The organism is Leptospira brenneri, from assembly GCF_002812125.1.
GTDB classification, from domain to species: Bacteria; Spirochaetota; Leptospiria; order Leptospirales; family Leptospiraceae; genus Leptospira_A; species Leptospira_A brenneri.
Genome location: NZ_NPDQ01000002.1, coordinates 576,716 through 634,386, shown reverse-complemented (window position 1 = coordinate 634,386; position 57,671 = coordinate 576,716). Strand labels below are relative to the sequence as shown.

52 protein-coding genes (1 of these 52 cut by a window edge) are annotated in these 57,671 nt (G+C 39.5%); 24 read left to right on the top strand and 28 right to left on the bottom strand.

Translation table 11 applies throughout. The features are described from left to right. The 4 genes from CH361_RS06370 to fliE all read left to right on the top strand — a co-directional run. A protein-coding gene (locus tag CH361_RS06370) for a PD40 domain-containing protein (RefSeq protein ID WP_100789961.1) crosses the window boundary here: on the top strand, positions 1–654 show its 3' portion. Its footprint begins 330 nt before the window's first position; only the last 654 of its 984 coding nucleotides appear in the window; its start codon lies beyond the left edge, outside the window; it ends in the stop codon at positions 652–654. Between the two features lie 234 nt (positions 655–888). After that, positions 889–1,320, top strand: coding sequence for a flagellar basal body rod protein FlgB (gene flgB / locus CH361_RS06365; RefSeq protein WP_002975016.1), 432 nt, complete (start codon positions 889–891; stop codon positions 1,318–1,320). Positions 1,321–1,330: 10 nt separating this feature from the next. After that, positions 1,331–1,792, top strand: a complete 462-nt coding sequence (gene flgC / locus CH361_RS06360; RefSeq protein ID WP_002975027.1) for a flagellar basal body rod protein FlgC — start codon at positions 1,331–1,333, stop codon at positions 1,790–1,792. A gap of 102 nt (positions 1,793–1,894) precedes the next feature. Continuing rightward, entirely contained in the window at positions 1,895–2,260 is a 366-nt protein-coding gene (fliE, locus tag CH361_RS06355; RefSeq protein ID WP_100789960.1) for a flagellar hook-basal body complex protein FliE, read from the top strand. Positions 2,261–2,343: 83 nt separating this feature from the next. On the opposite strand, the gene CH361_RS06350 is transcribed toward fliE, so the two are convergent. The 5 genes from CH361_RS06350 to CH361_RS06330 form a co-directional block, all read right to left on the bottom strand. Beyond that, on the bottom strand, positions 2,344–2,823 hold the full coding sequence (locus CH361_RS06350) for a hypothetical protein (protein WP_100790056.1): 480 nt from the start codon (positions 2,821–2,823) through the stop codon (positions 2,344–2,346). Next, positions 2,792–3,724, bottom strand: coding sequence for an MBL fold metallo-hydrolase (locus CH361_RS06345; protein ID WP_100789959.1), 933 nt, complete (start codon positions 3,722–3,724; stop codon positions 2,792–2,794). Before CH361_RS06345 ends, CH361_RS06350 begins: the two co-directional genes overlap by 32 nt. Before the next feature lie 62 nt (positions 3,725–3,786). Further along, positions 3,787–5,391 (bottom strand): glycerol-3-phosphate dehydrogenase/oxidase, encoded by a 1,605-nt coding sequence (locus CH361_RS06340; protein ID WP_100789958.1) that lies wholly within the window; start codon positions 5,389–5,391, stop codon positions 3,787–3,789. Continuing rightward, complete coding sequence (locus CH361_RS06335; protein WP_100789957.1) at positions 5,388–6,239, bottom strand: aminoglycoside phosphotransferase family protein; 852 nt, start codon at positions 6,237–6,239, stop codon at positions 5,388–5,390. Before CH361_RS06335 ends, CH361_RS06340 begins: the two co-directional genes overlap by 4 nt. Before the next feature lie 15 nt (positions 6,240–6,254). Continuing rightward, a complete protein-coding gene (locus CH361_RS06330) occupies positions 6,255–7,853 on the bottom strand; it encodes a xylulokinase (RefSeq protein WP_100790055.1) in 1,599 nt (532 codons plus the stop codon). Between the two features lie 220 nt (positions 7,854–8,073). Here CH361_RS06330 and CH361_RS06325 point away from each other — a divergent pair, with 220 nt between their 5' ends. Next, positions 8,074–9,279: an MFS transporter gene (locus CH361_RS06325; RefSeq protein ID WP_100789956.1), complete on the top strand. Its 1,206-nt coding sequence runs from the start codon at positions 8,074–8,076 to the stop codon at positions 9,277–9,279. Between the two features lie 525 nt (positions 9,280–9,804). Here CH361_RS06325 and CH361_RS06320 read toward each other — a convergent pair. From CH361_RS06320 to CH361_RS06295, 6 genes are all read right to left on the bottom strand, one after another. Continuing rightward, positions 9,805–10,170 (bottom strand): hypothetical protein, encoded by a 366-nt coding sequence (locus CH361_RS06320; protein WP_244279636.1) that lies wholly within the window; start codon positions 10,168–10,170, stop codon positions 9,805–9,807. A gap of 95 nt (positions 10,171–10,265) precedes the next feature. Further along, positions 10,266–10,955: an aquaporin gene (locus tag CH361_RS06315; protein WP_100789955.1), complete on the bottom strand. Its 690-nt coding sequence runs from the start codon at positions 10,953–10,955 to the stop codon at positions 10,266–10,268. A gap of 10 nt (positions 10,956–10,965) precedes the next feature. Then, positions 10,966–12,039, bottom strand: coding sequence for a methyltransferase domain-containing protein (locus CH361_RS06310; RefSeq protein ID WP_100789954.1), 1,074 nt, complete (start codon positions 12,037–12,039; stop codon positions 10,966–10,968). Between the two features lie 263 nt (positions 12,040–12,302). Next, entirely contained in the window at positions 12,303–12,800 is a 498-nt protein-coding gene (locus tag CH361_RS06305) for a DUF7000 family protein (protein WP_100789953.1), read from the bottom strand. A 71-nt stretch (positions 12,801–12,871) separates the two neighbouring features. Continuing rightward, positions 12,872–13,528, bottom strand: coding sequence for an HAD family hydrolase (locus CH361_RS06300; RefSeq protein WP_100790053.1), 657 nt, complete (start codon positions 13,526–13,528; stop codon positions 12,872–12,874). Between the two features lie 73 nt (positions 13,529–13,601). Next, the gene (locus CH361_RS06295) at positions 13,602–14,252 is read right to left on the bottom strand and encodes a TetR/AcrR family transcriptional regulator (protein WP_100789952.1); all 651 of its coding nucleotides are present in this window, start codon (positions 14,250–14,252) and stop codon (positions 13,602–13,604) included. A gap of 163 nt (positions 14,253–14,415) precedes the next feature. Here CH361_RS06295 and CH361_RS06290 point away from each other — a divergent pair, with 163 nt between their 5' ends. After that, a complete protein-coding gene (locus CH361_RS06290; protein ID WP_100789951.1) occupies positions 14,416–15,885 on the top strand; it encodes an aspartate aminotransferase family protein in 1,470 nt (489 codons plus the stop codon). Between the two features lie 57 nt (positions 15,886–15,942). On the opposite strand, the gene CH361_RS06285 is transcribed toward CH361_RS06290, so the two are convergent. Further along, positions 15,943–16,266, bottom strand: coding sequence for a type II toxin-antitoxin system PemK/MazF family toxin (locus CH361_RS06285; RefSeq protein WP_100789950.1), 324 nt, complete (start codon positions 16,264–16,266; stop codon positions 15,943–15,945). Next, entirely contained in the window at positions 16,260–16,508 is a 249-nt protein-coding gene (locus tag CH361_RS06280; RefSeq protein WP_100789949.1) for an AbrB/MazE/SpoVT family DNA-binding domain-containing protein, read from the bottom strand. Before CH361_RS06280 ends, CH361_RS06285 begins: the two co-directional genes overlap by 7 nt. 146 nt (positions 16,509–16,654) lie before the next feature. Here CH361_RS06280 and fliF point away from each other — a divergent pair, with 146 nt between their 5' ends. Further along, positions 16,655–18,355 carry a flagellar basal-body MS-ring/collar protein FliF gene (gene fliF / locus CH361_RS06275; protein ID WP_100789948.1) on the top strand — a complete coding sequence of 567 codons (1,701 nt, stop codon included), beginning with the start codon at positions 16,655–16,657 and terminating at the stop codon, positions 18,353–18,355. Positions 18,356–18,368: 13 nt separating this feature from the next. Here fliF and CH361_RS06270 read toward each other — a convergent pair whose 3' ends face one another. Next, complete coding sequence (locus CH361_RS06270; protein WP_100789947.1) at positions 18,369–20,930, bottom strand: adenylate/guanylate cyclase domain-containing protein; 2,562 nt, start codon at positions 20,928–20,930, stop codon at positions 18,369–18,371. A gap of 50 nt (positions 20,931–20,980) precedes the next feature. Here CH361_RS06270 and CH361_RS06265 point away from each other — a divergent pair, with 50 nt between their 5' ends. After that, positions 20,981–21,904: an alpha/beta fold hydrolase gene (locus tag CH361_RS06265; protein WP_244279634.1), complete on the top strand. Its 924-nt coding sequence runs from the start codon at positions 20,981–20,983 to the stop codon at positions 21,902–21,904. Positions 21,905–21,997: 93 nt separating this feature from the next. Here CH361_RS06265 and CH361_RS06260 read toward each other — a convergent pair whose 3' ends face one another. Genes CH361_RS06260 through dapA form a run of 4 tightly spaced genes read right to left on the bottom strand, consistent with a single transcriptional unit; the run spans position 21,998 to position 25,553 of the window. Further along, on the bottom strand, positions 21,998–23,044 hold the full coding sequence (locus CH361_RS06260; protein WP_100789946.1) for a CdaR family protein: 1,047 nt from the start codon (positions 23,042–23,044) through the stop codon (positions 21,998–22,000). Continuing rightward, positions 23,041–23,871, bottom strand: coding sequence for a diadenylate cyclase CdaA (gene cdaA, locus CH361_RS06255; protein WP_100789945.1), 831 nt, complete (start codon positions 23,869–23,871; stop codon positions 23,041–23,043). The genes CH361_RS06260 and cdaA overlap by 4 nt, the downstream gene beginning before the upstream one ends. A gap of 1 nt (position 23,872) precedes the next feature. Then, a complete protein-coding gene (gene dapB / locus CH361_RS06250) occupies positions 23,873–24,718 on the bottom strand; it encodes a 4-hydroxy-tetrahydrodipicolinate reductase (RefSeq protein ID WP_208861390.1) in 846 nt (281 codons plus the stop codon). Then, positions 24,669–25,553 carry a 4-hydroxy-tetrahydrodipicolinate synthase gene (gene dapA, locus CH361_RS06245; RefSeq protein WP_100789943.1) on the bottom strand — a complete coding sequence of 295 codons (885 nt, stop codon included), beginning with the start codon at positions 25,551–25,553 and terminating at the stop codon, positions 24,669–24,671. The genes dapB and dapA overlap by 50 nt, the downstream gene beginning before the upstream one ends. A gap of 77 nt (positions 25,554–25,630) precedes the next feature. Here dapA and CH361_RS06240 point away from each other — a divergent pair, with 77 nt between their 5' ends. Both CH361_RS06240 and CH361_RS06235 read left to right on the top strand, forming a co-directional pair. After that, on the top strand, positions 25,631–26,698 hold the full coding sequence (locus CH361_RS06240; RefSeq protein WP_100789942.1) for an MraY family glycosyltransferase: 1,068 nt from the start codon (positions 25,631–25,633) through the stop codon (positions 26,696–26,698). Between the two features lie 27 nt (positions 26,699–26,725). Beyond that, a complete protein-coding gene (locus tag CH361_RS06235) occupies positions 26,726–27,715 on the top strand; it encodes a DUF368 domain-containing protein (RefSeq protein WP_100789941.1) in 990 nt (329 codons plus the stop codon). A gap of 227 nt (positions 27,716–27,942) precedes the next feature. Here CH361_RS06235 and CH361_RS06230 read toward each other — a convergent pair whose 3' ends face one another. Beyond that, positions 27,943–29,412 (bottom strand): sodium:proton antiporter, encoded by a 1,470-nt coding sequence (locus CH361_RS06230; protein ID WP_100789940.1) that lies wholly within the window; start codon positions 29,410–29,412, stop codon positions 27,943–27,945. A 55-nt stretch (positions 29,413–29,467) separates the two neighbouring features. Continuing rightward, positions 29,468–30,499, bottom strand: a complete 1,032-nt coding sequence (locus tag CH361_RS06225) for an MBL fold metallo-hydrolase (protein ID WP_100789939.1) — start codon at positions 30,497–30,499, stop codon at positions 29,468–29,470. Between the two features lie 81 nt (positions 30,500–30,580). Here CH361_RS06225 and CH361_RS06220 point away from each other — a divergent pair, with 81 nt between their 5' ends. The 5 genes from CH361_RS06220 (at position 30,581) to CH361_RS06200 (ending at position 35,078) form a co-directional block, all read left to right on the top strand. After that, positions 30,581–30,982, top strand: coding sequence for a hypothetical protein (locus CH361_RS06220; protein ID WP_100789938.1), 402 nt, complete (start codon positions 30,581–30,583; stop codon positions 30,980–30,982). A 30-nt stretch (positions 30,983–31,012) separates the two neighbouring features. Beyond that, on the top strand, positions 31,013–31,789 hold the full coding sequence (locus CH361_RS06215; RefSeq protein ID WP_100789937.1) for a YdcF family protein: 777 nt from the start codon (positions 31,013–31,015) through the stop codon (positions 31,787–31,789). A 100-nt stretch (positions 31,790–31,889) separates the two neighbouring features. After that, on the top strand, positions 31,890–32,282 hold the full coding sequence (locus CH361_RS06210) for a cytochrome c maturation protein CcmE domain-containing protein (protein ID WP_100789936.1): 393 nt from the start codon (positions 31,890–31,892) through the stop codon (positions 32,280–32,282). After that, entirely contained in the window at positions 32,279–34,477 is a 2,199-nt protein-coding gene (locus CH361_RS06205; protein ID WP_100789935.1) for a heme lyase CcmF/NrfE family subunit, read from the top strand. The genes CH361_RS06210 and CH361_RS06205 overlap by 4 nt, the downstream gene beginning before the upstream one ends. Before the next feature lie 19 nt (positions 34,478–34,496). Further along, the gene (locus CH361_RS06200; protein WP_100790051.1) at positions 34,497–35,078 is read left to right on the top strand and encodes a cytochrome c-type biogenesis protein CcmH; all 582 of its coding nucleotides are present in this window, start codon (positions 34,497–34,499) and stop codon (positions 35,076–35,078) included. Between the two features lie 28 nt (positions 35,079–35,106). Here the strand turns inward: CH361_RS06200 and CH361_RS06195 are convergent, their stop codons facing one another. After that, a complete protein-coding gene (locus tag CH361_RS06195; protein WP_100789934.1) occupies positions 35,107–36,264 on the bottom strand; it encodes an aminotransferase class I/II-fold pyridoxal phosphate-dependent enzyme in 1,158 nt (385 codons plus the stop codon). Between the two features lie 74 nt (positions 36,265–36,338). On the opposite strand from CH361_RS06195, the gene CH361_RS06190 reads away from it, so the two are divergent. Together CH361_RS06190 and CH361_RS06185 are read left to right on the top strand one after the other, a co-directional pair. Further along, positions 36,339–37,094, top strand: coding sequence for an NAD-dependent deacylase (locus CH361_RS06190; protein WP_100789933.1), 756 nt, complete (start codon positions 36,339–36,341; stop codon positions 37,092–37,094). 98 nt (positions 37,095–37,192) lie between these two features. Next, positions 37,193–37,549, top strand: coding sequence for a DMT family protein (locus tag CH361_RS06185; RefSeq protein ID WP_100790050.1), 357 nt, complete (start codon positions 37,193–37,195; stop codon positions 37,547–37,549). Here CH361_RS06185 and CH361_RS06180 read toward each other — a convergent pair. The 4 genes from CH361_RS06180 to CH361_RS06165 all read right to left on the bottom strand — a co-directional run bounded on the left by CH361_RS06180 (position 37,535) and on the right by CH361_RS06165 (position 42,893). Further along, entirely contained in the window at positions 37,535–38,212 is a 678-nt protein-coding gene (locus CH361_RS06180) for a phosphopantothenoylcysteine decarboxylase domain-containing protein (RefSeq protein WP_100789932.1), read from the bottom strand. The genes CH361_RS06185 and CH361_RS06180 overlap by 15 nt on opposite strands. Then, complete coding sequence (locus CH361_RS06175; protein ID WP_100789931.1) at positions 38,209–38,739, bottom strand: phosphopantothenoylcysteine decarboxylase; 531 nt, start codon at positions 38,737–38,739, stop codon at positions 38,209–38,211. Before CH361_RS06175 ends, CH361_RS06180 begins: the two co-directional genes overlap by 4 nt. Next, positions 38,740–40,110, bottom strand: a complete 1,371-nt coding sequence (locus tag CH361_RS06170) for a hemolysin family protein (protein ID WP_100789930.1) — start codon at positions 40,108–40,110, stop codon at positions 38,740–38,742. 173 nt (positions 40,111–40,283) lie between these two features. Next, a complete protein-coding gene (locus CH361_RS06165) occupies positions 40,284–42,893 on the bottom strand; it encodes a hypothetical protein (RefSeq protein WP_100790049.1) in 2,610 nt (869 codons plus the stop codon). A gap of 56 nt (positions 42,894–42,949) precedes the next feature. Between CH361_RS06165 and CH361_RS06160 the strand changes: the two genes are divergently transcribed. The 3 genes from CH361_RS06160 (at position 42,950) to CH361_RS06150 (ending at position 49,028) form a co-directional block, all read left to right on the top strand. Next, positions 42,950–46,444: a PAS domain-containing hybrid sensor histidine kinase/response regulator gene (locus CH361_RS06160; protein ID WP_100789929.1), complete on the top strand. Its 3,495-nt coding sequence runs from the start codon at positions 42,950–42,952 to the stop codon at positions 46,442–46,444. Positions 46,445–46,582: 138 nt separating this feature from the next. Then, a complete protein-coding gene (locus CH361_RS06155; RefSeq protein ID WP_100789928.1) occupies positions 46,583–47,518 on the top strand; it encodes a family 2A encapsulin nanocompartment shell protein in 936 nt (311 codons plus the stop codon). Next, complete coding sequence (locus CH361_RS06150) at positions 47,505–49,028, top strand: family 2A encapsulin nanocompartment cargo protein cysteine desulfurase (RefSeq protein ID WP_100789927.1); 1,524 nt, start codon at positions 47,505–47,507, stop codon at positions 49,026–49,028. The genes CH361_RS06155 and CH361_RS06150 overlap by 14 nt, the downstream gene beginning before the upstream one ends. Before the next feature lie 9 nt (positions 49,029–49,037). Here the strand turns inward: CH361_RS06150 and epsC are convergent, their stop codons facing one another. Further along, entirely contained in the window at positions 49,038–49,904 is an 867-nt protein-coding gene (gene epsC, locus CH361_RS06145) for a serine O-acetyltransferase EpsC (protein ID WP_100789926.1), read from the bottom strand. 143 nt (positions 49,905–50,047) lie between these two features. On the opposite strand from epsC, the gene CH361_RS06140 reads away from it, so the two are divergent. Continuing rightward, positions 50,048–51,925 (top strand): ABC-F family ATP-binding cassette domain-containing protein, encoded by a 1,878-nt coding sequence (locus CH361_RS06140; RefSeq protein WP_100789925.1) that lies wholly within the window; start codon positions 50,048–50,050, stop codon positions 51,923–51,925. Further along, entirely contained in the window at positions 51,901–53,661 is a 1,761-nt protein-coding gene (locus CH361_RS06135; RefSeq protein ID WP_244279629.1) for a PP2C family protein-serine/threonine phosphatase, read from the top strand. The genes CH361_RS06140 and CH361_RS06135 overlap by 25 nt, the downstream gene beginning before the upstream one ends. Before the next feature lie 332 nt (positions 53,662–53,993). On the opposite strand, the gene CH361_RS19820 is transcribed toward CH361_RS06135, so the two are convergent. Continuing rightward, positions 53,994–54,332 carry a hypothetical protein gene (locus CH361_RS19820; RefSeq protein ID WP_244279627.1) on the bottom strand — a complete coding sequence of 113 codons (339 nt, stop codon included), beginning with the start codon at positions 54,330–54,332 and terminating at the stop codon, positions 53,994–53,996. Positions 54,333–54,545: 213 nt separating this feature from the next. Then, positions 54,546–54,953 carry a hypothetical protein gene (locus CH361_RS06120; RefSeq protein ID WP_100789924.1) on the bottom strand — a complete coding sequence of 136 codons (408 nt, stop codon included), beginning with the start codon at positions 54,951–54,953 and terminating at the stop codon, positions 54,546–54,548. Positions 54,954–55,193: 240 nt separating this feature from the next. On the opposite strand from CH361_RS06120, the gene ilvC reads away from it, so the two are divergent. After that, on the top strand, positions 55,194–56,195 hold the full coding sequence (gene ilvC / locus CH361_RS06115) for a ketol-acid reductoisomerase (protein WP_100789923.1): 1,002 nt from the start codon (positions 55,194–55,196) through the stop codon (positions 56,193–56,195). A 51-nt stretch (positions 56,196–56,246) separates the two neighbouring features. Further along, positions 56,247–57,566: a thiolase family protein gene (locus CH361_RS06110; RefSeq protein WP_100789922.1), complete on the top strand. Its 1,320-nt coding sequence runs from the start codon at positions 56,247–56,249 to the stop codon at positions 57,564–57,566. Positions 57,567–57,671 lie beyond the last annotated feature (105 nt).

Sequence of the window (57,671 nt, the reverse complement as noted above, 5' to 3'; positions counted from 1 at the left end):
TCAAAGACGGTGAGAAGAATCACGAATACTGCCGCACCCGATGAAAACCAACGCGCCGCTTGGTTTCCCGATGAAACTGCAATCGTATTCCAACGCGGAACTTATTTTGCACCATCGAAACTTCGGTTGGTCAAACATGATTTGCAAACAGGGACGGAATCTACCTTATACGAAGGAGGTGATAAACTCCATGCAGCTCCAGGAATATCTGCTGATGGAACCAAACTCGTTTTTCAATCTAACAAAGACTTTGCGGGAACATTTCCATCTAGACTATATATGATGGATTTAACCAATTCGCAAGTTTCTAATTTTGCACATCCCGATGTAGATTTAGGCTCTGATGCTGATCCGAAATGGTCTCCTGATGGAAAGTGGGTTACCTTTACTTCGGCTCGTAGTGGTGGTGGAGACTATACTCATATCTATATTACAAATGTGGAAACAAATGAAGTCTCACAACTCACTTTTGGGAATTACAATGATTCTGCACCAGACTTTTCACCTAACGGAAAAGAGATTGTATTCCAATCCAATCGTTTCACAGAATTTGGGTTACATATCGTTTCAGTGGAATCAAAAGCAGTGCGATATATCCGAGCCGGCAGGACTCCGGTTTGGTCGAACAAATCCCTCGCAGAACTCGGATTTTAGTTCTCATCCCCACGGCAGGGATCGAGCGGAAATCCCTCCCCGAATGGTTTTATGGTTTTGTCCATACAGCAGAAAGTCTAGGGAGGATTGGAGGGAGAGCCCGACCCTGCCAGCGCCCCTAGCCTCGTTTTTCCCAACCATTGGGGCCGCCAAAAAAAATCATACAGAAGGGACATAAAATGCTTTAGGGGGAAGAAAAACCGGTCGATTGGGAATGTAGAGAGGAAGAGAAATATGTTTGAAGCAACACATTTCATGAAAACTCAAGACCTTTTGGAACGAGGCCTTGGAGCCGCGACCCAAAGACGAAAAGTGATTACAGACAATATCGCCAATGCGGACGTTCCTAACTTCAAACGTTCGGAAGTGGTTTTCGAATCTATGCTGAAACGTGCGATCGAGTCGGAAAAAATCGAAAAGGACAAAGCAGTTCCTACGAAGATCACAAACGACCGTCATATTGAATTTTTTAAACCTTTAGACTACCGGGATGCCAAACCCAAAACGAATTTGGATTATCTGACTACAATGAGACCCGATGGAAACAACGTGGACATTGAAAAGGAAGTGGTGGAAGCCAACCAAAACCAAATGAGTTACAGCCTTATGATTGATCGTTTGAACCAAAACAACCGCCTTCTCAACATCGTAATGAGGACCAACTAAGGAGTAAGTTATGGGAATGTTTGATTCGATTAATATTTCGGCCACTGGACTTTCTGCGCAAAGACTCCGGATGGATGTGATCTCCAATAACATTGCGAACTCAACCACAACGAGAAATACCAATGGAGATGGCCCTTTTCGTAGAGACCGCGTCATCCTAACACCGATTAACTTAAGAACCAATTGGAAAAGCCCTGTTTATCCTTTTGGTGTGGCTCCTGGCGAAGGCAAAGGAGTGAAGGTAATGAAAATCGAAAAGGATATGAGCCCTCTTCGTTTGACTTATGATCCCACCCATCCCGACGCCATCCAAACTGGCCCGAAAAAAGGATACGTCGAACTTCCCAATATCAATATCGTTACAGAGATGACTGATATGATTTCGGCTTCCCGTTCTTATGAGGCCAATGTCCAACTCATCAATGGTTCCAAAGCCATGATGAACAAGGCCATGGAGATCGGTCGGGCTTAAACGTCCGACCCAGACCCCATCATTTTCCCTTTTTTTAATGTGACATAATTTTTTTCTTTAGGTTTTCTCGATTTGGCCGATGTTTAGAATGAGGAAACACCCATGGCCATTGACCGCATTTCCAATATGAGTTCCCAAACCTACAAACCCTATTCCCTTCTCCCGCAAGGAGACAAGGTAGGAATCTTTCGTTCTGATGAACGCCACTATGGAAAAACCAATGAAGCCAAGTCCCCTGATGAAGTGGCTGGAACTTTTGGGGATGCTTTGAAAAAAGCCTTTGAACAGGTGAATGACCAACAAGTAGAAGCAGATGAACTCACACAAAAAATCGTTTTTGATCCGAACTCTGTGGAACTTCATGATGTGATGATTGCTGCAGAAAAAGCAAGGATCTCTCTCACATTCGCAAAAACCATGTCCGATGGATTTGTCAGAGCTTACAGAGAACTCACAACTCTTAGATAAAAATTAAATCACTAATTCACTGAATCGGAATGTGTCAATAGATGCATATTCTTAAGAACCATTTCGATTCGCTAAAAAATGGGTTATGGCGTAGGGCGACCAAACACGCGCTCTACGGCCTCATACCGAATTTCAATTTTGTCACTGGGACTCACGCGAACACCGCGTTTCATCTGCACTCCATCCATCCTTTCCTCATTGACATAGACCACCCAACCCGCTGTCCAGGAATTTGATTTTCCATTCACTTCCATAATTTCTTCTGTGCGGGTTGTCGAAATAAAACGCATGGCTGGGTCTTCTTTTTTGGATAACTCTGCGAGTAAAACGAGTAGATCTTTGGATTCAAACATTGAAGAGGGAATGGATTTGGTTTCTTCAAAATCCTTTGATAGAAAATGAATTTGGATTTGAGGTTCTTTGGAAATTTTTGATTTGGATGTGAGAGAACACTGGGACAAAAATAAAACAACACCCAAAGCAAAAACAAAAGAGAAAACAAAGGAAAAGTCTTTCAACAAAAATCGATCCTTAACTTTTTGTTTGGTTCTTTTCAAACGCATACACCAAACCTTGTGCATTGAGATTCACATCCAATCGTAATAATTTCCAATCCAATTCGGTAAGCGTAATGGAATGTTTGTTTGCAAGAGTTTGGATCATATTTTCTACTTTTGATTCCATCAAAGGTAATCTTTCTTCTTTGGTTACATTTCCCAACTGCGATATGGCTTCCTGACAAAGACTGAGTCCTTCTTTTAGATCCTCTGCCTTGCCTTTTAAATCCCCGATGGGACCAAAATGAGTTAAATAAGCCACCTCAGCTCCTGTTTCTAAAATTAGATCGAGAGAACGTTTGGCTTCCACAGAATCAAAGTCAGTGGGTGTGGTTGTTGGGAAAATAAAACGTTTCCCATTTTCTAAATGAGGATAAGAAATTCCAAAAGAGTCTCCCGTATAAATCCCATTTGTTTTCCTATCATAAATACAGAAGTGATGGTTGGCATGCCCTCTAGTATAGATAAACTGAAAGGAATGATCTTGCCAAGTAAGCCATTCCCCATCTTCCATGATCCGAATTCTTTCTTTGGGGATGGGTTTGATTTCGCCGTATAAGGAATCAAAATTCTCTTTTCCATACACGGATGTTGCACTTCTTATGAGTAAACTCGGATCCATCAAATGTTTGGCGGTTTTGGGATGAGCCAGTAGGATTGCATTAGGACAGGCTTCGAGTAATGCCCAGGCTCCCCCGGCATGGTCCAGATGGACATGGGTGACAATCACATAATCTAAGTTTTGTGGTTTAACTCCCGAAGAATCCATGGTTTTTAAAATCCTAGGGATGGCGTGAGTGGTATTGGTTTCCACCACCACTCCTCGACCTTCTTCTTCTATCAGATAAGCCGATGCCACTTCCGGGAAGTTTGCATATTCGGTATCAATGGTGATCACTTTGCCCATACATAAAAAGGATAAACGGGAAAAGTGATCCTTGTCAGCCGAAAATTATAGGACGGGAAGAATCAAACAGGTAATTTTAACGTTTTATAAATTGTTTCTGTTTCTTTCTTTTTTGTCTCTCCCGACCAATTCCATTCTGTAGAGGCTGTATCAATGATTGCCTTCATAATTTCATCGGAAAGGATACCCAAAGTTCCAAGCCCTGTTCTTCTTAAGAAAACGTCACTGAGGGATTTTGCCATCTCATAACGAATCGCATAAACTACTTCTGCTAAGATCTCTCCGTCTGGATTCAAAACAGCTGCCAGATTTTTGTTTTTTCTCGCAAGTTCCAAAATGATTTCGTAATGTAAGCCGTAGTGACGAATCAGATAATCGATCGTTTTTTCAGAAAAATCAGTATTTTGTTTCTGTGCTCCTTGGATGAATATTTCCACATTAGGAATCTGCGAAGCATATAAATACTGTTTTGCGGAAATATTAGGTGTGCTTTTCTTATGTAATTTCTTTTGAATCCGTTTCAAGATCGATTCTGCAAAGTGCCGGCTAGTTGTGTATTTCCCACCAGCAGCAGTGATTAACCCTTCTACTCCATCCCTTGAATGATCATAAAGTTCCGATCTTCTAGAAGCAGAATAAGTATCATCAGAACTTTCCACCAGAGGACGAAGGCCACCGTAAGCAAAAACAACATCATCAACAGATAACTTTTCTTTGATATGGGAAGTTTCGTTGATATAATCAATTAGTTCAGAAATACTTTCTTTTGTTAATTTCCAATCTTCCACCTTACCGAAGTAAGATTTTTCCGTTGGCCCAATCATAGAATGACCTCTCCACGGAGCAAAACTAAAATGCCCTTTACTTCCCACATAAAGTGTCATTATATTTGTTAATTTTTTTGTGATGATATAAATCCCTTCCGATCTTTTTTTCGGCATTGGTTGTTCTGTTTTTGGAGATTTGGAAAGGATTTCATGAGTCCAAGGGCCAGAAGCATTGATGGTTACCTTTGAACGAATTTGATGTTCTTTACTTGTAATGGCATCACGAACTCGTAAACCTACTACTTTTTGATCCTGCCAAAGCAGATCCTCAACAACAGTGTAGTTGGAAAGTTTGGCTCCATAAGCTGCTGCCGATTTCAAAAAACTAAGAGTTAATCTTTCAGGACTCAAACAGATTGCATCATAAAAGTAGGCAGCATCTTCAAAATCGCCTAAATTCTTTTCGAGCAGTGTTTTACGTTTATAATATTTATGATTCGGAATTTGTTTGGATTCATCCCAAGTCCACTTACTATCAAAAGATAAAAGGTCATACACGAAAAGCCCGAGCCTTGCAACAAGTCCAGGTTTTGGTAGTACCATAGGATAAGGATAAACTAAATTGGGTGCTATGTTAGAGAGAATTCGTCTTTCTTTGAGTGCTTCTCTGACAAGACCAATCTCAAATTGTTTTAGATAACGAAGTCCACCATGAATGAGTTTCCCGGTCGCAGCCGATGTAGCTCCACCGAAATCTTTTTTTTCAACAAGAGCAACCGTATAACCACGACTTGCTGCTTCATAAGCGAGAGCAGCCCCAGTGATTCCTCCACCAACGACGGTCACATCAAACTCTTCTCCTTCGTATGATTCGACAAAACGATCCAGCTTCAAATTCATACCTTCCCTCCAAGCTCCACCAAACGACTAATTTGTGATCGTAACCTCTCTCTTTCACTTTCGATGTTCCAAAGACCCAAACGGAGAATGAGGGCTGGAAGCCTCCAAGCGGCAATCTCTGCATCGGTAATTCCGCTTAAATGTTTATATGCTTTCAGATACCCGCGGAGGATAAACTTGCGAATGAGAGTATAAAAAATAATTTTTAATTTAGGAGTTCCCGGCCAAAGTTCGGCATCCGTAAACAAAAGAAATGTAAAAGCTACATCAGCTGCTGTATTTCCCTTGGCTGCCGTCATCCAATCAATGATGATTTCTTCTTTGCCTTGGACGATTACGTTTTCAGGATGAAAGTCCAAATGAAGAATAGAATTACCGTTTGGCAATCCAGCAATGTATGATTTTACTTTTGCCTTTTCTCCTGAACTTAAAAAAGACAAAGGTTCTGACGACAAACATCCATTCAATACATCTTTGATATCTTTGTATTTATCAGATTTGATTTGGTGGATTCCGTAATGCAGACGAGCGAGCGTTCCCGCAATATTAAACAATTCCAGAGGATTTTTATCAGGAAGTTTGGTGAGAGAAATCCCTTCCACTCGGTCAAAAATGATTCCGAACCGATTGTCGACCTTGGCCTTTCCATAACATCTCATCTTAGATGCTTTTTGATTGTAGGCTTCAACAGTATTCTCTACTTCTAAATCAATTTCTGATTCCTTTGCGTCAGGAAAAAATAGCTTTAGAATTTTATGATCTTCTAACGCATACAAATCCGCCGACCTGCCTATGGCAATTGGTTTTCCTAGACTTTCTTTTTTGAATTCTATACTCTGTTTCCCCATACCGTTTCCCCAAACTTATCTATTTAAATTGGCAAAGTTTTTCTGATTACTTTTATAAAGATTTTTAAAGACCTTAAAGTTTCTATCATAGATTTTTTTATGGTCCGCATCCGGAATCCACCTGTCCAAAATAGGTATCATAGACTTGATCTCTTCGTATTTTTGAATTTTTCCAATTCCAAAAGCCACGATAGCTGCCGCTCCCATGGCGCCAACGTTTTCCGGGTGAACCACCCTTTCAATGGTTTTTCCAGTGATGTCAGCTAACAGCTGACAGATAAATGCAGACCTTGCCACACCTCCCACAAACCGAATTGTATGAGAAGTATGCATTTTGCTATTTGAAAGTTCAAGTATCCAACGTTTATGAAAAAGAATCCCTTCCACAACAGCCCGGATCAGAGTTCTTTTTCCAGTATTCAAACTAATGTTAAAAAATATCCCTCTTGCTTTTGGGTCTTCAAAAGGACAACGGTTTCCATGAAGCCAAGGTGTAAAGATCACTCCATGGGAACCAGGATCAGTGTCCTTAATCGAATCAAACATAAACTCAAATAAACTTTCGTAAACTGCATCAGGCCCATCAGTGATTTTCTTTTTTTCTAAATAAAGATCAATTTCATCAAGAGCCAAGTGGTCTTTTACCCATTGCAAACATTTACCTGAAGTTTCTTGTTCGCCAAAATAATTATAATAACCTTCTCTGGCACCAACGATAGAAGCAATCCTTGCACCAATATCAACCGTTCTCTTTTTTGTCACAGTGGATATCCATCCAGAAGTTCCAGCATAGATATGAGTGTCACCTTCGCTAACAGCACCGGCGCCCACACCAATAAGAGATGCATCTCCACCGCCACCAAAAACTGCGATATTTTCTCTGAGTCCCAAATACTCTGCCGCTTCTTTCGTGAGTCCACCCACGCGGTCAGATGAATTGATGATCTTTGGCAAATGATCCAACCGAACTCCAAACAACTTACAAAGCAAACCACTCCAGTTTCCTTTGCCTACCCTTGAGTTATATAAAAAAGTAGCAAAGGCTGAATCTCTCGTCATCACCGCTTGGTTTGTACAACGCGCGATTAAAAATTCTTTTACATCAAACCACCACTTTACTTTCGCAAAGACCTCTGGTTCATTTTTCTGCACCCATTTGTATTTCCAAATGGGATCTTTCACACTCGCAGCCACCGCACCCGTGATCCAAAGAGATAACAGTAGTTTAATGGCATTAATTCCTTCAATTTTGAATCCATGGACAATACCGGCTTTCATTTCCTCCGTAGCTCTTTGGTCCATATAACTCATGGCAGGCCGAAGGACTTGGAAATTAGAATCAACAAGCACAAGGCCTTGCATCTGGGAACAAAAGGAAATTCCTTGGATGGACTCGGGACTTATTTTAGATTGTGACAAAATCTGAGCCGTTGTTTCCTTCATGGAAAACCACCAGTCTTCTGGATTTTGTTCAGCACCGCCGTTTTCAAACAGTTGGATCGTATATTCCCTAGTGGCTGACTGCACGAGCTCCAAAGCCTCTGACATCCGGAAGAGACAGGTTTTGACTCCGGTGGTTCCTATATCATATGTAAGAATGTATTCCGATTCCATAAAGACTCCCGAGAAGTCACCCCAATCAAAAACCATCCGAAATCGAATGTTTGTCGTTTTTCTCCCGAGAACGGAAAAAAGTGAGTGATCACTCACAAAGATTTAGAATCATCAGCTCGGATGGCAAATCTTTTTCGCTCAGAACAAACTCCACAGAGAATTTATTCCGAACGAATGATCCAAAACCAAATCTAAAGCTCTTAAAGAAAGGGAACGAAAAATGAGCCAAAACCAACCAAAACTCTATCCATATCGTTGGGTCGTACTGTTTGCTTATATCGTCATCACTGCGACCATTTGTTTACAGTGGTTGACTTACGCTCCTATCGCCAGAGATGCCAAAGAGTTTTATCATGTAAGCCCTCTTCAGATTGATTTACTCTCTCTCGTATTCCTCGGAGTTTTTGTTTTCATCGCTATTCCTGCTTCTTACGTCATTGATACTTATGGAATCAAAAAAGGTGTTGGGCTTGGAGCTATACTAACAGGTGTTTGCGGGTTACTCAAAGGGATTTACGCTGCCGATTATACAATTGTCCTTATCTGCCAAATAGGTTTGGCAATCGCACAACCCTTTCTACTGAATGCTGTTACAAAAATTAGTGTACTCTGGTTTCCCATCCAAGAAAGAGCAACCGCTGTGGCACTCGGAACCTTGGCGCAGTTTTTAGGAATCATTCTTGTGATGATCCTGACACCCATCTTACTTCAATCCGGAAATTCCATTCCTGAAGTCATGATGATTTATGGTTTTGTTTCTGTGGCATCAGCCATTCTTTTTCTCATCCTTATCAAAGAAAAACCTCCCACATCTCCAAGCACTCATGGGGAAGATCACGAACTCCCCTTTTTGGAAGGACTTCGTTTTTTATGGAAACAAAAAGACATGAGAAAGATTTTATTTTTATTTCTGATTGGACTCGGAGTCTTTAATGCAGTGAGCACCTGTATTGATCAGATTTGCGAAATCAAAGGACTCAACATTGACGAATCTGGACTTGTTGGTGGAGTGATGCTCATTGCAGGAATCATCGGCGGAATCATCGTACCTCCCATCTCCGATAAATTACAAAAAAGAAAATTATTTCTCATCATTGCCATGGCAGGATTTTTAGCAGGCCTTAGTTTATTCACTTTATTCCAAGGTTTTATATTCTTACTCACCGGTTCTATTGTGATTGGATTTTTTCTTTTGGGAATTGGAGCACCTATCGGATTTCAATATTGTGCTGAGATTACTTCACCAGCTCCGGAATCCACTTCCCAAGGATTATTACTCCTTGTCGGACAAGTTTCTGGAATTTTATTTATCTTAGGTCTGAACTTTTTGGGAATGATATCCTTTCTATATATCCTTCTCATTTTATCACTGATCAATTTTGTAATGGTGTTTTGGTTAAAAGAATCTCCGTTTATGGAACCTTAAAGTTTTCTGAAATGTGGGGCGCCTCGAATTCGTTAGGTGCCCTACATCTTTTACAAACCCGACCGCGCTATCCGCTCCAATCTTTCCCTAAAGGGAAAGGATTTCCGCTACTATCGCTGGCGCATACAAATACTTTACCTCCCACTTGATTATTAGACTAAACCTTGTTTGTTTGTCATACACGACATATAGGCAGGGGTAATACACAGATAAACCTCGGTATTAAAACGATTAGTTCTCAAACAGTGCTGTAGCTTCGATTGCGGCCAACAAATCCATCACAGTAAATGTATTATGTGGCAATCATCGCCGAAATACGAACTTTTGGGACCGATTTTTTTTGTGTTTTCCAAATATGATTCACAAAACAATGCATATATGGTAGAAGGAGTCATTGGGTGGCGGGTGGATAACCCCTCCCAGTCTCAATAGGGCGGGGAAATTATACAAATATATCCCCGTTCTTTTCTCACGATCATCTACCATAAATTCTTGGATTTATTTTAGAATGAATTCTCATGCATTCTATCTTTCCAACAAAGAAGCCAACGAATCATAACCAAACAAATGTTTTGCAGTGAAAAAAACGAAACATCCAAAAGGGATTTGAGTCACCAAACCCAAAAGGATATTTTGGTTTGTGGCAACTAACCCGTATGATAGATTGATTAGAATATCAAAAATCATTATGATGACCGCAAGAAGAATCGCAAAGTGATAATGTAAAAAGAAGAGGAAAATCACAATAGGGTCTAAGAAAAGTAAAGAAGTCCAAAAGACATTAAACACCATGGGTGCAAATGTATAACCCAAAAATCCTAAACGGAAAGTATCAATTGCATGAGATATGGTTCCGACTCCAAATCCAAGACAATAAACCAATACAATCAACAGGTTGATTGTATTTAATGATTTTATCGGATTCGATTTCCTGAGCCAATCCACCCACTACTTTTACTCACGAATCACCTTGTCGTCAAGTTTCTTTAGGATGTTGTACTTTTAGATCTACCTGCTTTAGTAAGCACAGTTAGAATGAAAAAACTTAAAGCCAATCCTAAGATTTGAGAAAGAATGAATCCCAAACTATCTTCTGGCCGAATTCCAGCAAAGGTATTCGAGAGAGTTCTTGCAATAGTGACCGCTGGATTGGCAAACGAGGTGGAGGAAGTAAACCAATAAGCAGCAGTGATGTAAGAACCCACCAGTGCTGGTACTTGTAAAGGATTGTGGCGCAAACCCAGGACAATCGTCAGTAGTAGTCCAGAAGTCGCAACGATTTCAGAAATCCATTGTGCCATACCTGTCCGAATATGAAGGGAAGTCTGTAGAATTGGCAATTCAAAGAGAAAATGCGAAAGCCAAACACCCAAAATCCCGCCTAATATCTGAACAATGATAAACAAAATTGTGTCTTTCTTTTTCTTTTTTTCTGAAAAATGAAAATACAAACTGACAATCGGATTGAAATGAGCCCCAGAGATTGGCCCAAACAAATGAATCAAAACATAAAGTCCAGTTCCTGTTGCGATTGCGTTGGCAAGTAGAGCGACAGCAGCGTTTCCAGAAGCCAAGGACTCCCCCATAATTCCCGATCCGATGACAATCAGCAAAAGAAAGAGAGTCCCTAAAAATTCCGAGAGTAGTTTTTGGAAGTTGGTATATTCTAAATTCATGTTTTCCGAATTAACAACAAGCCCCTGCTGACCCATTAGAAGAACCATTTTGATTAGAAAGAACTGCTGGTGACGGACCACAATCGAAGAGACCAAAATGTTTTGATTTATCCCCGATAATTGTGAAATGATCTTTGTAGTGAGTTTTCGAAAGCATATCTGCTGAATTTCCACAAACTAACATAGGTTTGCCTGTTTCTAGTATATGGTGGTCATCTAAAGTAAAATTATGAGGCAAATCTGGAATCGTTCCATTGTAAAATGCCACTTGACCAAAATCTTCACATTTATCTTCCAATGGAATTTTGAATGCACGAAAGGTAATGGAATAAAAATTGATGTTCCCCACTTTTTTAATAATCTCATCATTTTGTAATTCGAGTTTTGATTGGGACACTACTCTAAAGTCATAAATCCCCAATTGAAAGAGTAATCTTCTAAAATCCTCTGTATACAAAGCACCACCTAAACATTCACCAATAAGAACCGGATCTTCCGCTAGTTCTTTTGGAATCCGTTTATCGGCAAAAACATCACTAAAATACAATTCTCCACCAGGTTTTAAAACACGAAAGATTTCGGTAAAAACAGATTTTTTGTTAGGTGAAAGATTTGCGACACAATTAGAAACAACTAAATCGATGGAATTATCTTCAATTCCTGCTGATTTTAGATCTTCAATATATCCTTTATGAAAACTCACGTTGGATTTTTCGTAACCGAATATTTCGCGATGGTATTCGATGTGAGACTGAGCTACTTGTAATTGTTCTTCAGTCATATCGATCCCTATGACTCTACCACTTTGGCCAACAAGTTTAGAAAGAAGATACACATCTCGACCGGAACCAGAGCCAAGATCAAGGACAATCCTTCCCTCTAAAAGCGGCGGAAAAGGAGAACCACATCCGTAAAATTTCTCCTTCACTTCAGGATGGATTTGGGCTATCACTGATTGGTATGCTTTAGGAATCGCTTCCACACTGCAACAAGCGGAAGTCTTCAAGTCCTTATTCGATTGCAGGACTTTTCCATAATAATTTTTGACAGTTTCCAAAGTGATTTCATCGGTAGAAGTGGACATAGATTTTCCTAAACAACAGAAGGGATAGAGACAAGTTTATATTCTATCCCAAGATTTCAAGAGATTCCAATATTTGTCGGATAAACAATCAAGCAGACTGTACAATGGATTCAACTTGAATTTTTAGATTTCGGAGTTTGTTTCAAACCTAAAAACAAGCGGAGATCATACAAAAGACAAAAACTGATACAAGGAAAGTAAAACCCAAACATTCCCTGACTTACCTTTTGAATCACTCAGACTAGATAGGAAAACAGATTGAATTATTTAGTCAGTCTGCTTGTTTTGATATCTTTCATAATCTCATCCGTTACATGAACCAATCCATCCTCAATCTGCTTAGAGAGTTTGTCCAAATCATTAAAGTTTGGATTTTCAACGAGAACCGTCTCAAGAATGGAATATTGTGGTTTGGTGGTTCGTTTTTTGTTCCACTTCGTATTTTTAAAGTATTCCCAATACCGTTCTTGAATGGGAATCGTTTGTCCCAAAAGCCAAACTTCAAATTGCATCTCTAAATGGTTTAAAACAAGCCCCATTTTTAACTTTCTATCTTTTAAAAATTGATTGGAATAATAGAAATAGGTATAGTCCATATACCCTTGGAAGAGACTCCCAAAAGAATAACTTTTAGAAAGATTTTTAGATAAGTTTGTTCCTAGTTTTGTTACATATTTTACAAGGCCCGTGTATGCTTCCCGGATGTCCCCGATTTGCAGCTGTTCTTTGTAGGAATTTACACAATCATTAAAATCTTTCATAACTTTGACCCCTTTGACTCTTCTGGTGACTCATCATAAAAAGTAGATATAGGTAATTCAAACTTCTGAAACTAACTAAAGTTTTTTTGATTCAACAAATAATCTTCTAGGTCCCGAAAACTTCTTACAAAAGAAAGGTTCCTTGCCTGAAAATAAGGGACATGCCGATTGTCATGTGCAATGCCAAGGAAATGAAACCCAAACTTGCTAGAGGATTCATGATCCGCCGGGGAATCACCAATATAGATGACCTCGTTCTTCTCTATATTTTCATTTTTCAATAATTGAAAAATGGGTTCAAAAACATTCGGATTTGGTTTATGAACATTTGTATGCTCAGCAGCTTGAATCCTTAAAAACAAATTTGTATCGATTTGAAGTTCCTTCAATTCGCGATGGACAACCTTTTCGCTGGAGGAAGTGACAATCCCAAATAAAAAAGAGTTCTGAAATTGATGAATAAAATCAAACGCATTGAGATGAGGGACATTCAAATCTTTTTTTGAAAATTCCACATAAACACTCCAAAGATAATGGATATCTGTAGAGAATCGCCCAAAGAGTTTTAGTAAAAATTCTTCGGCGGGAAGTCCCCAGGCTTCATCAATTTCCTTTTCTGTGACTTTAGTGTTAAAGATTTCATTGGACAGTTTATCAATTGTGTTGTAACGAGTTTTCCTCGTTTGGACTAATGTATCATCGTAATCAAATAAAATCGCTTTTATCATATCATTCAAATTGTGGTTTTATCATCTTATACAAATAGATTTGCGATTGTGATATAACTCCAATTACCGATTCCTAACCACCCAGGGCTCTGCGAATGACTTTCATGACCCCCGTCACAACATCCTCATCTTTATCAAAAATATCTTGTCCTAAATAAATCTTCATTCGTTCTTTATAATAGACTGTAGAATAAGAAAACTGCAGTGTCATAAAAATATTATCTAATAAAAACGCAGAAAGATTACTATCCACTTCCGAAGAAATGGTTCCGTCCTTTTTTGCCAGATTGATCATTTCAATATAACATTTAGCAGATAAAGATTCCAATTCACCAGACAAACGAGTGATGAGTTCATAATTACTTTCTGTTGTCATTTCGTTATAAAGACGGATGATGTCTTGGTTGATCCGAGAATGGGTTTGGATGATGCGAATGATCTTTTCAATTTTACCAAAAAAATCTAAGTCCATCGAAATCACTGACTCTAACGTTTTTTCCAATTGAGTGATTCCATGATCTACAACGGTAAGAAAAAAATCCTCTTTGGTTTCAAAGTATTTATAAAGAGAACCCACACTGATTCCCGCTTTTTGAGCGATGGTATTGGTATTGGCACTTGTGAACCCGCGGTTGGCAAATTCGGATATGGCAATGGATAAGATCCGGTTCCTCTTTTCTTCGGAAATCCGCTCAAAACTATCATTGAAATGCTTCGTTACCATATCTATCCCCGTCCAATAAACGAAAAAGGTCAGATTTCTCCAGGAAATTTACGCAAATTTCCAAAGAATCTACCATTCTCGATAAAATTTATGAATTCCTTCTTGACAATGAGTGATAACTCACTCATTGTCAAGAAAAAAGACCCGGAAGAGGAAAGATTATATGGCCCAAGGCTTTTCCATGAACGAATACCCAAACGTAGACCAAATCTACAAAGACCTAAGGAAATTAATTTCTCTCCCGATCCGCTCCATTCGTAAAGAAGAAATGGATGGAATTCTACACAATTACTTTGATAAAAAGTGTAGTAAGTCCAAAGCAATGATCACCAAGGCTTCGGAATACATTCCAGGCGGAGTCCAACACAATCTTTCCTTCAACCATCCCTTCCCTCTTGTATTTACAAAAGCATCTGGTGCCTATCTCTATGATTTGGATGGAAACAAATACATCGACTTTTTGCAAGCTGGTGGCCCAACCGTACTCGGAAGTAATCCAAATATCGTTCGTAAAAAAGTCATCGAACTTCTAGACACAACAGGTCCTGTGACAGGTCTTTTTCATGAATACGAATATAAGTTAGCAGAGAAAATTGTAGAGTTAGTCCCTTCTGTGGAAATGTTTCGAATGCTCGGTTCGGGAACAGAAGCTTGTATGGCATCCATCCGAGTGGCAAGACTTGCGACTAAGAAAAAAAACATTGTGAAGATGGGTGGGGCTTATCACGGCTGGAGTGATCAATTGGCTTATGGTCTTCGCATTCCGGGAACAAGACACTTTGAAGCCAATGGAGTTCCAAAATCCATTTTCAAATACACTCAAGAATTCTATCCGAACGATTTGAACGCTTTGGAATCTGTCTTAAAACGAAATCGTTTTCGTGGAGGTACAGCAGCAGTTCTTATCGAACCAGTAGGACCAGAAAGTGGAACAAGACCTCTTGACTTTGACTTTAACAAGGGAGTTCGTGAACTCTGTAACAAGTATGGTGCCCTTCTTATCTTTGATGAAGTGGTCACAGCTTTCCGAATTGGACTAAGTGGTGCTCAAGGATATTTTGGTGTGGACCCTGACCTAACCATTTTTGGAAAAGTAGTTGCTGGTGGATACCCATCCGCTGGTGGCCTTGGTGGGAAAAAAGAATACATGAAATATGTTTCTGCAGGACTCCAAACTGGCACCAAAAAGGCGTTAATCGGGGGAACGATGGCGGCAAATCCACTTAGTTCTGCTGCAGGTTATTTTACACTTTGTGAAATGGAAAAAACAAATGCCTGTGAAAAATCGGGAAGGGCTGGAGACAGACTCACCAAAGGATTACAAAAACTAATCCAAAAATATGATCTTCCTTTTGTTGCCTTCAACCAAGGATCTATCTGCCATTTAGAAACCGTTGGAACCATGTTACTTGATATCAATATCAAAAAATTCTGGACCATCAAAAAAACCATCGCAGAAGCTCATAAAAGAAAACATGCTATGGAAGAGATGGGAGCAGCTTACATGTCAGAAGGGATTGTGACTCTAGCAGGAAGTAGACTCTATACAAGTGCTTCCGATACAGATGCGGTAATTGATGATGCCCTCAAACGATTTGATCGTGTGTTCCAAAAAGTGGAAGGTGTGGTTTAGATTTTAATTATCTAAACTAAAGAAAACTATTGAATCAGAAGTCATAAAAGAATTAGTTTAGTCGACTAACATTTCTTTTATGACTTTTTTGATTTTTTGAATGGTTTTGGGATCCGAAGATCCCAGCTTTTGAATCAACCGAGACCTATCAACAGTTCGTATCTGATCCAAAACGATAGAACCCTTTTTCCCTTGAAATGTTAAATCTACCCTTGTTGGGTAACTCCTAGACCTTGTGGTCATAGGTGCGATCATTACAGTTCCTATAAACAAATTCATTTCATCGGGTGATATCACAATACAAGGTCTGGATTTTTTGATTTCATGCCCAATCGTAGGATCTAAATTGATTAGGTAGATATCATATTGATGAATTACCATTCCCAATCCTGTGCATTCAAATCAACGGAATCTGGAATCAGTAACTGATCCTCTTTTCTTTCTGCCATCGCTTTGAATTGGTCTTCCCAACCCACGCGTGGTTTGTTTTTATAAGGAGTGATGATGATTTTATTGTCTTCTACTAGTAGATCGACTTCATCTTCAATCAGACATTCTGCCAAAACAGTTTTTGGGATTCGGATTCCCTTTGAATTTCCTATTTGGATCACAGCAGCTTTCATGTAATTACAATGTAATCACACAAAAATACACGTCAATACCAATTCAGAGCCAAAATCCCTTCAAATTTCCCCCTCCCCCCGAAAAGTACTTGTACATTTCTGAAGAATCATGACATTATGTCTCAAATCCTGACGAGGCCCGTACTATGCCTGAACCACTGCAAAAGATCATCGATAATCTCAAAGAGTTGTTAAACAAACTCGATAAAACCAAAAAAATGATTTTGGGTGGTGTGCTTGCTGTTGTGGTGGTGGCAGTCATCATCCTATCCAATGTCTCGTCCCAAAGAAACAGAGTGGTTCTCTTTAAGGATTTGGATTCCAAAGACTTCTCCGAGGTTACTAAAAAACTCGATGCTCTAGGTTATTCTTACGGCTCGAGTGAAACAAGTCTGATCACAGTAGATCCAGACCAAAGACAAGAAATTGTTACCAAACTAGCACAAGAGAATTTAATTCCTGCAGGAGTTACTGGTTGGGAACTTTTTGATATTGAAAAGTTTACTGAAACTCAATTCGACAAAGACATTAAAAAGTACAGAGCACTGAAAGGTGCGATTGAAAAATCACTGAATACACTAAGACCAATTGAAAGATCCGATGTGAATATTGCGATTCCTGAAGGAGATCTTTTTGAATCCAATTCTTATCCCGTCAAAGCAAGCGTCATTTTACACTTCAAACCGGGTGTAGAAGGAATGAGTAAAAAAGAAATCAAAGGGATTGTCAACTTAGTCGCACGTGCGGTTCCCAAACTCAAACCGGAAAACGTAAGTGTAGCTGATCCCGATGGAAAGATCATTTCTGACTTTGAAGAAGATTTAGAAAAAGAAAGATTAGAACTTCGAATTGTCCAAGAAAAACTTAGAATTGAAGAAGAAGAACGAGTCAAACGACTCATCGACATTCGTAATACCCTTCGTTGGTATTTGGGTGGAGAAGACCGAGTCGACATCACTCGTTTTGAATACTCATTCAATTGGGACCAAGAGTCCTTAACGGAAAATGAAGTATTACCGGTAGTAGCCGAAGAAGATAATCCTGATACACCGTATAACGAAAGAAAGTTGGTAGATGGATATTCCCTAAAAGTATCATCTAAAGAAACGAAAGAATCTTTTAAAGGACGTGGGTTCACTCCGGATGGTCCTGCAGGAACAGAACCAAATCTACCTCCTGGATACAAAGACACCGATTACCAAAAAGCAGAATATTCTAAAGACGAAAATATCAATAACTACGAATTCAACAAACGAGTGAAAGATATCAAACGCCAACCTTGGAAGATTGAAAAGATTGGCCTTTCGGTTGTTGTGGATGGTGTTTGGGAAAGAAAAGAACGAGAAGATGGACTCGGATACGACAGAAAGTACATTCCTGTTGCTGAAGGTGATTTAAAACTCGTTCGCAAAAACTTAGAAGCAGCGATTGGTTACACAAGGTCACGCGGTGACCAAATCAGTGTGATTACCATTCCGAAAGATAGAACGGAACAATTTCGTTTAGAAGACGAAGAGTTTCAAAAACAAAGAGCCATTCGTAATATGGTCATCGCTTCTCTCGTGATTTTAATTTTACTCATCCTTGCGATCTTAGTCTACCGTGCGATCAAAAAAGAAATCGCAAGAAGAAGAAGACTCAGAGAAGAAGAACTTGCTGCTCAACAACAAATGATGAGGGAAGCAGCACTTCGCGTGATGGACGAAGGGGGAGCAGAAGTCGAACTCTCTCTCGACGAAAAACTCAGACGCGAGTTACTGGAAAACGCAATCAATCTGGCAAAAGAAAAACCAGAAGACGTTGCTCAGTTACTGCGCACTTGGCTTGCGGAAGAAGAACAAACTTAAAAGATATAAGAAGTTAACCTTCATTCTTCCAACGAATATTAGCACCATGAGTGATCCGGGAATACACTTCCCGGAAATATTGGTTCGGTGCTTTTCCATCCGGGTCTTGCGAATAACGGGGCCTTAGGCGATGAACAAAATACATATCTAATTCGCCTTTATTTTTTCCGTGAATTTTTCCTCTATATTCTGTGATAAAAAAATACTTCACGAGTTCATAGGTTTCTTTGGAAACATTGATTTTTCCTGTTTCCCCACCAGACTCCATACGTGAAGCGGTGTTCACAGTATCTCCCCAAATGTCGTAAGCAAATTTAAACCTTCCCACAACTCCAGCCACTACAGGCCCTGTGTGGAGTCCCAATCGTAATTCCCAAAATGGCAAATTTAAGGTAGTTTTAATCTCTTTCAATTGGTTCATAAAACTTTGGATTTCGAGTGCCGCCAAACAAGCGTCAATGGCACTGGTTCTATTCTCTACAGGAAGACCACCTGCGCACATATAACTATCGCCGATGGTTTTTAGTTTTTCTAAATTGTTCCTGAGAATGATTTCATCGAATTGAGTGAAACAAGCATCTAGTTCTTCAATCAAACTTTGTTCGTCCATTCCTTCAGCAACTTTTGTAAACCCTTTAAAGTCTGTGAATAAAACGGTTACATTTTCAATTCGAGAAGGAGTCACACTGCCCTTTTGTTTGAGTTCTTGTGCAACTTTATATGGTAAAATATTAAGTAATAATTTTTCTGACTCTTCTCTTGCTTCTTCTGCTTTGTCTTGAGCAATCAGAGCTTTTTCCCTTTCCTCATCTGCTTTTTGTTTTTCTAAATCCAAAAGGAAATAGCTGATATCGAGTTCCTCTGCCAATGGACGTGACATGATATAAACAACAAGGTAATTAAACAGAACCAGTGGTAATACAATCATGGTTAAATGAAATGCCGATTCCCCAACCCCATATTGTTCCCGAATGAGAGGGAAATACAATATAGCTGCAATTGCCATGGTGATGAGACCCAAGTTTGCCAATCTTTGGCTCAGTTGGATGGTTCTTCCCTCCAAGGACAAAGCCCCGTGACGTAAGACCGCATAACCAAGTAAAAATGCCGGAACAAACTGGAAGTCTGCCAATGGATAAATAGGAACACCATGACTTGGCAAAAGACCTGCGAGTAACAAAGCAGCCGATAACATAAAAGATCCAATGATCCATTTGGATGCAAAGTTAATGTAACCCTTATTTCTGATAAAAGTAAAAAGAACTAAAATTAACGCAATGGCTCCATTCATTCCTACAAGTAATTCAGCGGGTCCGCCGTGATGGACTCTTGACCAAGGATAATCAAAATAACCCACAAACAAATACGGAGATGGAGCTAGCACAGCAGCACTCACACAAAGAAAATCAATTCCTTGAATCCAAGAAGGTGATTTTTGGCCAATGGCTTCAAAAACCAAACGCACCATAATGCTGGGAGCAAATGCAAACGCCACAAAAGTCATTTGTGAAATTCTTAACTGCACGACATACGATATATTTAGTTTTAATGGAACCGATTGGATGACATAAAATCCAGTCAGGATGAGGGCAAAGGCACAGAGTTGGTTGATCCTTGCAGAAGGATTGGCTCCAGCAACAATGATGGAAAGAAAAACAGCACCAAATACAGATAATACGGGAGGAATCCCCCAAGGATACCACTTGGCCGATTCATACGCATCTGGTGATAACCCAAAAGAAACCCCAAAAGAAATAAAAATCAAAACAAAAGATAACAGAGCAAATAAGAAATAAAACATCCCATTCTTTTGGAAAAGAAGTTCGTTTACATCAAAAAAATCAGATCGAAATACTCCATAGGCAACAAGTAACATAGGTATGAATAAAAAGAATCCACCTGGATATACTTTAAATCCAAGAATACTCGGCGCATTCATTGTTGTGAGTAAAAAAAGTAAATTCACCCCATGAAAGAGTGTTAGATGGTAATGTTTGCGAATGTATTTATAATGTTTGATAAAAGAAGGTAAAATAAGTAAAAAATATCCAAGTGGGGCTAGGATTCCCCAAGGACGAACAAAAGAACTTCCCCTTGGATACTTTCCAAAAGTGAATTCAAAGATTGTAGTTTCAAATCCTTTACCGATGATGACCCCAAAATACAAAACAAAACTTGCGAACCAACAAAGATAAGAGTAATATAACAACAACTTACTTTGTTTACCTGTCATGTGATAGGCCATATAAAAAGCTGTTGGAGCCAAAGGAGCTACCAGGAAATACAATAGATCATTCCAAAATACTAATGTTTCGACATCCTGAATCCAGGCCCTAGTCGTCAGTACAAGTCCAACAGACCCAAAACTGATAAAAGAGACGGTAAGATTTAAATGGAAAAATTTATGATCAACATCGGATTTACGAAATTTTTGGAATGCAAAGTAACTAAGAAAAACTCCTACAAAAAATGTAAGGATTCCTGGAGCACCATAGGGAATCTGATGCCAAAAATATTCCCAATCTGATATAGTTCCTTCAGGTTTTACAAAATAAATAAGAGGGTATGATTCCATCTCTTTAAAGATCGGCTTCTGAGAAATCAGAAAGTAGCAAATTCTTCTATTTGACTCACTTCCTCTTTAGTTGTGCTATGTCGGATATGGTGGATCTAAACTTTCCAAAAAAGAACGCAACAGAGTGGCTCGCAGCTGGTAAATTTTTTGAATATAAAAAATTTCAAATTTTCTTTATCCAAGAAGGTAGAGGGCAAAATTTAATTTTACTTCATGGATTCCCTACATCCTCTTGGGACTATTCCAAAATTTTTAATGGTTTATCTCGTTACTTCAACACAATCGCTATTGATTTTTTAGGATTTGGTTATTCTTCTAAACCAAAAAAACATAAATACACATTAATCGAACAAACAGATATCATAGAAAACTTTATTGAAAAGAATGCATTAAGAAGGGTTAAATTTGTATTTCATGATTATGCGGTGAGTGTAGGCCAAGAAATTTTAGCGAGGCATTTGGAACGAAGTGATCGCAAATATGAAATTGATGGAGCAGTTTTCTTAAATGGAGGGTTATTTCCTCATCTCCATAGACCCACATTCAAACAAAAACTCCTCGCCACTCCAATACTCGGAGCTTTCCTTTCTAGGTTTTACGACGAAAAAAAATTTGGAGTCGCGTTTAGCCAAGTATTTGGAAAAGATACGAAACCAAACAATAAAGAAATTTCAATACTTTGGAAACTAATCACTTATCCAAATAAAGTTCTCATTCCACACAAACTCCTTAAGTACATTAAAGAAAGAAGAGTGCACGGCGAACGTTGGAAACAAGCTCTTTTAAATACAGAAGTTCCACTACTCTTTATCAATGGTGGGGAAGATCCAGTGAGTGGACGTCACCTAGCAGATGAAATCGAAAAACTCCCTATCAAAAATAAAAAACTCATTCGTTGGGACTCGATTGGTCACTACCCACAATGGGAGAACCCAGAAGAAAGTTTTAAAGAAATCTATGAATTTTTAAAATAGAATCTAAAAATATAAAATAGGATTTTTTTAGATTTAAATCAATTTTAGTACCTGGTTTTAAAAGCAAAATCGGGCCATTAAATCATTTGGATTTTATGATCTATCTGAAGTATCAGCGGGACCGTCCATTCCGGTTCCATCCTCGGCGGGATCTGCAGAATCAGGATTTTGTTCTTTGACTTTATAACGAATTTCGATTTTTTCCGGACTGATTTGTAAAATTTCAATTCCCTTCAAATCTTTGTTTTTGATGATCCGGACTTTGGCAACTTGCGGCTGTAATTCGGGAATGATCTTATTTTTGATAGGATCAAAAATATAATTACAGGGAACTTGAGCAGTAATCCCCGTAAGAATTTGTGCAGAACGAATTGGTTTGAGCGAAAAATACCGAATCGCCACTTGTTCTTCAGAAAGTTCAGCATCCAATCTAGCATCTAACCCTGAACATACGATAGGAATTCCTGCAGCTGTTTGTTCTCCTGTTTTATAGGAAAGAGGGATGATATTGACATTCACTGTCACATCTTTTGAACCAAGAACATTCACTCCTTTAGGAAGGTCAGGAATTCGGACAGTCCTTGCAAAAGGTTCTTTTTTATCAACAAGTGATATTTCAGGAAGGATTACTTTTGTTATTTTTTCTAAGTCTTGTGGTTTTCCACTCAAGGTTACTTTTTGTGGGCTCACAATTTGAGTTAGTTTTTCAAAGTTAGCTGGTGGAGCACCTTCAAACACAACTTCGAGTGGCACCACTTTTAGGCCGCGAGATTCAATTTCAACAGGAACTGTTTTTTTTAGTTTTGTGACCTTAACCCCACTCGGAACCCCAACAATTTTTTTAATGGGGATTTCCGTCACCCCGAGTTGAACATCCTCTGGATCAATCACTGCTTTCATAAATTGTGAATAGTAATTCACCACATCTTTCAAACCCTCTACTCGAACGGGGATAGTTTTTTCAGGGTTTTTAGAATAGTTTAAATTACCAGATAACTTTGGATAGTCGACAGGAACATTTATGGTTTTAATCAAAACTTTTGAGTTTTGGAGGTTTACATAAAATATACTAGCAATGATCAAAGAAACTAGTTTTGCCTTCCAGTTTCTGGCAATCTTTCCAAGAAGTTTTCGAGTCATATACTGACACCCGTATCTTTCTCTTTCGGTTTACGAAGAGAATCGTCCTTAGACCTTCGTGTTCCTGTCATCAGGTTGCTCACGAGTGCTTTGAGTTCGAGAGGTTTGACCGGGTGCAACATTTCCCCTTCAAAACAAATGGTAATGTCTCCTGTTTCTTCGGAAGTCACAATGATGATGGCATCTGTTTCTTCTGAGAGACCCAATGCCGACCGATGCCTTGCACCAAGTGTTGCAATTTCCACGGAACTACTCATAGGCAAATAAGACGCTGCACAAATAATTCGATTTTGTTCGATAATGACTGCCCCATCATGGAGCGGGGAATTTTTAAAGAAAATGGTTTGTAATACTTCTGAAGTGACTTGTGCATCCAAAGGAACGGCATTTTCAGAAATGTCCTTTAAACTAATGTCTTTCACAAGGACAATGATGGATCCGGTTTTCTCTTGAGACATGATCCGAACCGCTTCCACAATAGGATCTAAGTCGAATGTTGGTTTTAAAAAGAATAACCGAAGAAGGCGAATCCTTGCCAAATCTCCTGTTAGCCTACGTAACTCCGGTTGTAAAAGTACGATGATCGCAAACACAAGAGCGGGTCTGATATTTGTCAAAATCCATTCGAGAAGTTCAAAACCTAAATATTCGGCAAGACTTCCCGAAATCCAAATGATTCCAACACCCAGAAGGAGTTGGATCCCCCTTGTCCTACGAAGGGTAGTGTAAGTTTTATAAATTAAAAACGCAACGATGATTACATCCAATGATATGGAGATATAATTTTTACTCCATGGAATGATATATAATCCTCGAAAAAAATCCAATTTAGATTCCTAACACATCAAACATATTATAGAGGCCTTTGGATTTGCCATGTAAGAACTCAGCGGCTTTGACCGCCCCACTAGCAAATGTTTTACGATCTTGTGCTTTGTGAGTGATTTCAATTCGTTCTTCTGAACTTAAAAAATATACGGTATGTTCTCCGACCACTTCGCCTGCTCGCATCGTATGCATGGCGATTTCTTTTTGGTCTCTTTCGGAATACATCCCATGGCGACCATAAATCACGTTTTCTTCCGAACGTTTGGTGGCATTCAAAAGAACTTCTTTTAAATACATGGCCGTTCCAGACGGTGCATCCTTTTTATGGCGATGGTGGATGTCTAAAACCTCTACATCAAAATCTTCGTCTAACACTTTTGCTGCGATCTCAGTTAGTTTGAATAACAGATTCACACCCACAGACATATTTGGTGAAAAAACAATAGGAATGGAAGTTGCCGCCGATTGGATGAGGGCTTTATCAGAATCTGTCAGACCAGTTGTACCAATCACCAAAGGTTTTTTATTTGCCAATGCTGCATTCAGAATGGACTCAAATCCCGTATGGGTGCTAAAATCAATGAGGACATCTGATGCCTCACATGCTTTCCCCAAATCAGTGGAAAGTAAAATCCCAGTCTCTTTGATTCCCGCATGATTACCAGAATCAAAACCTGCATACACAGCTCCCTCTCTCACAACAGCTGCACTTAACTCTGATTTTTTGGAAAGAGATAAGACTTGGATGATGGCCTTCCCCATCCTTCCTCCGGCACCTATGACACCAACTTTGATCTTAGACAATGCCTTCCTCTTTGAGTTGGAATACGGTCTTTTTGAAAGCATCCGCAGGAGATCCTTCAGACAAAGCAGTCATCGGAAGACGAAGTTCATTTTCGCAATACCCAAACCAACTCATAGCGGCTTTGATTGGAATAGGATTGGTTTCAATAAACGCATTAATAAACACAGGAAGAAGTTTGTAATAAATCTTTTTAGATGCTTCCAAATCTCCACGTAAATATAAGGACACCATATCCACACAAGCACGGGGGAAAAGATTGGAAACAACTGAAACAACTCCCTTTCCACCGATAGACAATACAGGAAGTGTAAGATTATCATCTCCCGACAATAAATCAAAGTTAGCTGGTGTAGCCGCAATGACTTTCGCCATTTGCCCTAAATCACCAGTCGCTTCTTTGATTGCCGCAATTTTTGGATGGGCCGCAAGTCTTGCTACCGTTTCGGGGAGTAGATTCACATTTGTTCTTCCCGGAATATTGTACAACATCACCGGTTTAGAAGAGACATTGGCAATTTCTGTGAAGTGGCGATACATTCCTTCTTGTGTGGGTTTGTTATAATAAGGATTTACCGAAAGAATTCCATCCACCCCATCAGCACAAGCCGACTCAGTGAGTTCGATGGCCTCTTTTGTAGAGTTGGATCCAGTACCGGCAATGACTTGGATTTTTCCTGCCACTACTTGGACGGTCTTTTGAATGAGTTCCTTATGTTCCTCATAAGAAAGGGTGGGAGATTCTCCCGTTGTCCCACAAGGAACCACACCCGCCACTCCGGAACGGATTTGGTTTTCTAGGATTTTAAAATAACTATCATAATCGATTTTCCCCTGGCGGAAGGGGGTGATGACCGCGGTATAAACGCCCTGAAACATAAATTAAACATCGAAGAGGGACGGAATTTTGCAATAAAAAACTGCCAAAAGACCCCGTACCGATAAACTTTGCGAAAATGGTCTCTTTTTTCCTGCCAATCTTCGCCATTCTTGCAGTTCTTAGCCTAATTTTACATACATTCTATGTTTATTCCCGTTTTGGGGTCAAAGATGTGCCAAACGAAAGAAGCCTGCATGACGTGGTCACCAAAAAATCTGGGGGAATGTTTTTTATCCCCATTTTCCTTCTTTCGGTGATTGGTTTCCTTTTTTTCCCGAATGGCGACAATTTCCTGCCATTGCCTGAGGGTTCTTCCGTCAGAACAGATCTTTATCTTTTGTTAGCTGGTGTTTTATTATTTTGTATTTTAGGATTTGTAGATGATTTATATCACTTAAGTCCCAAACTCCGATTGTTTTTAGAATTAACACTAGTTGCAGTATTTTTAGTGTTTGTGGACCCAGAAGTTCAATGGATTTTCGGAATCACTTTTGTTAAACCCTTAGAAATCCTTCTTCTCACAATCTTTATCGTGTTTGCGGTCAATCTCGTTAACTTTATGGATGGGATGGACTGGTATCTAGTCACAACTCTGTTTCTTTCCTATTTTTCCTTAAGTCTCGTTTCTCCCCATTTTTATGCCATGGATCATCTGGGGTATCGTTTGTATTTAATCCTTTTTGTTTCTATGTTTGGGTTTGTATTTTACAATTTTCCAAGAGCAAAATTGTTTATGGGAGACAGTGGGTCTTTGGCCTTAGGATTTTTAGTCATGGTTTTACCATTGTTTGTTGGGAAATGGGAAAAACCAAATTCAGAAGTTTGGGACATTACCTCTTTTTTTTATTTATTCCCCTACTTTTGGTTGGATGGAATTTTTATCCTCATCAAAAGATTTTTCCAAAAGAAACATCTTTTCTCTGCCCACAGAGAACATCTCTACCAAAGGATTACAGAAACCAAACTAGGAAAAATCGGATCTCTCGGAATTTTCTCCATTCTAAATTTGGCGATTGTCTGTATCCATTTTCAATTGAAAACAAATGGAATTTCTAATCTTCGTACATTCGTCATCTTATTCCTTTTTTCAATCATTAGTTATGGAGTCCTCTGGAGTCTTATCCCTAGAAAAAACCTTGCATAAAGTCTTTGTACTCCCATTCTTTCCTTTATGCCTCTATCGAAAAAAGAAATTCTATTCTGCCTTCTCAATGGCTTTCTCATCGGGATTGCCAATCTCATTCCCGGTGTTTCCGGAGGAACCTTTGCCCTCATCCTCGGACTTTATGACAGGCTGATCACAGCCATTACATCTCTAAACTTAGATACCATCAAAGTGTCGTTAGCTTTAGTATTTGGATTCTGGAAAGAAGATGTAAGAAAACGTTTTGCTGACGAAATGAAACGGATTGATTTCTGGTTCCTTGTATTTCTCGGGATTGGTCTACTGCTTTCCGTAGTCTCAGGAGCCAAACTCATTCAGTTCTTACTGCAAAACCACCCGCAAGCAACACTTGCACTTTTTATTGGACTGATCTTCCCTTCTCTTGCAGTTCCTTATAAACTCATTGAAAAACATACTGTGTTTGTTTGGTTGTTCCTCATTCCAGGAATTCTACTGACGATTGTTCCGAGTTTCTTTATGGGTGATTCTTCTGGATCAGAGAACCCACTCATTGCCTTCCTGACAGGAGCCGTTGCCATTTCCGCAATGATTCTACCAGGGATCTCTGGATCTTATATCATGCTTGTACTCGGTGAATACCAAATTGTGATTGGAAAACTTTCGACCATCCTGGAACCAAGTTCCATTATTTTTCTTGCAGCCTTTGGAATTGGATGTTTACTCGGACTTCTTATTTTTACTCATTTTGTAAAATGGTTATTTGCAAAATACAAGTCACATACCATGACATTTTTACTTGGACTCATCCTCGGATCTTTCTTTATCCTTTGGCCGTTCAAAGATTATGCCAATGGCCAAGCAATTGTTGGTAGGTCAGGTGAAGTGAAACGAGACATTCAAATTGCAACAGCAAAGAACGTTTTGCCAAGTGATTTTGCAGAAGCGCAAATTCCACTGGCAGCACTGATTCTAGGACTTGTGCTTGGATTTGGTCTGAACAAATTGGAATCGCTACAAGAGAAAAAAGAAACATAAAAAAACTCAAGGCCTACCATGAAAACTTGGATTTCTCAATCCAGGTTTTCAATACGAGAATCATCTCGTATGAAATTTCGAAATCCTATGATTCAAATAACAAACAGAATTGAAAGGGAAAAGGTATGATCTGAATTTATTGCCGATCATTGAAATGAAAGATCTTAATGAGTTTGAGATAATAGAAAACGAGAAAACCGGGGAGAACTCCCCGGCCATTCAAAATTTTAAACGAAAAATACAAAAGTAATTAGAATAAACACAGGAATCAAGATTCCCATAGAATATGCTAAGTATCCACCAAAGGATGGCATTTTTACTTTGTTTTCTTCAGCAACTGATTTCACCATAAAGTTAGGAGCGTTACCGATATAGGTATTCGCACCCATAAACACCGCACCCACAGAAATGGCTTTTAGAATTTCTTCTGCTTGGACATTTCCAATGAACTGACCAAGTGTGAGAGGAGCTGCTGCCCCTGCTGGAGTGAGGAGTCCAGAAGCTAACGAACCAAAGGTGAGGTAAGTTGGTGCATTGTCTAGAACCGAAGAGAAAGCCCCTGTTGCCCAGAAAAATTGCCAGTTTTGAGTGATTCCGAGTTCTTTACCATGCGCTTCGAGAAGTACGAGCGCGGGAATCATCGTGATGAAAATTCCGATAAAGAGGTAAGCCACTTCCTGGATTGGATGCAGAGTGAAGTTGTTAAACTTACGGTTCTCTTCTTTAGAAGTGAACTTAGAAAGACCAATGAGAACGAGGAGTACTGCTTCACGGATAAATCCAAGGGAAGGAGTATTATTGATTTCTGGGATGTAGTTACTGTTTAAGAAAGCAACAGCCAAAATCACACCAAGTAACCAAATAAAGTTCACCTGACCACCAATAGAGAATGGTACTGCAAGTTTATCGTCTTTTTTGATATCTTTTTTTGTTTCTTTTTTGTAAGCGAATGTGTCCCAAACAAAATAAACAGTTAGTAAAATTACAGTCGCAAACAACATCTCAGGTAATAGTTTGAATGTCCAAGTGAAAGGAACTCCTTTCAAATATCCAAGGAAAAGTGGAGGATCTCCAAGTGGAGTGAGTGACCCACCAATGTTGGAAACAAGAAAGATAAAGAACACAACAGTATGTACCACATGTTTTCTTTCGCTATTTGTTTTTAACAAAGGACGAATGAGTAACATCGATGCCCCTGTAGTTCCAATAAAGGAAGCAAGACCCGCACCGATTAACAAAAACAAGGTGTTGTTCAGTGGTGTTGCATGGATGTCTCCTTTGATCACAATTCCACCGGAAATATAAAACAAAGATCCAAGCAAAATGATAAAAGGAATATAATCAAAAAACACTGTGTGAACAATATTATGGCTGTAACCATAAACGAGAAGAACCACAAAGGAAATGGCTCCAAGTCCCACAGCAAGGATCAATTTGTTATTATTGTCTTCCCACCAATGAGAAGTTTTGTGAGAAGCAACCGGTAAGATTGCAATGGAAAGTAAAATGGCAACAAAAGGCAAAACCGACCAATACGGTAATTCCTGATGTACTGATTCGCCATGAGACGAATGTCCTGTTTCTTCCTGAGTGGTTGTCTGCGCCTGAACCGGAGTTGGGTCTTCCGCAAATAAACCGGCCGTTGTCACAGACAAACAAACCAGGAATACTATCGTTGTGAGAAGCTTCTTCAACATGCTCACCATCCTATTTTTTTTAGGACAGCTTATCTAAAATAGAAACCTCTTGGAACTAAAAAAACCGAGACTCCCCAATTTTTAAAGGAACGAATTGTCCTTCGGAGATTCCCGATCGTTTTAGCTCCTCTTTGGTGCGGGGCACAGGAGAATCCAAGGGTTCATCCGAGAGAACAAAGGTCATATAATGCATAGGAACCAAATACTTGGCCTTCAAGTCGACAAAAGCTTGGACGGTTTCCTTGGGATCCACATGGACGGGCTGCATCATCCAGCGTGGTTCGGTCGCACCCACTGGTAAAATGGCTACATCAATCGATCCAAACCTTTCCCCAATTTCCCGAAAGTGGGAGTAGTATCCTGTATCTCCCCCAAAGTAAACCTTCTCCTTTTTCCCTGAAATGAGATAACTCCCCCAGAGGGTCTCATTCCGATCGAGGATTCCCCGGCCACTAAAATGTTGGGTGGGAGTGAAAGTGATGGATAAATCATTCGCTTTTGTTTCATCCCACCAATCCATTTCTTTCACATTTTTCAGACCCTCACCTAACAGTAGCTTTTTGTTACCAAGCCCAGTGAGCACAAGGGGCTGGAATTTTTCTTCCAATTGTTTTAATGTAGGCAAATCCGTATGATCATAGTGGTTATGCGAGAGAATCACAATATCGATCTTGGGAAGGTCTTCGATTTTGATTCCCGGCGGGGTGTAACGCTTGGGACCAATAAAACTTACTGGGGAACATCTTTCACTCCAGATGGGATCGGACAGAATGTTCACTCCATCAATTTGGATGAGAGTCGTTGCATGGCCGACCCAGGTCACAGAAAGTTTAGAACTATTGTTTTTTAGATCGATTCCATTATTTTCGAGAACGGGAAAAGGTGGGTAATCTTTGGGATCCAAACTATTAGGCAGTCGGAACCTTTCGAATTGCCAAACCAACACGTTCCAAAGCCCTTTGGTTTCAAAGTTAGGGTTTGGATTTTTAAATCCGTTTGCTGTATGGTGGGACTTACGAACATTTGTCTCCGCAAAACAGTACAAGGAAAAAAGAAAGATAAAGGAACTTAAATATAGGGACTTCACGAGAGTTAGACAGAAACAAAGTTTCCCTGTTAGGAATTTTCGATTGCGTTTTTAGGGATTTGGAAGGATCATTCTTTTACCATGTTTAGGTATGATGAGACAAAAGATCTAATGATAGCCTATGCAAAATGGCGTGATACAGTAGATCGTACGGAAGGGAGTGAAACAGTTTTTGGAGCCAATGCGGAAGTTTCTGAAATAGCTAGAGATCTTAGAGAAGATGCAGAATTCGAACTTCGAATTTTAATCCAAGACTTAAAAAAACAAAATCCTGCTGCCATCAAAGAATGGGTCGAACTCACCAAACAATACCTAAACCAAGTAGAATCCTCCACTCCCGAAGAACAAATTCATAAACGAAAACAAATTGCCCGCGATTGGAAATATTCTCGTTCCCCTTTTGGAATCTCGGTACGGTATCCTCATCCTTCTCAGTATTGGGGGAGTGGGATTGGCGTTCTCGGCCCTGATTTAGACTGGTAAGATTTTTATCGCTTATAGATCCTTATCCCCATGGATTCTATTTTCTTTACACTCTCCAAATTTGGTACCGTCCTACTTTACCCTTTGCCTGTTTTTTTTCTTTTAGCGATCTTACTTCTATTCAAAACAAAATCAGGACATGGAAAATTTCGACTCTTCCAAATCATTTTGTTTTTATATCTGGCCTCGAATGCCTTTGTTGCCAACTTCCTTGTTCAATCTTTGGAAAAAGACTTTCCTCCCATATCCATTAAGGACCTTCCGAAAGCCGAGGTAGCGATTGTATTGGGTGGAATGATCCAAACCATTTCCGCTCACCCCGGTAGACCTGAGCTCAGTGATTCAGCAGACAGGCTAACAGATGCTGTGCGAATCTACAAAGCAGGGAAAGTGAAAAAAATCTTATTTACCGGTGGATCAGGGCTTCTCTTTGCAGATGTTTATAAAGAAGCAGACCTTGCAAAAGAATTGTTTTTGGATCTAGGAGTTCCCGAAAAAGATTTAATTTGGGAAAACAAGTCCCGGAACACCTATGAGAACGCAGTGGAAACAAAGAAACTCTTAGCTGAAAATAAATTAAACTCGAGCATTCTCATCACCTCTGCCTTCCATATGAAACGAGCCGCAGGATGTTTTGAAAAACAAGAAATCTCTTTTGTTCCCTATCCGACAGACTACCGCGCCACCAATCTACAATCAGGGGCTTTTGAACTCTACATTCCTTCTGCAGGATTTTTAGAGCAAACCACAATGGCGATCAAAGAATGGGTGGGATATTTCGTATATCGTGCCAAATCCTATTTATAACGCTTCCAAATCTGCCTTATTTTTATGACCTTTTTGTTTGACCGAAACCTGCAATCAGAGAGGCTAGAGGAAAGGCGGGAATCCGTCTAAAGAATGAATTATGAATCGTAAGTTTTTAACTCTTTTATTTCTCATTGGACTCTCCCTTGGAGGGATCGCTTTTTTCTCCTCCCAGGAAACATCCTATCTCCTTTTGGATGCCTCTGAACTTGCCGCAAACCCTACAAAATATTCAGACCAAAACCTTCGGGTTCGAGGATTTGTGAAAGTGGGAAGTCTTGTTCGCGAAGGAAAAAAAGCCAAATTTGATTTGGAGCTAAATGACCAAATCATTCCTGTTTATTTTACAGGAGCCACTCTTTTGCCAGATGCCTTCAAGGAAGGGACAAGGGCTCGAGTGGACGGAAAGTTAGAACGAGGGGTTCTTGTTGCCTCTCACGTGGAAGCAAAATGTGCTTCCAAATATGAAGCGGGATACGCTGAGGAAAAATGAATAATTTAGGAACCGTCCTTCTCTCTGCCTCTCTCGCCATTTTAATTTTTTCCGTATTACAAACCATCTACGGAATTTATAAACAAGAAAGAAAAGCGATCGAACTCGGTCGTTTGGCTCTAATGACAAATCCTTTTGTCATTGTCCTTACTTTTACCGTTTTACTCACACAACTTGTTAGATCTGACTATAGCAACTATTATGTGGTGATGCATTCAAGCGAACACCTACCTCTGTTTTACAAAATGACATCCATCTGGTCAGGGTCTTCTGGAAGTTTATTATTTTGGAATTTAATTCTTAACGTATTTACCTTTATTGTATTATGGCAAACCCGTAAGTCCATTGCAGATCGAATTCCGATGATGAATCTCATCCTTGCAGTTCTTTCTGGATTTTTTTCTTTCCTTGCTGTTTTTTATGGAGATGCACAACCATTTCGTGAATTTGTTCCCGAAGCAGCCGCAGGCCGGGGCCTAAACCCTCTTCTCCAACATTGGGCGATGATCATACATCCACCTATCCTTTACATTGGTTATGTGAGTATATCGATTCCTTTTGCCATTGCCATGTCTGCTCTTGTGTCAGGCCAACTTTCTGAAGATTGGATGAAGTTCATTCGTAAATGGACTTTGTTTTCATGGTTCTTTCTCGGAACAGGAATTTTACTCGGATCAAAATGGGCCTATGAAGAGTTAGGTTGGGGTGGGTATTGGGCATGGGATCCAGTAGAAAATGCTTCCCTCATGCCATGGCTTCTTACCAGTGCCTTTGTGCATTCTGTTGTCATCCAAGAACGAAGAGGAATGTTAAAGTTCTGGAATATGTTACTTGTGATCCTTGCCTTTCACTTTAGTTTGCTTGGAACTTGGATCACTCGTTCCGGAGTTTTAGAAGGTCCCCATAGTTTTTCCAAATCAACCATTGGAACTCCTTTTATCATTTATATCATTGGTAGTTTTCTTTTCTTTACTGGTTTTGTAATTTATAGAAGAAAACATCTCACACCAGAAAGAAATTTAGAAGCCATCACTTCCAAAGAAGGAAGTTTCCTTTTAAACAACTTTTTACTTGTTCTTTCTACAGCTGCTATCTTGTTAGGTGTCTTTTCTCCACTTCTTTATGGAAAGGAATTCAAAGCGCCTTGGTTTAATTCTTGGGGAGTTCCTGCTGGAATTTTTCTTTTGTTATTGATGGGTGCGGCTCCCCTTCTTGCTTGGAGAAAAGGTGCCGGAGCTGTATTTTTTTCCACACTCCTAAAACCCTTTATCGCTGGAATCATCGGTGGTGGACTATACATCCTTTTTTATTCGCAAAACTTTACTAAACCAGATAGTAAGTATGGGGATATCCTCGCAGAAGTGTATTCGGTTCTAACAGTTGCTATCGGTGTGTTCACCATTTCTGGGATCATCCAAGAGTATTACAGAGGAATCAGAGCACGTAGAGAAGAATTTCAAAACGAAAATCTTTTTGTGGCCGGATACCGGATGTTACTCAAAAACAAACGCCGGTATGGTGGGTATTTAGTACATTTTTCACTCGTTCTCATCTTTATTGGATATGCGGGGAATGCATTTAAAATCAATACATCTGTTCGTTTCTTTTATGAACTCCAACCACCGACATCAGAAGAAATTGTATACCAATCTATAGACAAAGCCATGATTGGTGGGTATCAAATTGAAGCGTCCACTCTGAAACTCAAACCGGTTTTAATCTCTGGACTTGGTGGGGAACCAAACATTCAAAACGTAATTGTTTCTCAAGAGGGAACCTACTCTATCTTTCGAGGGACAGATAAACTTGCTGAACTAGCTACAGAACGTAGATTCTATCCACAGATCTCCCACCTAACAGGAGATTTTGAAACACATATTCCAACAAGTGAACCTGCGATCCTTTCTATGGCCAAAGAAGATTTTTATATCCAACTTGGTGCCATCGAAACCTCAGACCTTAAATCAGAAAATCCAGACCTTCCGTTGATGTTTATGCAGTATTATTTCACTCCTGGAAGTGAAATGGATAAATTAAAATTCTTTCTTAACTTCCCAAGACAAATTGTGGCGAACTTAGAGGTTTGGGTGAATCCACTTGTAAAACTCATTTGGATTGGATCTTTACTCTATTTTTTAACAGGGATATTTTTACTTTTACCTATTGGCGAAAAGAAAAAGAAGGCGGTTGGTTAAAGTGTCCAGATTACAATTTATGAACCGACGTTTTCCCAAACTCTTTTTAATTGGATTATGTTTTTTGTTTCCAACCCTTTTATTGGCTCAAAAAACAACTACCAATCTGAAAGAGGAAGGCCAAATCCAAACCTTCCTTAAAGTAACAGAACAAATTCGTTGTATTTGTTTGCCAAGTCTTCCCATCCAGTCTTGTTCTTTCAATATGTGTGCTGCCTCCAGTTACCTAAAAACCTTTATTGAAAACCGAATCAAAGACGGAATGAAGGAAGAGGAAATCATTTCTAAAATGGAAAATGGTTTTGGGAATTCTGTTTTACAAGATCCCATTGTCGTGATGTTTCAAGAAAACGGAAACCAAGGGATGGTGGATTCGATCGTTTATGGATTTGGCCCCAAAATTTTAGCACAACCCGATGGAACTTGGATCAATTTCACCTTATTTGCGTTAGGCGTTTTCGGGTTATTTGGAATTTATAAATACGGAACCAAAAAAAGCCGCGGAGCCGTCGTTACAGACCAAAAAACAAAGTCCGATGATCTAAAAGCCACTACCGATCAAATCAAAGATAAAATCCGTAAACTCGAAGAAGAATCCTAAATTCTTTAATTTTGAGAAATAGAATTAGTTAGAGAGAACGCCATTTCTCTCTAACTAAAATGAGTTCCTCTACCAAACGGTCAATGTCGTTTAACTTTATTTTGGCGTTCAAACTAATTCGTAACCTGGGAGTCGGAACTGTTGGTGGTCGAATCGCTCTAACATCCAATCCTTTTTCTTGTAATCCGGTAGCATAAAACAAGGCTTCTTTCTCAGTTTCAAGAAGGAGAGGAATGATATGGGAAGTGGACTCAGTGATGGAAAACCCATTTCTCACTAAAGAACTTTTTAGCGATTCGGCAATTTTTAATAAATCTTCCCTTTCTTTGTCCATCGAACTAAGGAGTTTGAGAGAATAGGAAGCAAGTTTCGAAATCATGGGAAGTGGTGCCGTAGAAAAAATAAACGACCGCATCACATTCACTAAATGGTCTCGGCCTATTTTTTTTGTGACGATAATTCCACCTTCCAGTCCTAAAGATTTTCCCAAAGTATACACTCGGTAATCAATGGATTGGATTTCAGATAAAGTGAGATCACGAAAGACTAACCCCTTCCCTTCTTCACCATAAATCCCAAAGGCATGGGCTTCATCTAAAACAAGAACAAAACCAAATTCTTTTTTTAAAGATAATAAGGTTTTTAAATCAGGAGAATCACCATCCATACTAAATAATGTTTCAGTGACTACGATTCGCTTTTTTTTATGAAGTGGATCTTCCGCGTCCACTTTCTCTAACAAAGAACGTAAATGGACTAAATCCAAATGGTGATAGTATTTTTTCTGTGCTCCGGAGATACGAATCCCATCTAAGATAGAAGCATGATTCAGTCGATCAGTAAACAGATAACAGTCGGGAGCAGCAATCGAATCCAAAAGTCCAAAGTTAGCAGTAAAACCAGTGGATACCAGAAGAGCAGCCTCACCTTCGACAAACTTGGCAAACTCCGATTCAAATTGATCCATGGACCCAGTATTTCCTCGGACCAACCTGGAAGCGGTGGACCCAAAAGGGTAAATATCCTTTTTTGATTGGAAGAACTCCAACATACTGGGATTAGTTGCAAGTCCCATATAATCATTCGAACAAAAATCAATTCCCTGATAGGTCTTTGTTTCTCGAAACAATTGTTTCTCGCGAATGGAATCGAGTTTTTTTTGGATTTCTTCCCAATGGTTAGCCATTGACTACCAGTTTTCTTTTTCTAGATTATTTTCCGATTTAATTTTTTACCCTTTTTGTTAGAATGATCAGATAAATGAGTCTTCTTTCACCTGAAGTGATCCAGCGAATCCGTTCTGCAAAGAATATCTTGTTCCTTACGGGTGCAGGTATCTCTAGCGAAAGTGGAATTCCAACCTTTCGTGGTGAAGGTGGGTATTGGAAAACTTACAAAGCCGAAGAACTTGCCACACCAGAAGCTTTTGCCAGCCACCCAGAAGTAGTTTGGGATTGGTATGACTGGAGACGAAAAATTTGTTTTGAAGCCAAACCCAACGACGGACACCTAACAATTGCAAACTGGCAATCAATACCACAGACAGTAAAGGTAATTACCCAAAATGTAGATGGACTCCATCCTCGGGCAGGGAGCCAAAACCTTCTAGAAATTCATGGCAATATTTTCCGTGCAAGATGTACGACCTGTCGTGAAAAATTTCTTTTAGGAGAAGATGGAATTAGCGAACCAGGACTAAAATATTGTCCTAATTGCGAATCACTTTTACGACCAGACATTGTTTGGTTTGGAGAAAGTTACGATAGCAAACTCCTCACAAAAGCCTGGGAACAAAGCAAAGAAGCGCATGTTGTTTTTGTTGTGGGAACCAGTGCCAACGTATCGGTTCCAGCCAACCTTGCCCTGACTGCCATTCGCAATGGAGCCCTCGGAATCGAAATCAATCCAGAAACAACCGCACTCACATCCTCCATACAACTTCATTTTGCCGGGAAATCAGGAGAAATTCTTCCTGAAATTTTTAAGGAAGTTTTTGGAGACGTAAATTTAAAATAATATTTAGTTTGATATCAGAAGGTATCAAAATTGAATATCTTTCAAATCGTTATTCATTCCCAAAGAGCGATTGGGAAAAGACGAATCCAGAGAATCTTATGTTAACCATCATTCTACTTGTACTTTCCAATATTTTTATGACCTTTGCTTGGTATGGGCATTTGAAATTTGTAAAGTCAAACAATGTGTTTTATATCATTTTGTTTTCTTGGGGAATTGCATTCTTTGAATATGTATTGATGGTTCCTGCAAATCGAATTGGATATACAGTTTATAAATTTGAAGGTTTCCAATTAAAAATCATCCAAGAAGTGATCACCATATTCGTGTTCATTCTCTTTGCCACGGTTTTTTTGGGTGAAAAAATCAAATGGAACTATATTGTTAGTTTTGGACTCATCCTTCTTGCTGGATATTTTGCGTTTGGATTTGGAACCAAATCAAACGGACACTAAGAAAGACACAAGTTCTTCGGCAATTTTTTCTTTAGGTAACGGGCCAATTTCTTTTACAAGCCCACTCACACTAAAAATACGAACAGTTGAATCTACTTCACCAAAACCTTTCCCCGTTCCTACATAGTTGCCAACAATATAATGTAATCCTTTTCGAATCAGTTTGTCTTTAGCGAACGTTTCCAATTCTCTTGTTTCTGCAGCAAATCCAACCCGAAATGAGTTTTGTATTTTGTGTTCGGTAACATACTCAGTCACTTGCTGTAGTACATCTGGATTTTCTTCTAACTCGAGAAGAAGCCCTTTCGTTCCTTCCGAAGTTTTTTCTTTTTTGATTTTATGTTCGGCTGTCATGATGGGTCGAAAGTCAGCAGGGGCTGCTGCCATCACAAGTAAACTATCGTTTGAAATTTCCGATAAAACCGCATCCCTTAATTGGATGGTTGTTTCTACTTCAATATTACGTTTGGCACCATCAACCTGGGAATAACGTTCCAAGGTGTTTCCATGGATGTAGATGACCTCAACGGGATACTTCAAAAAGGATGTGGCAATTTCATAACCCATCTTTCCCGAAGAAGCATTGGATATATAACGTACTGGATCAATCCATTCCCTAGTGGGGCCAGAAGTGACAATCACTCGTTTGAATTTAAGATTCATGAATTGGTAGTATGAAGTTTGATGATTTGTTCGGTGATGGATTCGACAGTCGCAAGTTTACCGTATCCCTCATCCCCACAAACCACAATTCCTTTGTCAGGAGAAACAATCGTAACCCCATCTGATTCCAGAGTTTTTAAATTTCTTTGGACAGCTGGGTGTAAATACATTCCAGGATTCATTGACGGAGCAACTAACACAGGAGAGGTGCAGGCAAGATAAGTGGAAGTCACCAAATCATCAGCAATTCCATTTGCCATTTTCCCAATGATATTGGCTGAAGCAGGAACCACAGCAAATACAGAAGCAATGTTTTTGATTTCGATATGAGCCATTCCCGTATCAAACTCATCTACTCTGACTGGTTTTCCTGTTAACGCTTCAAAAGTAATTTTCCCAACAAATTTAGTGGCGTTGGAAGTCATAATCACACGAACGGGATACCCTTGTTTGGTAAGTCCTCTTACCAAATCACAAGCTTTGTAAGAAGCGATGGATCCTGAAACAGCAACCACAATCTCTTTCATTTATCTGTCCTCGTAAGAGAGTTCTCTTTCCATTTCGGAATCATTATCTTCTTCCAATTTAGGTGTAAATAGAATGGAGATAATTTTATTGCCTTCCATTTTTTTTACCTTAAGACTTCCCTTTTTGATTTGAACGATGCTACCTTCTTTAGGCATATCTTCGTTCTTTTCCATAAAATAACCAGCGATGGTCCGAACTTCTTCCATATCCGAAGGCTCTTCCCCTTCTAAAATATCAGACAAACTAGAAAGCTCTGTTTCTCCATCTAATGTTATGGCTTTGGTTTTTTTATTTTTGGAAGTTACATCCACTTCATCGGTGTCTGTTTCATCCCGTATTTCACCAAAAAATTCTTCAATGATATCTTCCAACGTAAGCAAACCAGAAACCCCACCGTATTCATCAATGACAATTGCCATATGTTGTTTTTTCTCACGGAGTTTTGTCATCACACGTTCAATGGACATAGATTCAGGAACCTTCACAAAATCCTTTTCCATAATGACCGTGATTTTTTCTTTTTTGCCTTTGGCTGAAAGATGAGCCGCTTGCCATTTTAAATACTTTTGTACGTGAACAATCCCAACTATACGATCTAAGGTTTGATTGTATACCGGGTATCTTGAAAAACTATGTTCGGCAATCAGAGGAAGTAGTTTGTCTATTGTTGACTCTTGAGAAATTCCAATGATAGAAAGACGATGTGTCATTACATCTTTAGCAGTATGTTCCGAAAAATCAAAAGTCTTTTGGATGAGTTGCATCTCTGCATTATCAATCCGACCTTGTTTCCTTTGTTCTTCAATGATGATCATAAGTTCTTCAGCTGAATGAACATATTTATCACCAGTTCGTTGCAAACGGAAAAGAGTTAAGATACCACCTGCAAGACGGTTCATAATGAATGTTACAGGAAAGAATAAATAATAAAAAAACCACATAGGAGCCGAAACTCCGAGAGCAATCGATTCTGTGTTTTGAATGGCGAGAGTTTTCGGAACAAGCTCTCCTAAAATTACATGCAGTAAAGTGATGAATGTAAAAGAAACTCCAATCGAAATGCTATGAATGGTGACTAGATCCAATTCGATATGAAACATATGAAGGGAACCAGAGACAACACTTGCAAACAAAGCTTCTCCGATCCAACCGAGAAGTAGACTTGCTACTGTAATTCCCACTTGGCAAACCGATAACATATCATCGATTTTGGAAACGGCCTTTTTTGTAATCAGAGCCATTGATCTGTTTTCTTTGACAAGCTCCTCAAGACGAGAAGGCCGGATGGAGACCATGGCAAATTCGGCTGCGACGAAGAAACCATTGACAAAGACGAGGAGGAAGATGAGAAAGAGACCGATTATTTCCATAGAAACTCGGGCACCACTAAAGTATTATGATCAGGGTCCATTGGGTATGAGGAATAGAATTAAGTATTTTGGAGTGTTCTCCCAGTGTCGCCTATAATTTTGGCTCTTTTTTGCCGGAAATACAAACGAACTGGAGATTTCACCCCAAGAGTTCTAAATAGATTATGTCTCTATTACCAGGGGCTAGCTTGGATCCAAATCCCGTCCTCTCGGTACCGAGATGGATCGGCAAGTCCAGAAACCGATCCCGAATCCAAAACAGGTAGGCTCGGAAGGTATCCAATCTTTTTGGTTCCCGACCGAAACCAGAAATGCAACCAGTTGTAATGCCAAGAATAATCCGACCAAGACTTTCCAAGAACACGTTCCGTATACACCACCATCCGAGGAACAGTGCGGTAGTCGATCCGACGAAATAACTTTAAAAAAGGGATCTCTTCTAAAGTTCCAGACTCAGATTTACAAGACCAAGATAAATTGGTAATCGGTGCCCCCGAACTACTGTTTGCTGGGAAATCCCAGAGATGTAATCTTTCTTTTTCTTTTAGAATTCGAGAACCTTCAAAGTAAGCGGTATCCACCAAATTCATACCTTTCCCTTCCAAAGCACGCATATTTGTCGGACACTTCCAAGAAAACACTCCTAAAGATTTATGTGGGTCGGATCCGGGAAGGAGAGAAAAGAAAAACACAAAATGAGTCTCTTTGATTTCTTTTTTGAGAGACCTCATCAAACCAGTACCAGCTTCATTCAAATAAATTTGTACGGTATCTGCTTCTTTACTAGAGCTGATCAGATCTCTTACCGATTCAATGATCTCTGTGGTATCTGGCCTTTGTGAATGAATCACTTTCCAACTGAGTTGATTTCTTTTGGATTCTTTTGGATTAAAAGTAAACAGATAAAATTCTTCTTTGTATGGCAAAAGAAGCACGGTAGGAAGTTTTGCCGATTCCAAGGTACGAACAGACTCTTCTTCATTTTTCCTTTGTGTTTGGCTCTCTGTTTCCCTACTGTCAGCATAGGTAGAATCAAAAAACTTAGATTCTCTTGCTGTGGAAAACCCAGATAAATATTTGAACTGTTGGTCAACAAATTGAATTTGGAATAGGGAATGGGGGCTTCCCTTCCTTCCCCGCATCCACTTGACTGCATTGTATTTGTAGATGGAATCAAGAAGTCCCCAAACATCGTTGTCATCACGTAAATGACTCAGCGCATATTCAAAAAATAAATCTGTTGAGAATGCAAGTGGCCTATAATTTCGGATATAATATAAATCTTCATACATATTGTTTTGAAGATAATCGGCTACCCCATCACGAATGTTTCCATTCACAGGACCTTTTTTACCGGAAGCAGTATGTGCGAATACAAATCCAAAGTTACGAAGAAACTCCGCCGCATAAAAAGCATTTTCTTCATCAAGAATCCCTCTACTCTTTGTTAGTTCAATCGTGGACTTACGGAATTCCTTTCTATAAATTTGGTTGTAACCTTGCAATATGGTGGCCGCATATTCCAACCTCCTCCACTTTTTTTCCTGAGCCATATAAATGATTTCATCTGTCATCCGAGAAGATAACTCAGGATTTTGGTCCATAAGCATTTGCGAAATTCTTAGTTTGGGCCAAATGTCAGCTTCACTTAATTTCTCAGGGTCTTTGATTTTCTGTAGAGCCTTGAGTGCGGCATCTGCTCCACTCACCTTATACAATGAAACAGAAATCAAATCCTTCACTCCCGTGATGGACATGGGTTCATTTAAAAAAGGATGATGGATATCACTAGACCAGTTATTTAAATCTAGTTTCAAATAGTATTCCAAAGATTTTCTGTAATCTTTTTGAAAATAAGCAAGGGCACCTAACTTAACATAAATCCGGTTTAGGATGGATGTTTTTTTTCCTTTTGCTGATTTAAGAAAATTTTGATAAGATTCTTCTGCTCCTGAATGATCACCTCCAATCATCTGAAAAAATGCCATCCTTTCGATGGAATTTTCACCGATAGAACCATCTGTGATTTTTTCCAGATCCATAATCATTTTCTGAAAATAAATTCCTTCTCTGACAAAACCAAGAAATGTAAGTTTTGCGGGAAGATCTTCATCGATTCGATCTAGAAGCGGAATCCATTCCAAATTGGGATCTTCAAAAAAAGGAGAACTGACACGCATGATGTTTACAAAATGTTTATGCATATCCTTCTCTTTTCCAGAAGGGAGGTCGATGTAGTATTGCAAACGAAATACCCGACATAAAGAATAATAGGGTTTGTTTTTTTGGCAATCCATCCGAATCATGGATTTCTTTTCATCTTCTCCTGATTGAAAAAGATTAGTTCGCATGTTTTTCGCTAGGTTGCGAAAGTATGTATTGGGTTCTTTTTGGATATAGTTGTCAAAGATTTTGATTGCCTGAACTTCCTCACCTTGCGACTGTTTCCAAAGAGATGTTAATAAAAAATCGGCGAATGCATATTCTCCTTTTTTAGTTCGCAGATCATAAAGAATATTTGCGATTCCCACTTTGTCTTTTTTGCGGAGATAGTATTCCCCTAACATGAGATAGTAGTCAATCTCTTGGATTTGGGACATTCCTTCTGGTGTTTTGAAGCGAAATTCATCGCGCGCATTCAAGATTTCTTTTCCTTGGATGAGAAGTTTAGAGGAAGATCCTGATACCACCCAACCATGGTTTCTTTGGGATTGGCTCATTAACTTTTCCGTAAAGAGGAAGGAAATACAGCAGAGAAAAATAGAAAGTGACAGGCGATTCATCATCGTATCCATTATTCTTTAAGACCAATCGATTTGGTCAAGTGACATAACAATTCATGGCAGAAAGTTTCAACTACCAATCCATTGTGGAGAGTTTCGATGAATTTCTCATCTACCTCGATCCTTTCCTGGAAATTCAATTTTCTCGCACTTCTCCGAATCTTTATTTGCCACCTGACTCCATATCCACGGGAAAACATATCAATGACCTACACATCATTCCCAGGGATGCACTCATCCTCACCAACCTTTGCCAAGAAACTTTGGCAAGACGAACCCCCTTCCAGTTCACCACTAGTCTTTTAGGAAATCCCTTTCGAATTTCGGGACGGTATTTGGAATCCAAAAATAAACCTGGGGTGATCTTACGTGGGGAACCTAACTTCAGCATTGAAAATGTGATTTTGGATAGTGGGCCCTATGTCATTTTTCGTTATAAATATGATTCAGAATTTTTAACAACCTATGTATCTCCCAACGTTTCACTCAACTTAGGTTATCGCACAGGAGATTTCAAAAAAGGAATGCTCGTTCCTGACGAACTCATTCATCCTGATGATAAAGAACTAGCCCACACAAAAGAAAGAGAACAAATTAAAAACAAAGCCCGTACTTACCAAAGGGAGTATCGATTCAAAAAGGAAGACGGATCCTATATCTATGTTTCTGATTATAGTGTGATCAGTTACTTTAGTTCCCTTCCTACAGAAAAAATTTCATACCTAATTGATATCACAGAAAGAAAAGATAAAGAATTAGAAATCCTCAAACAAAGAGACGAACTAACAAGAATCAAACTCTTATTTGAAGAAACCAATGCAGCAGCAAATGTTGGTGCTTGGGATGTTGATTTAGTAAACAATACATTGTTCTGGGCAAAGGAAACCAAAAGGATTCATGAAGTTCCAGATGATTATGTTCCCGTACTTCATTCTGCTTTTGAGTTTTATCCAATCGAAGCACAACGCGAACTTTTAACAGAAGCATTTAACGATGCTGTGACAAAAGGTTCTTCTTATGATTTAGTTTTACAGGTCAAAACAAAATTAGGCAACCTGAAATGGGCCAGAACCATCGGACATTCTGTATTCAAAGATGGGAAATGCGTTAGAGTGTTTGGAAGTTTTCAAGACATTACAAAAAATGTAAATTCAGAAAAACAAAGAGAGAATGCGCTCGCGAATTTAGAGACCATCCTCGACGCCACAACTCATGTGACCATTATTGGAGCAGACATTAACGGAACCATCACACACTTCAATAAAGGGGCCGAATACCACTTACAGTATAATGCAGAAGAGGTTGTAGGAAAAACTTCTCCTGAGATTTTTCATAAACAAGAAGAAATCCAAAAAAGAGCAGTTTCTTTATCTCGCGAGTTTGGAGTTCCTATTTCTGGATTTGAAACTTTCGTACACAGAGCAAAGTTAAGTGAATATGATTCTAATGAATGGACTTATGTTCGTAAAGACAAAACCGAATTTCCCATCCAACTCGTTGTCACTGCGAGTAAAAACAAAAAAGGGGAAATTACTGGATATTTAGGGATTGGAATTGATATCTCTGCCCACAAGGCCACCGAAGAGGCGTTACGTGCCAGTGAAAGTCGTTGGCAATTTGCTTTGGAAGGGTCAGGAGATGGGATTTGGGATTGGAATTCTCAAACCAATAAAGTTTTCTTCTCTAACCAATGGAAAAAAATGTTAGGTTATACAGAAGAAGAAATAGGATCTGATATTTCCGAATGGCATGGGCTTGTACATCCCGAAGATAAATCTAGTTATTTTGCGGCACTTGACAAACACTTCCGAGGGAATACCTCCGTTTATGTAAATGAACATCGAATGTTATGTAAAGATGGTTCTTATAAATGGATCTTAGACCGAGGAAAAGTCATTGAATGGACCGAGGATGACAAACCGCTTCGAATCATTGGAACCCATACAGATATCACCGAACGAAAGATACTCGAAAAAGCTTTGATCATCGCCAGAGAAAATGCAGAGAAAGCCTCACAAGCGAAGTCGGACTTTTTGGCAAACATGAGTCATGAAATCAGAACTCCTCTAAACGGAGTGATTGGATTTTCCGATTTACTGATGCGCACAGAACTAAACCAAGTTCAAAAAAAATATATGGAAACCGTATATCTTTCCGCAAGTTCCTTGTTAGACCTAATCAACGACATCTTAGATTTTTCCAAAATCGAATCTGGGAAAATGGAACTTTATAAGGAAAGGATTAACATCTATGACTTACTCCACCAAATCGCGGAGATCGTAAAACACAAAGCATACGAACGAGGTTTGGAACTCATCCTTAATATTTCCCCCAAAGTCCCAAGAAACATATTTGTTGATTCTTTGAGACTTAGACAAATTCTTTTAAACTTGATTGGGAACGCGCTTAAGTTTACACTGAAAGGTGAAATTCAAATCAAAATCTCTAGCGAACAGAAAGAACAAAACGAATATGAATTTCTTTTTGAAGTCATTGATACAGGAATAGGGATTAGTCCAGAAAACAGGGAAAAAATCTTTGAAGTGTTTTCGCAAGCAGACACATCCACCACACGTCAGTTCGGTGGCACAGGATTAGGGTTATCAATTTCCAGTAAATTACTAAACCTTTTCAACTCTAAAATGGAACTAGAATCGGAACGCGACAAAGGGTCTCGGTTCTATTTTAAAATCACTACTCTTGCCGATAACGAAAGGAACACTGAACCAGAACTAAAAAAAATCAAAAAAGTGATGGTTGTCGATGATAATGAAACTAATTTATTAGTAGTCCAAGAAATGTTAACGTACAAAGGAATTCAAGTAGATAGTTTCCGGTCCCCAACGGATGCCCTTAAAGTGATTTCTTCTGGAATTTTTTACGATGTAATCATTACAGACTTTAACATGCCAGAAATGAATGGATTGGAGTTTATAGAAAAAGTCATAAACACTATAGAAACAAAAAAAATCAAAAAACCATTTTTCTCTCTGCATACATCCTCTAATGACGAAACCATTTATTCCAAAGCTAGAGAACTTGGGATTCAGTCTGTATTACTCAAACCAATTCAAACCAATATCTTGTATGAAAGTTTAGAAAAGATAGTATCTGGCCAAAGTGCTGAAGTGGTAACCCCAAATTACGAACCGGTAAAACCCATCCAAACCATTGAAAAAATCAAAGTAATGATCGTTGAAGACAATCCAGTCAATATGATGTTAACCAAAGCCATTGTTCAAAAATCTCTACCGGGAACGATCATCATTGAAGCAGAAAATGGAGCCCTGGCGGTCGAAAATTTTATCCAAACAGAACCCCAACTTGTTTTTATGGATGTTCAAATGCCGGAAATGAATGGTTATGATGCCACAAAAGCCATCCGCAAATTGGAGAATGGAAAATTAGTACCAATCATTGCACTCACCGCAGGGACTCTGTCAGGTGAAGAAGAACGTTGTTTGGATTGCGGAATGAATGATTATATCTCCAAACCTGTTGTTTTAAAAACGATTGCCGAAAAAATGAAACATTGGCTCCAGATCGAATGATCTGCCAACCTACTGAACGATTTGTACAATATACCACACAAAACTTAGCTTTAATTTAGTTTCATCGATCGATTCTCGTTTTCGGTGGATCGCTGTGAATCAATCATAAAAGATCCATTTCCAAAAAAGAGGTCATTTATGGCAGAACAAACCCAACATGCTTTGGGAGACTTAGCCGCACGCCAACTGGCAAATACGGTAAAAACAAATGCACAATACGGTGCAATCACTCCACGTTTTTTAGTTAGGTTACTTGACTGGAAACCTTTGGAAGCTGGGGTTCTTCGTGTCAACCGCGTTAAATCCAATACACAAGTGGATGTACTTTGTGGCCAAAAAGGCGAACAAGAACTTCCAGAAACTTTTGTTAACTACGAAGAAAAACCTCGCGAATACACTCTTAGTTTAATTTCTACCATCTTAGATGTACAAACTAGAGTTTCCGATTTATATAGTTCTCCTCACGAACAAATCAATGAACAACTTAGACTCGCCATTGAAAGTGTAAAAGAAAAACAAGAGTTAGAGTTAATCAATAACGAAGACTATGGATTGTTAAAAAACGTTCCTGCCCACCAAAGGATCAGCACAAGAAAAGGACCTCCTACTCCTGATGATTTAGATGACCTCATTACAAAAGTATGGAAGGAACCATCCTTCTTTTTAGCACACCCACTTGCTATTGCAGCTTTTGGTCGTGAATGTACAAGAAGAGGAGTTCCACCGGCCACTGTTACTATGTTTGGTGCTCAATTTCTAACTTGGAGAGGACTCCCACTCATTCCTACAGACAAACTTCTTGTGAATGGAGAAACAAATCCCAAGTCAGCAACAGGAACTTCCAATATTTTACTCCTTCGAGTGGGTGAAAAAAAACAAGGAGTTGTAGGTCTATTCCAATCCAACCTACCGGGCGAACAAACACCTGGACTTTCTGTTCGATTTATGGGGATAAACCGCTCTGCCATTGGTTCCTATTTGATTTCTCTTTACTGCTCAGCAGCCATACTCACTGACGATGCCATTGCGGCCCTAGACAATGTAGATGTGGGAAATTATTATGAATACAAATGATCCGAGTTTTCTTAAATTAAATCCGGAAACGTTTATTCAAAATTCCCCTTCTCCATTTCCAGACGAAAGGTCACTGGAGAAATTGGCCAGAGAAATGTTTGGAGCATTACAATCATTTGGTGGAGGTAACCTTCCTACTAGTGGTTTACCAGCAAACGGATTGCCATCTCCAACCATCTCGCAGGAAACACTTCCTTATTTGGAAGATCTGAAATTGACGGATACTGGTTTTTCGTATTCCAATTTCCAATCTTTTCCAAATATCAACATACCGCAGTCAGGTGGCGGAAATCTCACATCCGCAAGAAGAGATTTTCCCATTTTGACTGAGACCGTAAATGGGAAACCACTCGTATGGCTGGACAATGCGGCTACCACTCAAAAACCAATCTCCGTGATCGAAAGGTTATCTCATTTTTACTTACATGAGAATTCCAATATCCACCGTGCCGCTCATACACTAGCGGCGAGATCCACCGATGCTTATGAAAAAGCGAGATCCCTGGTGCAAGGATTTATTGGTGCAGGAAGTGCAGAAGAAATTGTATTTGTGAGAGGAACCACAGAAGGAATCAATCTTCTGGCAAATATCCTTTCTGACAAACACATCCAATCAGGTGATGAAATTCTAATCACTCATTTGGAGCACCATGCCAATATCGTACCTTGGCAGATGGTCTGCGCCAAAAAAGGTGCTAAGTTGAAAGTGGCCCCTGTGGATGATTCAGGACAAATCATTTTAAGTGAATACGAACGTCTGTTAAACTCAAAAACAAAGATTGTATCCATCACACAAGTTTCGAATGCTTTAGGAACAGTGGTTCCTGTAGAAGAGATGACGAGATCTGCTCACAAAGTCGGAGCTCTTGTGATTGTGGATGGAGCTCAGTCTGTGTCTCATATGCCAGTGAATGTTCAAGAGATTGATTGCGACTTCTTTGTGTTTAGTGGTCATAAACTTTTTGCTCCTACTGGGATCGGTGTGGTCTATGGAAAAAAATCCATTCTTGATACTTTGCCTCCATGGCAAGGCGGAGGGAATATGATCAAAGATGTCCAGTTTGATCATACTACCTTCCAAGAAGCACCGTTTCGATTTGAAGCAGGAACAGGAAACATCGCTGATGCTGTAGGACTTGGAGCCGCAATAGAATATCTGAACAGGTTCGGAATGAAACAAATTTCAGCCTTTGAACATGATCTCTTAGAATATGGCACCAAAGAACTGTTAAAGATTCCAGGGCTTAGACTCATCGGAACTGCCAAAGACAAAGCGGGAGTGTTATCCTTTGTCGTAGATGGATTCAAAACAGAAGAGATTGGGAAAAGACTTGCAGAAGAAGGAATTGCTGTACGTGCCGGTCACCACTGTGCCCAACCCATTTTAAGAAGATTTGGATTGGAATCCACGGTGAGACCGTCTCTTGCCTTTTACAATTCTTGTGAAGACATTGATGCACTCATTCGCGTGTTGTATCAGTTAGGAAGTCGAAATAAACTTGGAATTTAGTTTAAATGTTTAAATAGTGAAATCCAATCCTTGGACTTCATTCGAACTTCGAACTCGCACCTCTGATTTCTGATACACAACAGAATAGGGAGGGATGCTTTGGGTAATCCAAGCATTTCCTCCTATGATGGACTGTTTACCGATAACGGTTTCTCCGCCGAGAATGGTTGCTCCTGCATAAATCACAACTCCCTCTTCAATGGTAGGATGTCGTTTCTGCTTCGCCAAAGACTTGTTTACCGAAAGTGCACCAAGAGTCACTCCTTGGTAAATTTTCACATTGTCTGCAATCTGAGTGGTTTCTCCAATCACAATCCCTGTTCCATGATCCATAAAAAAAGCCCGACCAATTTCAGCTCCAGGATGGATGTCTATTCCTGTTGCCTCATGAGCGACGCCAGATAAAAGTTTAGGAAAAATAGGGAGAGCAGATTTAAAAAAGTAATTCGCAACCCTATGAACTGCACCGGCGTAAAACCCAGAATAGGCGAGGATTACTTCATGAATGCTTTCTGCAGCAGGATCTCCTAAAAAGGCAGCCTCTGCATCTTCCCACATCCATTGGTATAGTCCTGGAAGTTTAGCGATGAAATTATGTAAAATATCGTCCAAGGCAACAGCACGTCCCAATTCCCTATCCGCATAAGTAGAGTAAGGTTCGAGTAAATTCTTCCATCGGATGCGAAAGAGTTCCAACTGATCAATAATTTGGTCTTTGGATGTAAAATTACGTTCTGAATGGTAACCGGAAAACAGGATGGAAAACAATTCCTCTAAAAAGCGGCTTGCCACTTGTTTGCCACCTACAACAGATTCAGGGATGGATTGACGAGTGAGTATAGAATTGTAAAATTCATCTTGTCCGTTCGATAACATATAACCCTATAAGGCTGTTATTTGAAATAGAGAGAATGCGAAAAAAACGAATCCCTTAAAAACCATTACAAAGTCGATAAATCAGATGTACATTCATAACAAAATATTGAATACGATTGTCCGAATGGCCCTATTTCCATCTCATGGACATTGTGCTAGTCTCCGTATCCAAACTTTCCAAAACCATCGGCGAAAAAAAACTTTTCCAAAACCTTGATTTCTCCATCAGCGAAGGAGAAAAACTCGCGATCGTTGGAATCAATGGATCTGGTAAATCCACTCTCCTTCGTGCCCTTCTGGGAAAGGAGGAAACTGACTCTGGCCAAATCATCAAAAACAATAATCTCAAAATTTCGATCCTCGATCAAAATCCTGTTTTCGATCCCAAGGAAACCATCCTTGACCATATTTATAAAGGGGAAAACAAACTAGTCAAAACCATTCGTCAGTACGAAGACATCTGTGAACGAATGAGTGAAGGTGAAGAAGGACTTGATGACGAATTCACAACTGTCTCCCAGGAAATGGACAGACTGTCCGCATGGGACTACGAACAACAAATTAAATCCATATTACGTGAATTAGGTGTCGAAAAATTAGAAAGAAAAATGTCTGAATTGTCAGGAGGAATGCTTAAAAAAGTAGAACTGGCAAAATCTCTCATTGATGAAAGTAATCTACTCATCTTAGATGAACCAACGAACCATTTGGATGTGAAATCTATTTTATGGTTAGAAGAATATTTAGCAGGACTTGATAAAGCAATTCTTCTCATCACACATGATCGTTATTTTTTAGATCGGATCGTGACCAAGATTCTAGAACTCGATAGAGGCAGCCACTTCCTATATGAAGGAAACTATTCTATTTATTTGGAACGAAAAGTAGAAAGAGAAGAAACCCTTCAAAAACAAGAAGATAAAATCAAACAATTCCTCAAACAAGAAGTTAAGTGGCTGAAACGCCAACCAAAAGCACGATCTACAAAACAAAAAGCAAGGATTGATCGTGCAAGCGACCTCCAAAACAGAGAAAAACGCGAAATACAAAAAGACTTAGAACTCAGTGTTGCTGCCAAACGCCAAGGAAAAACTATTTTAGAAATTCATAATCTAAAAAAAGGAATCGCGGACCGACTACTCATCAATGATTTTACTTATACTTTTAAAGCCAAAGAAAGACTCGGGATCATTGGTCCCAATGGAATTGGGAAATCTACACTTCTTAATTTGATGTCCGGTCGTATTACGCCCGATAGTGGATTTATCAAACCAGGGATGAATACCAAAGTTGGATACTTTGACCAAACAAGTTCCGAACTTCCATTGGAACGAAACGTACTCGATTATATCAAAGATGTGGCCGGCGAAATGATTGAAACCGAATCGGGAGAAAAAGTCACTGCAGCCAAGATGTTGGAGAGATTTCTTTTTGATGGAAAATTACAATACACTCCCATCGCCAAACTCTCTGGAGGCGAAAGGAGACGACTTTTCCTTGTGCAAATTTTGATGACAGGTCCAAACTTTCTGATCTTGGATGAACCGACCAATGATTTGGACATCCAAACCCTTTCTGTTTTGGAATCTTTTTTAGATGAGTTTCCTGGGACGGTAGTGATCGTTTCCCACGATCGTTATTTTCTCGACCGAACAGCAGAGAGTTTACTCATCTTTCGAAAAGAAGGAAAACTAGACCATTATATTGGAACCTTCTCCTCTTTTTTAGAAACCGATTCTTTAGAATTAGAAAACGAACAAAGTTCCCCGAAACCAAAAGAAGTTCCCCAAATTCCGATCCTGGTAGAAAAACCCAAAAAATCAAAACAAGACCAAAAGAAAGTCCAGAAATTGGAATCGGAGATTGCGAAACTAGAATCCTCCAAACAAGAATTAGAAAATAAATTGAGTACATTCGCAAATGATCATACAGAACTTCAGAAAATATCTGAAGAAATCCAAAAGATAGAAGCGGAAATTCTTTACAAAATGGAGGAATGGGAAATGCTTCAATCCGAGTGAAGACAGTCCTATACACAAGAATTTTGATTTGGACACCCATCATCTTCATTGGGTACTTCATCTCTGCACAAATTGGTTTTAAAATTGCCTTCTTAAATAGTCAAGTTTCCCCTGTTTGGCCCCCGGAAGGGGTGGGCCTTGCCTCTCTTCTACTACTTGGTCCCATTGCTTTACCAGGAATTTATTTGGGAGCAACCTTAGCCAATTTCTTTAACAACCCTCATATTCAAACAGCTCTCATCATCGGCATCGGAAACACACTCAGTAGTTACGTAAATTACAGAATTATCAAACGAGTCACGGAAAAAGCAGATCCAATTTACTCTACAAGAAACTTAATTTATTTCTTAAGTATTGGGACCATTCCTGGATCCTTTATCAGTACCGTCTTAGGTGTGACTAGTTTATGGTATTGGGATTTTTTATCCACAGAACTTTATTTCAATGTATTCTTTACTTGGTTCTCTGGAGAGATGTTGGGGTTTCTCATTGTTGCCCCCCTACTCTATGTTTGGTTTCATCCCAAAGCAAAACTAAAATTAGAGCTTCATAAACAAGTCGAACTTTTGTTATGGATCATTTTAGTTTATGTTTCTGGAACCATTGCTTTTAGTGATGAGTGGCCTCTTCTCTTTTTACCTATTCCCTTTGTGATTGTGACAAGCATTCGTTTTCGACAATTTGGAGCAACACTCTCCACAGTTGTTCTCGCATTTACAGCTGTTACGCTCACCATCGATGGGAAAGGGGTATTTGCCAGAAGAGACGAAAGTGGACTTTCTATCAATGACTCGCTCATCTTCCTAGACGCGTTTTTATTTTGTATCAGTGGGATTGCATACTTTTTAGTAACAGCGACCAGGGAAAGAGAACGAGCGCAACAAGCATCCTTAAACTCCCTACAAGTTTTGAACGAACTAAAAGAAAAAGCCAACGAAGAGTTGGAAAAAAAAGTTTTAGAAAGGACTGCTGTTATCGAAGAACAAAGAATCGAAATCGAAAAACAATTGGATATGGCCAAACGAATCCAAGAATCTCTTTTCCCTCAAAAAGAAATTTCTCCCGAAGGTGTAGAGATCCTTTTCAAAAATATCCCTATGATGAAAGTCGGAGGGGATTTGTATGATATTGTTTGGAGACCAGAAAAACAAGAGTTAGGTGTTTTTATTTGTGATGTTTCCGGTCACGGAATTCCTGCGGCTTTTCTTAGTGCTCTTGTCAAAACATCTCTTGACAAATGGAAAGAAGACCCTTCCGACTTAAAAGAAAATTTAGAGTCCATTCGCACTCAAATTATCCCCAACCTCAGAGAACATTTTGTAACCGCAAGTTTACTCCATCTCCATACAGATTCGGGAGCCTTAACCTTTGCAAGAGCTGGACATTTTCCTCTTTTTATCATTCGCAAATCAGGTGCACTCGTAAGTTTAAAACCCATGGGAAGGATCATCACTCCTATCTTTGCCATCCTGGCAGAAGAAGAGAAGTTTCAATTGGAAACGGGAGATTTGATTGTGATGCTCACAGATGGCCTCACCGAAGCAAGAGAGCCAGAATCACTCCAAATGTTTGGAGAAGAAAGGCTTTTGCATTTAATTCGTGATATGCGGTCTCTTCCTTTGCAGGAAATTCGAGATCAGGTGTTTCAATCGGTCATTCAAGTTTCCGGTGGAATTGCTGCCATCCAAGATGATTTAACCTTTGGTCTGATTCGTTATACGGGTGTGGAAGTATAAGAAATCTGTTTTTATGTTTATCAGTTGGAATTCTTTATCATCGATATTGTAAATGTCTATTTCTTTCCACTGATACCTAGACTTACCGATTTCTAATTGTTTATTTTTAAAATATTGGGTGACTGATTCTCCCAATATAGGACCAACCTCCACCCAACCTCTATATTCTTTACGAAAATACATTCTGTTTTGATTGAGTATCGTAACGGTATCACTGACTTTTCCCTTTGAGGAATCATTGGGGGGGGATTTTTAAACCACGATCTAAATTGGCAAAGGAACAATGGAAACATAAACTAAAAACACTAAAACAAAGAAACTTCACTGATGATTCATTCCTTTGTCCCAGACGGTTCTAAAAATTCTTCGATACAAGGAAGAAGGATTTCTGATCTTTCCTTTTCACTCATGGGACCCAAGTCACCGCCTTTATTATACCGACCTACTGATTTGGTAAAATCTGAGTAGTTAATCAGAGATGCCATTTCAATTAGCTCAATAGCATTTCCTTCGATTTCTCTAATGTAAGCACTACAAGAGATATAAGATCCTAAATAAGTTTTCTTATTTTGAAAGTACATGATTTTATAAACTGCAGCATAAGGTGTATGGCTTTGCAGGTGATTAGGGAACTGTTTCTGTTTTGCATTCATCCAATCATGGATGTCCATTCCCTTAGGAAGGGAGACAGGATTCTTCGGATAGATTCTTCACTCCGGTGGTAAAAGGCTCGCACAACTCACCGAAAGAAAGGCGCCGAGAAGAAAGACAAAACTAAATAAAGAAAACTTTCGGAAAGAGGATTCAGTTCTCTTCGGACAAACGGCACGAAAACGCGGAGAACTATCCGAAGAGGGTATTAAAGGATTTATTTTACCCAAGGCCTATAACCTCCATTTCCCTGGACTGCCTACATTATGGTATCTTCCCGCGGGAACATGGAAGGGATTGTGCCCACCACCATTTGATCGTGGTACTTGGAATTGGTTCCCTCCGCCATGATAGGGATAAGGAACTCCATAACTTCCCCTAGACCCTTGGTATGGATACGGATAATCGCGGTAGTTATGACCATTCTGACTGGGATGCCTTGCGTAATAGGAGTCGTGCGAGAGATCTGGAGAGATACACCCCACTCCGAGAACGGCAAGTCCACTCACAAGAAACAAGGAACACAAAAACCTAACGAGCTTTTGGCGGTTAAGCTTTTCGATAGATTCAAAGTTGATTCGGTTCATCATGGTTTCATTATAGAGACCATTACCCCTATTTCCAATGGAGGGTTTCCGCATTTGCGGTTAATACCTATGCGATTGTTTTTGACGAGGAGTGAATGGAGTGTCGAAGGGAGAAAATATTATGTCGCCTTGCGCCCTTGATGCGGAGGAGGCGTAAGCCGTCCGAAGGACCGAAGCGAACGCGAAAGTCCGGAGCAAGCAAGGAAAGGCGCCCTAATTCGTTCTTGTTTCCCTCGTTATAGTTAAAAATGATGGAGAAATCAGTTAAATTTTCCGCAGGAAGTGTGCCCATCCATGGCAAATATCTATTACGACGACAGTTGCGATCTAAATCTCCTTAAAGGTAAAACCATTGCAGTGATTGGCTACGGAAGCCAAGGTCACGCACAAGCTCAAAACATGAAAGATTCTGGTTTGAAAGTCATTATTGGACTTCGCGATGGATCTAAATCAGTAAAAGAAGCCAAAGAAGCTGGTTTTGAAGTTTATAATGTAGCAGAAGCTTCTAAAAAAGCAGACATCATTCAGATCCTTGCTCCTGATACCATCCAAGCTGACATGTATAAGGCGGAGATTGAGCCAAACCTTAGCGAAGGAAAAGCTCTTGTATTCTCTCATGGATTTAACATCCATTACGATCTCATCACTCCTCCTAAAAACGTAGACGTGTATATGGTAGCCCCAAAAGGTCCAGGACACCTCGTTCGCCGTGTTTACACAGAAGGTGGTGGAGTTCCTTGCCTGATCGCAATTTACCAAGATGCAACTGGCCAAGCAAAGGCTCGCGCTCTTGCACACGCAAGTGGAGTGGGTGGGGGAAGAGCAGGAATTTTAGAAACCTCTTTCCGTGAAGAAACAGAAACTGACCTCTTCGGAGAACAAGCAGTTCTTTGTGGTGGTGTTGCCAACCTCATCATGAGTGGATTTGAAACTCTCACAGAAGCAGGATACGATCCAGAAATCGCTTACTTCGAATGTTTACATGAAGTGAAACTCATCACTGATTTGATTTACGAAGGTGGCCTTGCACGTATGCGTTATTCCATTTCTGACACTGCAGAGTATGGAGATTATATCAGCGGACCACGTGTGATTGACGCTGGAGTGAAAGCTCGTATGAAAGATGTTCTTACCGATATCCAAAAAGATAAAGGTGCAGCGTTCGCTAAACGTTGGATGGCCGATACAAAGGCTGGATACCCAGAATACAAAAAACTCAAAGAAAAAAATGCAGTTCATCCCATTGAAGCAGTAGGAACCAAACTACGTTCCATGATGAAATGGCTTGCGAAGTAATTTTTAAGGTAACTAAAGTTTTAGTCTAAAGAAAGGAAGAAGGGATTTTATATGAAAGTAACACAAAAGATAGTAATCGCAGCACCTGCACGAACTCCTTTTGCTCAAATTGGAAAGGCGCTCTCGCATTACTCTGGCCACCACCTCGGTAAAATCGTGGGTGAAGAAGTGATGAAACGCAGTGGTTTGAAACCTACTGATATCGACGGCGTGATCGTGGGTGAAGGTTTTTCTAACGCACCAAACTCAGCACGTGTGATTGCAAACTTACTAGGACTTCCAATGGAAATTCCATGCCTAACAGTTGCAAACAACTGTGTATCCGGTTTGGAAGCAGTGGCTGAAGCTACTCGTCGTATTTCACTCGGTGAAGGAAAAGTATTCCTAGTAATCGGTGAAGAATCGCAAACTTCTATGCCATTCGTTGTAAAGAATGCTCGTCTTAACAAAAAAACAAACAGCTTAGATGCACTTGTAAAACTTCTTCCGAATGACCTTCCAGAAGGTGTAGAACTTCGTGATACACTAGAAGACGGACTCGGTGACGGGGAAACTTCTTTTGGTATGCAAGTTACAGCAGAAATTCTCGCACAAAACTATACTTTATCTCGTGAAACACAAGACAAAGTAGCTTACGAATCTTTCAAACGTGCTTTTGATGCAACTCAAGAAGGTCGTTACAAACCGTATATTATGGAAGTGAAAGACGATGAAGGAAATCCTCTTCAAGCAGATGAGGCAGTTCTTCTTCGTGAAGGTCTTGTGAAAAACCCAACTCGTATGGGTCGTGCGATGTTACTCTTTGACAACCCTCAAATGAAATTTGACCAGTTCAAAGAAAAATATAGCAAATACTTAAAGAAATCTCATGGACCTACTCTTTCCATCTTCAATGCAAGTCCACGTTCTGATGGAGCGGCGGGTCTCATTGTAGCTTCTGAAGATGCGGCTAAAAAATTAGGTCTTACTGCAAAAGCTTATATCAACGGTTTTAACATGCGCGGTGTTGATCCAAACCTTATGGGTCTTGGTCAAGCAGAAGCAACTGTGGCTCTTCTTGGCGAAACTGGTGATAAAATCGAGAACATTGACATCATCGAAATTCACGAAGCTTTTGCTGCAACAGCAGTAGCGGCTCTTGAAGAAATCAAAACTAGAACTGGTCTTGACTGGGAAAAGAAATTTGATGAGAAAAAAATCAACCCGAACGGTGGATCGATCTCCATTGGACACCCGTTTGGTGCTACTGGTGTGAGACTCCTTCACAACGCCATCATGGACTTTGAAGAAAACAAAGACGTGAAAAAGGTGCTTGTGACTGCATGTGCACATGGTGGGATCGCAGGATCTATGATCGTAGAAAGAGCGTAAATCGAATTTAAGATTCGTTTACGTTTGATTGAAAGATCGAATGGAAAAAGCCAAGGGAAACCTTGGCTTTTTTTATAGGGAGAGGGATTGACCTTTTTGTCTACA

What these genes read in the sequence shown, in the direction of transcription:
- flgB (WP_002975016.1), top strand. Translation starts at nt 889, where the DNA reads ATGTTTGAAGCAACACATTTCATGAAAACTCAAGACCTTTTGGAACGA.
- flgC (WP_002975027.1), top strand. Translation starts at nt 1,331, where the DNA reads ATGGGAATGTTTGATTCGATTAATATTTCGGCCACTGGACTTTCTGCG.
- fliE (WP_100789960.1), top strand. Translation starts at nt 1,895, where the DNA reads ATGGCCATTGACCGCATTTCCAATATGAGTTCCCAAACCTACAAACCC.
- CH361_RS06350 (WP_100790056.1), bottom strand. Translation starts at nt 2,823, where the DNA reads ATGCGTTTGAAAAGAACCAAACAAAAAGTTAAGGATCGATTTTTGTTG.
- CH361_RS06345 (WP_100789959.1), bottom strand. Translation starts at nt 3,724, where the DNA reads ATGGGCAAAGTGATCACCATTGATACCGAATATGCAAACTTCCCGGAA.
- CH361_RS06340 (WP_100789958.1), bottom strand. Translation starts at nt 5,391, where the DNA reads ATGAATTTGAAGCTGGATCGTTTTGTCGAATCATACGAAGGAGAAGAG.
- CH361_RS06335 (WP_100789957.1), bottom strand. Translation starts at nt 6,239, where the DNA reads ATGGGGAAACAGAGTATAGAATTCAAAAAAGAAAGTCTAGGAAAACCA.
- CH361_RS06330 (WP_100790055.1), bottom strand. Translation starts at nt 7,853, where the DNA reads ATGGAATCGGAATACATTCTTACATATGATATAGGAACCACCGGAGTC.
- CH361_RS06325 (WP_100789956.1), top strand. Translation starts at nt 8,074, where the DNA reads ATGAGCCAAAACCAACCAAAACTCTATCCATATCGTTGGGTCGTACTG.
- CH361_RS06315 (WP_100789955.1), bottom strand. Translation starts at nt 10,955, where the DNA reads ATGAATTTAGAATATACCAACTTCCAAAAACTACTCTCGGAATTTTTA.
- CH361_RS06310 (WP_100789954.1), bottom strand. Translation starts at nt 12,039, where the DNA reads ATGTCCACTTCTACCGATGAAATCACTTTGGAAACTGTCAAAAATTAT.
- CH361_RS06305 (WP_100789953.1), bottom strand. Translation starts at nt 12,800, where the DNA reads ATGAAAGATTTTAATGATTGTGTAAATTCCTACAAAGAACAGCTGCAA.
- CH361_RS06300 (WP_100790053.1), bottom strand. Translation starts at nt 13,528, where the DNA reads ATGATAAAAGCGATTTTATTTGATTACGATGATACATTAGTCCAAACG.
- CH361_RS06295 (WP_100789952.1), bottom strand. Translation starts at nt 14,252, where the DNA reads ATGGTAACGAAGCATTTCAATGATAGTTTTGAGCGGATTTCCGAAGAA.
- CH361_RS06290 (WP_100789951.1), top strand. Translation starts at nt 14,416, where the DNA reads ATGGCCCAAGGCTTTTCCATGAACGAATACCCAAACGTAGACCAAATC.
- CH361_RS06285 (WP_100789950.1), bottom strand. Translation starts at nt 16,266, where the DNA reads ATGGTAATTCATCAATATGATATCTACCTAATCAATTTAGATCCTACG.
- CH361_RS06280 (WP_100789949.1), bottom strand. Translation starts at nt 16,508, where the DNA reads ATGAAAGCTGCTGTGATCCAAATAGGAAATTCAAAGGGAATCCGAATC.
- fliF (WP_100789948.1), top strand. Translation starts at nt 16,655, where the DNA reads ATGCCTGAACCACTGCAAAAGATCATCGATAATCTCAAAGAGTTGTTA.
- CH361_RS06270 (WP_100789947.1), bottom strand. Translation starts at nt 20,930, where the DNA reads ATGGAATCATACCCTCTTATTTATTTTGTAAAACCTGAAGGAACTATA.
- CH361_RS06260 (WP_100789946.1), bottom strand. Translation starts at nt 23,044, where the DNA reads ATGACTCGAAAACTTCTTGGAAAGATTGCCAGAAACTGGAAGGCAAAA.
- dapB (WP_208861390.1), bottom strand. Translation starts at nt 24,718, where the DNA reads ATGCTTTCAAAAAGACCGTATTCCAACTCAAAGAGGAAGGCATTGTCT.
- dapA (WP_100789943.1), bottom strand. Translation starts at nt 25,553, where the DNA reads ATGTTTCAGGGCGTTTATACCGCGGTCATCACCCCCTTCCGCCAGGGG.
- CH361_RS06240 (WP_100789942.1), top strand. Translation starts at nt 25,631, where the DNA reads ATGGTCTCTTTTTTCCTGCCAATCTTCGCCATTCTTGCAGTTCTTAGC.
- CH361_RS06235 (WP_100789941.1), top strand. Translation starts at nt 26,726, where the DNA reads ATGCCTCTATCGAAAAAAGAAATTCTATTCTGCCTTCTCAATGGCTTT.
- CH361_RS06230 (WP_100789940.1), bottom strand. Translation starts at nt 29,412, where the DNA reads ATGTTGAAGAAGCTTCTCACAACGATAGTATTCCTGGTTTGTTTGTCT.
- CH361_RS06220 (WP_100789938.1), top strand. Translation starts at nt 30,581, where the DNA reads ATGTTTAGGTATGATGAGACAAAAGATCTAATGATAGCCTATGCAAAA.
- CH361_RS06215 (WP_100789937.1), top strand. Translation starts at nt 31,013, where the DNA reads ATGGATTCTATTTTCTTTACACTCTCCAAATTTGGTACCGTCCTACTT.
- CH361_RS06210 (WP_100789936.1), top strand. Translation starts at nt 31,890, where the DNA reads ATGAATCGTAAGTTTTTAACTCTTTTATTTCTCATTGGACTCTCCCTT.
- CH361_RS06205 (WP_100789935.1), top strand. Translation starts at nt 32,279, where the DNA reads ATGAATAATTTAGGAACCGTCCTTCTCTCTGCCTCTCTCGCCATTTTA.
- CH361_RS06200 (WP_100790051.1), top strand. Translation starts at nt 34,497, where the DNA reads ATGAACCGACGTTTTCCCAAACTCTTTTTAATTGGATTATGTTTTTTG.
- CH361_RS06195 (WP_100789934.1), bottom strand. Translation starts at nt 36,264, where the DNA reads ATGGCTAACCATTGGGAAGAAATCCAAAAAAAACTCGATTCCATTCGC.
- CH361_RS06190 (WP_100789933.1), top strand. Translation starts at nt 36,339, where the DNA reads ATGAGTCTTCTTTCACCTGAAGTGATCCAGCGAATCCGTTCTGCAAAG.
- CH361_RS06185 (WP_100790050.1), top strand. Translation starts at nt 37,193, where the DNA reads ATGTTAACCATCATTCTACTTGTACTTTCCAATATTTTTATGACCTTT.
- CH361_RS06180 (WP_100789932.1), bottom strand. Translation starts at nt 38,212, where the DNA reads ATGAATCTTAAATTCAAACGAGTGATTGTCACTTCTGGCCCCACTAGG.
- CH361_RS06175 (WP_100789931.1), bottom strand. Translation starts at nt 38,739, where the DNA reads ATGAAAGAGATTGTGGTTGCTGTTTCAGGATCCATCGCTTCTTACAAA.
- CH361_RS06170 (WP_100789930.1), bottom strand. Translation starts at nt 40,110, where the DNA reads ATGGAAATAATCGGTCTCTTTCTCATCTTCCTCCTCGTCTTTGTCAAT.
- CH361_RS06165 (WP_100790049.1), bottom strand. Translation starts at nt 42,893, where the DNA reads ATGAATCGCCTGTCACTTTCTATTTTTCTCTGCTGTATTTCCTTCCTC.
- CH361_RS06160 (WP_100789929.1), top strand. Translation starts at nt 42,950, where the DNA reads ATGGCAGAAAGTTTCAACTACCAATCCATTGTGGAGAGTTTCGATGAA.
- CH361_RS06155 (WP_100789928.1), top strand. Translation starts at nt 46,583, where the DNA reads ATGGCAGAACAAACCCAACATGCTTTGGGAGACTTAGCCGCACGCCAA.
- CH361_RS06150 (WP_100789927.1), top strand. Translation starts at nt 47,505, where the DNA reads ATGAATACAAATGATCCGAGTTTTCTTAAATTAAATCCGGAAACGTTT.
- epsC (WP_100789926.1), bottom strand. Translation starts at nt 49,904, where the DNA reads ATGTTATCGAACGGACAAGATGAATTTTACAATTCTATACTCACTCGT.
- CH361_RS06140 (WP_100789925.1), top strand. Translation starts at nt 50,048, where the DNA reads ATGGACATTGTGCTAGTCTCCGTATCCAAACTTTCCAAAACCATCGGC.
- CH361_RS06135 (WP_244279629.1), top strand. Translation starts at nt 51,901, where the DNA reads ATGGGAAATGCTTCAATCCGAGTGAAGACAGTCCTATACACAAGAATT.
- CH361_RS19820 (WP_244279627.1), bottom strand. Translation starts at nt 54,332, where the DNA reads ATGGACATCCATGATTGGATGAATGCAAAACAGAAACAGTTCCCTAAT.
- CH361_RS06120 (WP_100789924.1), bottom strand. Translation starts at nt 54,953, where the DNA reads ATGCGGAAACCCTCCATTGGAAATAGGGGTAATGGTCTCTATAATGAA.
- ilvC (WP_100789923.1), top strand. Translation starts at nt 55,194, where the DNA reads ATGGCAAATATCTATTACGACGACAGTTGCGATCTAAATCTCCTTAAA.
- CH361_RS06110 (WP_100789922.1), top strand. Translation starts at nt 56,247, where the DNA reads ATGAAAGTAACACAAAAGATAGTAATCGCAGCACCTGCACGAACTCCT.